Genomic DNA, 57671 nt, shown 5'->3' with positions numbered 1-57671 from the left:
CGGGTGCTGCATCGTCCAGACGTCGGGGACGGGAGCCGTGCCGACGTTGCCGAACAGCTCCCGTGCGGCCTGCACGAGCGACGACACGGGGTTCCACTCGGCGAACACCCGCAGCACGAGCGGCATCGTCTCGCTCGGCACGAAGGCGTTCGAGATGAACGTCAGGGGGAACAGCACCATGAAGGACGCGTTGTTGATGACCTCCGGCGTCCGGACGCTCATCCCGAGCAGCGCCATCACCCAGCTGAACGCGTAGCTGAAGAGCAGGAGCAGCCCGACCCCGGCGAGGAACTCGTGCGGTGCGGACCCGACCCGCCACCCGACCGCCAGCCCGGTCAGCATCATGATCACCATCGAGATCGCGTTGAGCACCAGGTCCGAGTTCGTGCGCCCGACGAGCACCGCCGACGCCGACATCGGCAGGGTCCGGAAGCGGTCGATCAGGCCCTCCTTGAGGTCCTGCGCCATCGCCGACCCCGAGAAGGTCGCCCCGAACACGACGGTCTGCGCGAAGATCCCCGCCATCAGGAACTGCGTGTAGTCGGTCCCCCGCACCTGGATCGCCCCGCCGTAGACCTGGCTGAAGAGCAGCACGAACATGATCGGCTGCAGCACCGCGAAGACGAGCATGTCCGGGGACCGCTTGATCTTCGTCAGGTTCCGTCGCGTGACGGTCCAGCCGTCCTCGAACCAGATCGCGACGGGCGAGGTCACGACCACCGGCAGCTGCTGCCGCGACGCGCCGACGGCGGTCACCGGACACGCTCCGGGGTGCTGTCGTTCGTCTCCCCCGTGGCTCCCACCGTGTCGCGTCGCCCCGGCCGGGAGGAACGTCCCGCGCCCGCCCCGCCGCCACCGTCCGGCGCGTCCTCCTCGTCCGCCGTGGCGGCGTGTCCCGTGAGGCGCAGGAAGACGTCGTCCAGCGTCGGGCGTCGCATGCCGGCGTCGTGCAGCCGGATGCCCGCCTCGCCCAGGTCGGCGAGGACCCGCTGGAGCGCCTGCGGTCCGGCCTCGACCGCGATGCCGGAGGTGCGCCCGTCGGCCGACGTCTCCACGTCCCCGACGCCGTGGCGGCGCAGGGCGGTGACCACGGCCTCCCGGTCGTCCTCGTCCACCAGGGTGACCACCACACGGTGTCCACCGACCTGTGCCTTGAGCTGGTCGGCGGTGCCCTCGGCGATCACCCGTCCGTCGTCGATCACGGCGATGTCGTCGGCGAGCTGGTCGGCCTCCTCGAGGTACTGCGTCGTGAGCAGCACGGTGGCGCCGTCGCCGACCAGGCCCTCGATGATCGCCCAGAGGGCCAGGCGACTCCGGGGGTCCAGTCCGGTGGTCGGCTCGTCGAGGAACAGCACGCGCGGGTTCGTGACGAGCGCACCGGCGAGGTCGATGCGCCGACGCATGCCGCCAGAGAAGCCCTTCACGGGTCGGTCTCCGGCCTCGGACAGGTCGAACACCTCGATGAGTTCGCGCGCCCGCTGCCGCGCTGCCCGTCGACCGAGGTGGTACAGCCGGCCGATCATCTCGAGGTTCTCGGCCCCGGTGAGGTTCTCGTCGACCGCGGCGTACTGCCCCGAGACACCGATGGACCGCCGGGTGGCCTGCGGATCGGCGACCACGTCGACGCCGTCGATCGTCGCCCGGCCGGAATCCGGGGTGACGAGCGTCGTGAGGACCTTCACGGTGGTGGTCTTGCCCGCGCCGTTCGGACCGAGCAGCGCCGTGACGGTGCCCTCGGGGACGGACAGGTCGAGCCCGGCCAGCGCGTGCACCGGACCCGAGCGCGATCGGTAGGTCTTGGTCAGCCCGGAGGCTTCGATGATGGCCATGTCGCTCCCTCGTCGGCCACGTCGGTGTGGTGTGGGGTCGGAGGGAGCGACGACGTCACTCAGACGTCGAAGTCACCACCGAAGTCGCCGAAGCCGCCGCCGCCGCCGCCGAAGTCTCCGCCGCCGTCGTCCCAGCCCGCGTTCTCGTACCCGCCGCCGTCGGACGCGCCCGCATCGGACGCCCCGCCGTCACCGGAGTCGGCACCAGTGTCCTCCGAACCGCCGTCGCCCGCAGCATCGGTACCGCCGTCGAACGATCCGGCGTCGGGCAGGAAGGCGCTCATGATCGCCGAACCGATGACGTACCCGGCGACCGTGCCGAGGATCGAGGCGCCGATCATCCGGCCGAACGACGGACCACCGCGCTGGCCCATCGCTCCCGCGCCGCCGTTCATGCCGCCGAGCGAGCGCTCCATGAAGCCGGGCTGCCGGATCTCCGAGCGGGTCGCCGCCTGGGCGAGGGACCGCGGGTCGTCCCCGCGGGGGGCCTCGCCGTCCGGGGCGCTGCGGGTGAACTCGTCGTAGACCATCCGACGCTGCTCGGGCGTCAGGGTCGCGAAGGCCTCGGCGTGGACCTCCTCGATGCGCTCCGGCGGCGCCGTGCGGAGCAGGTAGCGGTAGCGCTCGACGGCGCGCTCGTCGTCGGTGGACGCTGCACCCTGCGGTCCGCCCGGCTGCTGTCCGCCGTACTGCTGGCCGCCGTAGTGCTGGCCGCTGGGCTGAGCGGGACCGCCCCACTGCGGGGTCCCGTACTGCTGGCCGCCGTACTGCTGGCCCTGCGGGGTCCCGTACTGCTGTCCCTGCTGGACGGGCGGCACCTGGTACGACTGCTGTCCGTACCGGTAGCCCTGCTGCTGCTGCGGCTGCTGCTGCGGCTGGCCCCACCCGCCCTGCTGGTCGCGGTCGCGCTCGGGACGGCCGAGCAGTCGGTCGAGGAATCCCATGTCGTTGCTCCTTCGGTGCGGTCCGCCCCGGTCGGGAGGGTCCGTCGGTGCCACCCTAGGGAGCGCCGGCGACCGCTGACTGTGCGACCGCACAGAACTGGCCGAGAGCGGTGTCGGCGCGCGCCGAGTGCCGTCGACCCGGCACTGGAGCGTTCGTCGGCGGGACTCGGGCGGGCGACGAGGACGGGGCTCCCTCCACGGCGACGAGCGCCGGCGACTGCTCAGGCGCGCCCGCGACCCCGCCGCCCGGTGCGGAGGACGAGCCCGGCGAGCAGCCGCCACCCCAGCAGGAAGACCGCGAGCGAGATCGTCGCGACGATGACGAACGACAGGGGCAGCGGATCCCCCGCGACGTCGCCCTGCCCGGTCAGCACGCGGAGCAGCATCCCGATCGCGACCGTCGCCACCCACACCACCACACCGGTCGGCCACACCCTGAGCGGACGCCGCCAACCGCGCACGACCAGGTACCCGACGAGCCAGCCGGCCAGGAACGGGTACGCCGTCGTCCACAGTCCGGTGAGCGACGAGGCCTCGGCGTGGGAGGACCGCCCGATGAGCGCGAAGGCGACGATGAGGACGATGTCGACGACGGCTGCGAGCCAGCCCCAGGTGCGAGTCACCCGACCATTCTCGCGCGGTCGGAGCGCTGCTCGTGACCCCCGCCCGGTCGTCGCACCCACCCCGTCGTGACCCTGCGCCGTCGTTGCCCTGCCCGTCGTGACCCAGTCCGTCGTGACGCTGCCCGTCGTGACCCAGTCCTGCCGGGGCCCGCGCTCAGAACAGCCCGGGGCGACCGTTCTCCTCCGGCAGGTCGAACCCGCGGAACATGTCGGACACGAGCGCCGCGATCTGCGGTTCGACCAGGCGTTCGACGGCCTCGGCGATCCGCGGACGGTGCTCGACGAGGGCCAGGCACACGGCCGTCCCCGTGGCGCGCGCACACTCGTCGGACAGGGCGATCTCGTGCCGCAGTGCGGCCTTCGCCTCGTCGGACAGCGGTTCGCGCGGCGTCTGTTCCCCCGCCCCCGTGCCGGTCATCTCGTCGAGGGTGAACAGGAACGGCTCCCCGGGCGACGGCTCCGGGTCCACGTCGAGTCCCTGGAACTCCGGCGACAGGCCCTCGGTCGGCTGGTAGCCCGCGTGCCGCTTCCGCGCGGCGGCCCGTTCGAGCTCACGGTGCAGCAGCGGGAGGTTCTTCGCGGTGTACTCGTCGACGGCGTCCTCGACGATGGTCGAGATCCGACCGATCAACGCGTGCTGGACGGCGTGCGGCACGTCCGGGCCGAAGCCCGCTGCCGAGGCGATCGGAGAACCGGTGCACTTCCGGCAGATCCGCGTCCGCGGGCGGGCGGTCCCGATCTGCCAGCGCGGCAGCCAGCGCAACCACACGTCGACCGCGCTCCGCACGCGACCGTCGATGCCGTCCATCCCTCAACAGTAGGCCGCGCGGCGCGGTTGCCCCCGGAGCGCGCCCGAGCGGGCGGAAACGCGCCGCGCTCGCCGAGCGGCCCGCACGTTCCGCCCCCTCGTCGGCCCGGCGCGGTGCGGCGAGCGGCCAGGTGTGCCGCGAGCGGGCGGAAACGCCTGCCGGACCGGTCGCGCAGGTGCGAGTTCCGCCCGCTCGGGTGAGCGTCCGGCACCACCCGGCGAGCGGGCGGAACGGCCGAGCAGCCCTGCGCGGACCTGCGCGTTCCGCCCTCTCGCGCTCGGTACCGGACGCGCGAGCGGACACGTCGCGCGAGCGGGCGGGACCGGCGACCGGACCGGGCGCGGGAGTACGCGATCCGCCCGCTCGCGATGGTCGCCGGACGCGGGGGCCGGCGAACGGGCGGAACCGGCGACCGGACCGGGCGCGGGAGTACGCGATCCGCCCGCTCGCGATGGTCGCCGGACGCGGGGGCCGGCGAGCGGGAAGGAACCGGCGACCGGACCGGGCGCGGGAGTACGCGATCCGCCCGCTCGCGATGGCCGCCGGACGCGGGCGCCGGCGAGCGGGAAGGAACGGCAGCAGGGGTGGTCCGCCCCCGCCGGTTCCGCCCGCTCGGCGAACGGGACGGACGGGAGGCGCGGGTCGGCCCCGCCTCGGTCGATCCGGCCCCGGGTGGTGCCGTGCTCAGGCCCGCGGCTCGGTCACGAAGTCGATGAGCTCCTCGACGCGCCCGAGCAGCTGTGGCTCCAGGTCGTTGAAGGTCCGGACCTGCCCGAGGATCCGCTGCCATGCACGGGCGACGTCGGCCTGCTCCGCCGCGGGCCACCCGAGGTGCTGCAGGATGCCCTTCTTCCACTCGATCGAGCGCGGGATCGTCGGCCACGCCTCGAGCCCGAGGCGCGCCGGCTTCACCGACTGCCAGACGTCGACGAACGGGTGCCCGACGACGAGGACGTGCGCGCCCCACTTCCCGCGCATCACGGCGTCGGCGAACCGGGACTCCTTCGACCCCGGGACGAGGTGGTCGACGAGCACCCCGACGCGACGCTCTCGGGTGGGCCGGAACTCGTCGAGCACGTCGGCCAGGTTGTCGACGCCCTCCAGGTACTCGACGACGACGCCCTCGACACGGAGGTCGGCGCCCCAGACCTTCTCCACGAGCTCGGCGTCGTGCCTGCCCTCGACCATGATCCGCGAGGGCAGCGCCACTCGTGCCCGCTGCTGCTCGACGGCGAACGAACCCGACGCGGTCCGGAGGCGACCACCGTCGGTCGTGTGCCGCACGGCGGCCGCGGTCCCGGGCCTCCCGTCCGCACCGGCGGCGCGAGCCGGGGGTGCAGCCGCGGCGGAGCGACCGACCGGCGCCTGCGGACGACCGAGGGTGACGAGTTCGCCCTCGAGCAGGAACTGCCCGGTGAAGGGGAAGGCGCGGGTGCGACCCTTCCAGTCCTCCAGGGCGACGTTGCCCGCCTCGAGCCCGACGACGGCGCCCGCCCACCCGGAGTCGGGGTCCTCGAGCACCATGTCGCGTTCGAGCGGCACCTGCCGCACCTTCTTGACGCCCTTCGAGCGCCAGTCGCCCGAGAGCACGTCACTGCCGTACCGGTCGTCGTCCACCCGGGAAGCGTAGTGTCGACGGGTCCCGCAACGGCGCCGGCACCCTGGCGCGTCACGGTACGCGCCGCGTCCACCCCCGATCGGAAGGCCACACCGTGCGCGCAACCGTCATCCACGCCCCTCGCGACATCCGCGTCGAGGAGCGCGACACCCCCGTCCTCATCGAGCCCACCGACGCCGTCGTCAAGGTGACCGCGTCCTGCGTCTGCGGATCGGACCTCTGGCCGTACCGCGGCGTCCGCGGGACCGAGCAGGCCCACACCATCGGGCACGAGTTCGTGGGCGTCGTCGAGTCCGTCGGCGCCGACGTCACGGGCCTGTCCGCCGGCGACTTCGTCATCGCGCCGTTCACGACGAACGACGGCACCTGCCAGGCGTGCACGCACGGCATGACGAGCGGCTGCGAGCACAGCTCGATCTTCGGCGGCACGACCGACGCGTACGGCCACCCCATCGGCGGCGCCCAGTCGGAGTACGTCCGGGTGCCCGACGCCGCGGCGACGCTCGTGAAGGTCCCGGGCCCGGTGGACGACGACCTCGTGCCGTCGCTCCTCACGCTCTCCGACGTCTTCTCGACGGGACACCACGCCGCCGTGTCGGCCGAGGTCGGCCCGGGGAAGACGGTCGTGGTCGTCGGCGACGGCGCGGTCGGCCTGTCCGCGGTGCTCGCCGCCGCGCGCCTGGGTGCCGAGCGGATCATCGCGATGAGCCGGCACGCAGACCGCCAGGCACTGGCGCGGGAGTTCGGGGCGACCGACGTCGTCGAGACCCGCGGCGAGGAGGGCATCGCCGCCGTGCGCGAACTGCTCGGCGGGGAGCTCGCCGACTGCGCCCTCGAGGCCGTCGGTACCGCGGAGAGCATGGACCAGGCGCTGCGGGTCGTCCGCCCCGGCGGCAACGTCGGCTACGTCGGGGTCCCCGCGGGTGCACCCGAGCTGCCGATGCCCTTCCTGTTCGCGAAGAACATCACCGTGGGTGGCGGGATGGCCCCCGCCCGCGCGTACATCGAGGAGCTGCTGCCCGACGTGCTCTCGCGGACGATCGAGCCGGGCCGGGTGTTCGACCTCGAGCTGCCCCTCGACCAGGCCGCCGAGGCGTACGCGGCGATGGACGAGCGGCGCGCGATCAAGGTGCTGCTGCGTCCGTAGCACCGGCCGCGTCGCAGGTCCGGTCCCGCCGCTCGGTGCTCAGTCGCCGGGCGGCGGGACCGTGATCTGCTGGACGTCCGGCGCGAACTCCCGGAGGCACGCCGATGCCACCTCCGTGAACTCCGGCTCGTCCTCACGGTCGAACCGGCCGCTGCCGTGCTGTCCGGGGAAGTCCGGGTAGCCGCGCTCGCGGATGCAGGCGTCCGCGGCCTCGTACTGGCGATCCCACTCCCGCAGCTGCGCCTCGTCCGCACGCGGGATCCCCACTGCCGTCGAGCAGGCTCCCGCTGCCTCCGAGAACGCCGCTTCGTCGGCTCCCGAGGGTACCTTCGACAGACCGGACTCGGCCTGACGGTCGGTGACGTCCTCGACGTCGTAGCCCTTCCCGCGCATGCAGGCGGACCACCGTTCACCGGCCCCGGCGGTCGCGCGATCGTCCGGCGGAGGGGCAGTGCCCGCACACGCGGTCAGTGCGGCCGACGCCGCGATGATCGAGGTCAGCAGGACGGCGTCGCGCGCAGCGCGGCGGAACAGCGAGGGAGTCACGGGTCGAGCGTCCCGCAGCGGCTGTTTCGCGAGCGTTACGCGTCGCGGACCGCGAGCACACGGTGCGGCGCCGCCCGCTCGGCCCTCCACCCCGCGGGGAGCGCCTCCTGCAGCTCCGGCACGGTGAACGACCGGCGGATGGAGCGGAGCCCGTCCACCCGGACGAACGTCCCGGCGGACACGAGCGGGGATGCCAGCGCGTACGCGCGGTAGGCCTGCCGCGACCGACGGATGTCCGAGTGGAGGCTCCGACCGGTGGCCAGCTGCTCGGAGTCCGACAGGAAGGCCGCTCGGGCGTCGTCGTCCAGGTGGTGCAGCACGTGGTTCGACACGACGACGTCGAACCGCTCCCCCGCGGCGACGAGGTCCGTGCTCGACGCCTGCCGGAAGGTCACCCCGCGCGCTGTCGATCGTCGGGCTGCAGCGATGGCGCGGTCGTCCGGGTCGACCCCGACGACCTCGAGCGAGAGCCCGTCACTGCCCGCCCACCGCACGAGCGAGCGTGCCAGGTCGCCGCCACCGCAGCCGAGGTCGAGCACCCGCGCACGACCGCTCGGTGGCAGCGCGGGGACGACGTGCGTCCGCCAGACCGCCCGCCACCCGCTGACCAGCGCGTTCACCACGGCGAACCGCCGGAACGTCCGGTCGAGCACCCGCGGGTCGCACCCGGGGTCGTCCATCAGCTCCTGCAGGACCGTGTCCCGCTGTCGGAGGTCGACCGCTCGGGCGCCGGGCTCACGTCCGCCGTCCGTGCCGCGCACGGTCCGTGGCCGGTCCGTCACGCCTCGACCGCCGTGAGCCTCGCGCTCTCCACCGTCAGCCCGGGACCGAACGCGACGGCCGCGACCGGCGATCCGGGCGCGAGGCCCTGCTCGACGGCGTCGCGGAGCACGAAGAGCACCGTCGCGCTCGACATGTTGCCGTGGTCGCGGAGCACGGCGCGGCTCGACGCGACCGCGCCGTCGGGCAGCTCGAGGGCGTCCTGCGCCCGGTCCAGGATCGCCCGTCCACCGGGGTGCACCGCCCACACCGGCACGTCGGCAAAGGTCTCGCCCTCGCCGAGCAGCGCGGTGACGGCAGCCGGCACGTGCACACCGACGAGCTTCGGGACGGCGGTGGAGAGCACCATCTCGAAGCCCTCGTCACCGATGTTCCACGCCATCTCGGACGCACCCTCGGGCACCGTCGCCGTCGCGAACCGCTCGATGCGCAGGCCCGGCCCGCCCGCCGCGACGACCGCTGCCGCCGCGCCGTCGCCGAAGACGCTGTTCGCGACGATCTGGTCCGGGTCGTCCGACGCGCGGACGTGCAGGGTGCAGAGTTCCGCGCAGACGACGAGCACGACCGCGTCGGGGTCCGCCTCGGCGAAGGCCGCCGCGATCCGCAGCGCCGGGAAGGCGGCGCAGCACCCCATGAAGCCGATGTGGTGTCGGAACACCCCGGCGGGCAGTCCGAGCTGGTCGACGACGTCGATGTCCGGTCCGGGCTGCGTGAACCCCGTGCACGAGACGGTCACCAGGTGGGTGACGTGGTCCGGTGCCACCCCGGCGCGCTCGACGGCGTCACGGGCGGCCGCGACGAAGAGCGCCGGAGCGAGGTCCCGGTAGCGGTCGTTGCGTGTGCCGGTGGACGGTGAGACGAGCGTTCCGGAGTCCTGTCGGAAGAGGCCGCCGGGCCGCGAGGCGTCGAGCTCCTCGATCACCGTGTGCCGGTGCTCCACGGCGGATGCGTCGAACGCCGCGGGCACGATCCGTGCGCCGAGGCGGCCGAGGCCGGGCTGCCCGGCGAACAGGTCACGCACCGAACCCTGGTCGAGGGTGGTGTCGGGGACGGCGGTCCCGATGGCGCGGATCGTTGCGGTCACGACCCATCCTGTCACCGGGTCGCTGACACGTCCCCAGGTTGGTCCGGTCCGGTCGGTGCCGCGACGGACGCTACGACTGCTGCGCGCGCTCCAGGACCAGCTCGCGGACGCGGGCCGCGTCGGCCTGTCCCTGCATCGCCTTCATGACCGCGCCGATGATCGCGCCGGCTGCCTGGACCTTGCCGTCCTGGATCTTGGCGAGGACGTCCGGCTGGGCGGCGAGCGCCTGGTCGACCGCTGCGGTGAGGGCCGAGTCGTCGGAGACGACCTTGAGCCCACGGGCCTCGACGACCTGCGCCGGCGACCCCTCGCCCGCGATGACCCCCTCGAGCACCTGGCGCGCCAGACGGTCGGTCAGGTCACCGGACTCGACGAGCGCGATCGTCTCGGCGACGTGCTGCGGCGACACGAGGTCACCCGCTGCGGCGTCCTGCGCGTTCGCGACGCGGCTGATCTCGCCCGTCCACCACTTGCGCGCGGCCTGCGGGGAGGCACCGGCGGCGACCGTCGCCTCGACCTCGTCGAGCAGCCCGCCGTTGACGACGTCCTGGAACTCGAGGTCGCTGAAGCCCCAGTCCCCCTTGAGACGGCGGCGACGTGCGACGGGCGCCTCGGGCAGGGATGCCCGGAGTTCCTCGATGACCGCGGGGTCCGGCACGACCGGCAGCAGGTCGGGCTCCGGGAAGTAGCGGTAGTCGTCGGCGTCCGACTTCGGGCGGCCGGCCGAGGTGCGCCCGGTGTCCTCGTGCCAGTGCCGCGTCTCCTGCGTGATCGTGCCACCCGCGGCGAGGATCGCGGCCTGGCGCTGGATCTCGTAGCGGATGGCGCGCTCGACGGCGCGGAACGAGTTGACGTTCTTCGTCTCGGTGCGGGTACCCAGCTTCTCCTGACCCCAGGGGCGCAGCGAGATGTTCGCGTCGCAGCGCAGGTTGCCGCGCTCCATGCGGGCCTCGGAGACGCCGAGCGCGCGGACCAGGTCACGGATGACCTGGACGTACGCGGCGCCGAGCTCGGGAGCACGGTCCTTCGCGCCGAAGATCGGCTTGGTGACGATCTCGACGAGCGGGACGCCGGCGCGGTTGTAGTCGACGAGCGAGTACTCGGCGCCCTGGATGCGACCGGTGGCACCACCGACGTGCGTCAGCTTGCCCGCGTCCTCCTCCATGTGGGCGCGCTCGATCGGCACCTGGAAGATGGTGCCGTCGGCGAGCTCGACCTCGACCTCACCCTCGAACGCGATCGGCTCGTCGTACTGCGAGATCTGGTAGTTCTTCGGGTTGTCCGGGTAGTAGTAGTTCTTCCGGGCGAACCGCGAGGACTCCGCGATCGAGCAGCCGAGCGCGAGCCCGAGCTGGATCGAGTAGCGCACGGCCTGCTCGTTGACGACCGGCAGCGACCCGGGCAGCCCGAGGTCGACCGGGGTCACGTTCGTGTTGGGCTCGCCACCGAAGAAGTTCGGGGCGTCCGAGAACATCTTGGTCTTCGTCGCGAGTTCGACGTGGACCTCGAAGCCGAGCACCGGCTCGAAGCGCTCGAGCGCCTCGTCGAAGTCCATCAGCGCGTCCTTCTGCGCCATCAGATCACACCTTCCTGCGCAGCGGACTGCTGAGACTGGTCGAGGTCCGGGATGCTGTCGATGAGCGGGCGGCCCCACTGCTGCTCGAGCAGGCGCTCGAGCGCGGCGCCGTACCGGTAGAGGCGGGCGTCCTCGCGCTGCGGCGCCATGAGCTGCACACCGGTCGGCAGCGAGTCCTCGGGCGCGAGGCCGTTCGGGATGCTCATGCCGGGCACGCCGGCGAGGTTCGCCGGGATCGTCGTGAGGTCGTTGAGGTACATCGACAGCGGGTCGTCGAGGCGCTCCCCCAGCGGGAAGGCGGTCGTCGGCGCCGACGGGCTGATGAGCAGGTCGACCTGGTCGAACGCCGCCGCGAAGTCGCGCTGCACCAGGGTGCGGACCTTCTGCGCGGACCCGTAGTAGGCGTCGTAGTAGCCGGCGCTCAGCGCGTAGGTGCCGAGGATGATGCGGCGCTTGACCTCGGGGCCGAAGCCCGCTTCACGCGTCGCGGCCATGACGTCCTCGACGGTCGCACCGTTCTCGGGCGTGACGCGCAGGCCGAAGCGCACCGAGTCGAACTTCGCGAGGTTCGACGACGCCTCGGCCGGCAGGATCAGGTAGTACGCGCTGATCGCGTACGCGAACGACGGCGCGTCGATCTCGACGACCTCGGCGCCCGCCTGCTCGAGGATCGCGACCGTCTCCTGGAAGCGCTGCGTGACGCCGGCCTGGAAGCCCTCGCCCCCCGCGAGCTCCTTGACGACGCCGACCTTGAGCCCGCGGAGCGTGTCGGCCTGCAGGCCCTCGCGCGCAGCGGCGGCCATCGACGGCCAGGCGTCAGGGATCGACGTCGAGTCCTTCGGGTCGTGCCCGCCGATGACGTCGTGCAGCAGCGCGGCGTCGAGGACCGTGCGGGACACCGGACCGATCTGGTCGAGCGACGACGCGAGTGCGATCGCGCCGTACCGGCTGACCCCGCCGTAGGTCGGCTTCACACCGACCGTGCCCGTGACGGCACCCGGCTGGCGGATCGAGCCACCGGTGTCGGAGCCGAGGGCGAAGGGTGCCTCGTGCGCGGCGACCGCTGCCGCCGATCCCCCGCCGGAGCCGCCCGGGATCCGGTCGAGGTCCCACGGGTTGCGCGTCGGACCGTACGCCGAGAACTCGGTCGTCGAGCCCATCGCGAACTCGTCCATGTTGGTCTTGCCGAGCGGCACGAGGCCGGCGGCGCGGAGCTTCGCGACCGGGGTGGCGTCGTAGGGCGGCCGCCAGCCCTCGAGGATCTTCGACCCCGAGGTGGTCGGCATGTCCTGCGTGCACAGGACGTCCTTGATCGCGATCGGCACACCGGCGAGCGCGCCGAGGTCGTCGCCCGCGGCGCGACGCGAGTCGATCGACCGCGCTGCCGCCAGGGCGTTCTCGTTGACGTGCAGGAACGCGTGCACGTCGCCGTCGACCGCTGCGATCCGGTCGAGGTGGGCCTGCGTGGCCTCGACGCTCGAGACGTCGCGCGCCACCAGGGCGTCGGCGAGGGCGGCCGCGCTGAGGCGGGTCAGGTCGTCGGTCACTGCTCTTCTCCCAGGATTGCCGTCACGCGGAACCGTTCGCCGTCGGAGTCGGGCGCGCCGGAGAGCGCCTGCTCCTGGGTCAGCGTCTGCCCCACCACGTCGGGTCGGGTGACGTTGCCGAGCGGCACCGGGTGGCTCGTCGCCGGGACGTCGTCGGTCGCGACCTCGGCGACCTTGGCGACGCTCTCGACGATGTGCGACAGCTCCCCGGTCAGCTTCTCGATCTCGTCGGGCGTGAGTGCGATACGTGCGAGGTTCGCCAGGTGGGCGACCTGCTCGCTCGTGATGTCAGGCATGGTGCTCCGTCGATCGGTTCGTGGAATGCGCACCAGTCTATTGGCCGCGTCCAGCGGCGGCACCACGGTCACCGGGGCTGTGGAGAACCGGTACGCCAGGCCCGGTGCCGGTCCGGCGGACCGGCACCGGGCCTCCAGCCCGTCGCGTGCTCGCCGTCGCCGCCTACCCGTGCGACGGTGGCTGCTGGGTCGCCTCGCCCGTTCCGGTGCCCTGCGCGCCGCCGCCGGTGCCCGTCCCGGTCGACGTCGCGTCGGCACCCGCGCCCGGCTGCGAGCCGGCCCCGGCTGCCCCGCCCGGTGCGGGCGCGCCCGTCGTCGTGCCGCCGGTCGTGTCCGCGGTGGACGATCCCGGCGCGGCGGGCGCCTGGGCGCTCGTCCCCGGCGTCGCCTGGTCCCCGCTCGTCGCCGCGTCCGAGGCCGAACCGTCGACGGACCGCGGCGTCGAGCCGATCATCGCCGGGTCGGGCTCGGGCAGCGCTCCCCCGCCGTAGCGCTGGTCGAGCCACGACATCATCGAGCGGCCGACGCCGAACTTCGCGCTGTACCCGGTCGTGCCCTGCGGGAAGGACGTGTTCGCGAGACCGACGAGCCCCCTGACGTTGCCGATCCACGTCGCGTTGGTGTACTTCGTGCTCGACGTGACGAGCCAGTTCTGCGTGTCGGCGTCGGTCGTGCCGGTCTTGGCGAACTTCGGGGTGCTGTCACCGGGGTTCGCCGAGGCCGCGGTGCCGCTGCCGGTCAGGACGCCCTGCAGTGCGTGGTCGACCGTCCCGGCGACCTCGGCGGAGACGCCCCGGGTGCAGCTGGACGGCGTGGGCGTGACCGTCGCGCCGTCGGCCTCGCGCACCGAGTCGATGACGGTCGGCGTGCACACGACGCCGCCGTTCGCGAAGCCGGCGTACGCCTCGGCCAGGTCGATCGGCGAGAGCGGGTTCGTGCCGAGCACGGACGCCGGGTTCGACGCCGGGGCCGAGCCGTCCGCCTGGTGGATGCCCATGGCCTGCGCGAGGTCCTTGATCTTGCAGAGGTCGAGCTGCTTCGCCATCGCGCCGAACGCGGTGTTGATCGACTCCGAGGTCGCCGCCTGGACGCTCATGCTCGCCGGGACGGTCTCGGCGTTCGAGACGGGCCAGGGGGACCCGCCGAGTGCCTCGCACGAGTTCGTGAACTCGGACTGCTGGAACAGGTGCTCGCCAGTCGGCACCGACTCCGACAGCGTGTGCCCGGACGCCAGCCACTCGGCCAGGGTGAAGACCTTGTAGGTCGAGCCGGTCTGGAACCCCCCGGAGTTGCCGTAGGCCGTGTCCGCGTTGTAGTCGATGGCCGTCGCACCGGGGCCGGCGTTGTCGCGCTGCGTGTACGTCGTGTTCTGCACCATCGACAGCACGCGTCCGGTGCCGGGCTGGACGGTGACGTTCGTGCCGCCGAGGTCGACACCGGTCATCGTCGCGGGCACGTAGGACGAGAGTGCGGACTGGGCCTGGGCCTGCAGGTCGAGGTCGAGCGACGTGTGGATCTCGAGGCCCTTCGTGTCGAGGGTCTCGATGCGCTCCGCGGCGGTCTTGCCGAACGCCGGGTCCTGCAGCACCTGGTCGCGGACGTAGTCGCAGAAGTACCCCGCGTCGTACGCACTCGCCGCGGCCGAGCAGCCGTTCGCGGTGTCGGTGATCCGCGGCGTGACCGGGGTGGCCTCCGCCTGGTCGAGCTGCGCCTTCGAGATGTCGTGGTGCACGTACATCCGCTGCAGGACGTAGTCGCGCCGCGTCTTCGTCGCCGCGTAGCCGTTCGCCGCGCCGTTGTCCTCGTCGTCCGGCTCGTCGATGCGCAGGTTCGCCGGGTTGTTGAGGATGGCGACGAGCGTCGCGGACTGCGGGAGCGACAGGTCCTTCGCGTGCACGCCGAAGTAGTACTCGGCACCCGCCTCGGCGCCGTAGACGCGGCCGCCGAGCCCGACGAGGTTCAGGTAGCCGGTGAGGATCTGGTCCTTCGTGTACTTCTTGTCGACCGCGATGGCGTAGCGCATCTCCTGCAGCTTGCGTTGCGGTGTCACCCCGGCGGCGTCCTGGTAGCACGCCGCGACCTTGGCCTGGGTGGCGGCCGCGGTCGCGCCGGTGAGCTGCTCGCACTGCTGCACGAGGACGTTCTTCACGTACTGCTGCGTGATGCTCGAACCGCCCTGCACGTCGCCCCCGACGACGGTCGCCGCGACGCCGCGGACGGTCCCGAGCACGTCGATGCCGCCCTCGTCCTCGAAGCGGGGGTCCTCGGTGTCGATCGCCGCGCGCTTGAGCGACTCCGCCATGGCGTCCGAGGCGACGTCGGTCCGGTTCTCGGCGTAGAACGACGCGATCTTGACCTGCTGGCCGTCCTTCGTGGCGTAGACCGAGGACACCTGCTGCGGGGTCTGGATGTCGAGGTAGCTCGGCAGGTCCTCGAAGAACGACACCGCTCCGGACGTCGCCTCGCCCGCCACCGCCACGGCCGGGGTCACCGCGACCGCCACCAGCAGTCCTGCGAGGCCGGACATGGCGAGGAAGGTCGTGAGGGCACCGGACCACCGCATCGCACGCATGGCGGCACGGTACGGGCCCGGACTGGGGTGCTTCTGCCGTGCGGAGGTCGGGGGCTGCGGCGGCGCACAGGATCACCCACAGGGAGGGTCGTGCATCGCCCACGGGGCGGGTCCGCTCAGTCGCGGGGCTGCAGGTCCTGGGGTCGCAGGAGGTACATGTCGGGCACCGGTTGCGCGGTCCCGCCGCCACCCTGACCGCGCCGGGCCTGGTGCCGGACGAGGTCACCGCGACCGACCCCGATGAGGGCGACGTCGTGCAGCGACGCCGTCCCCGGCTTGAGGTAGTCGTTGTGACCCACCGGTCGGCGGAACACGCCCGCGTCCGGTTCGACGGTGTCCGTGGAGAGGTCGAGGAGCGTCGACCCGAACCCCGCCGAACCCGGGTCGGTCCCGAAGTACCCGGAGCCCGCGATCGGGTCGCTGTGCGCGTCGCCGACGTACACCTGGCCAGGACCCACCGCGAGCTCGGAGGCGGTCTGCACCGCACTGCCCGGCGAGCCGAGCACGGTGAGCGAGTCCGCCTGCATGCGGCCGGACGACAGTGCCATCAGCGCCGTCGTCGACCCGTAGGAGTGCGCGACGACGTTCAACCGGGGCCGGTCGTCGCCGCGGACGGCGTCGAGACCGTCGACCACCCGTTCGAGCCGCTCGGCACCGGTGCGGGCGAGTCCGAGCGACAGGATGTTGGACATGTCGGGCGTCCGGTAGCCCATCCACGCGAGCACGGCGGTGCCGCTCGACGCGTGGTCCGCGACGCCTCGGGCGGTCTGCGTCGTGGCGAGCGCCGACACGGTGGTCTGCTCGTCGTACAGGTCGCTCGCGGTGTCGGTGAAGTCGTGCATCTGCCCGGTCACGGTGAAGAACATCCCCGGGACGACCACCGTCACGTCCCGGGCGGTCGCGAGGTCCCCCACCGCGATCGCCGCGCGGCCCGAGCCCCGGGTGTCGAGGACGATCAGGCGCCGGGGGGCCTGGCCCGACTCGCGGTGCAGGGAGTCCCGGACCTGCGCGAGCAGCGCGGTGCGGGCGGCGGCACGGTCGGACCCGGCGCCGGAGTCCTGGGCATCGGAGTCCTGGTCGTCGGAGTCCTGGTCGTCGGTGCCGACCCCGTCGGCGAGGGTGGTCCGGTTGGCGCGGTCACGGACGTCGTACGGCACCCCGTCCAGGTTGCCGACGACCGCGGGGGCGAGGGCGACCAGGCGCTCCTGTGCGCCGGTGCCGAGCGCGTCCCACCACCGTGCGACGGCGGCCGCGGTGGGTGGCCGGTCCTGGGCGGTCGCGAGCACCCGATCGTCCTCGTCGGCGCGTGCCAGGTCGCCGGGACCGACCGCGACGAGTGCGTCGAGGAACGCCGTGCCGCGCGCCCGCGCCAACCGCTCGAGGCCGACGTGACCGCCGGCAGCGGTCGTCGAGGCGCCGGGCGGAGCATCGCGTGCCACGGGGTCCCGGACCCCGGACACCTCCGCGACGGGCGCCTCGGCCACGGCCGGGACGCCCACGCCGGACGCTCCCGGGACGGGCACGGCAGGAGCCTCGACCACTCCCAGCGAGTGCATCGAGGCGGTGAGTAGCAGGGCCGCGGCGATGAGCAGCAATCAGGTCTCCCCGGGAAGGCCGTGTCGTCGACCCCCTCAGCCGACGATTGATGCCCTCTCGAGTGTAAGGAGAATGCGCTCACGAGGGGGTGCGCGGTGCAACTTGCCCCTCGAACTGGGTGCGGATCGTCGACGGTCCCCCGCGGACGACGGCGCGTCGCTCACGGCGAGCCGCGCTCCGCCGTGCTGCTCAGCTCCCTGCGTCCGCGTCGTCGGTCGCCTGGCCGTCGGCGCCGTCGGACGGCTCCGGTCCGTCCGCCCGGTCCGGCTCCAGGGCGCCGGGCCCCTCGGTCACGAGCAGGCGGAACTGCTCCGCGTCGATGATGCGGAGCCCGAGCTGCTCGGCCTTCGTGAGCTTCGACCCGGCACCGGGACCGGCGGCGACGAAGTCCGTCTTCTTGCTGACGCTCGACGCAGCCTTGCCGCCGGCGGCGATGATGGCCTCCTGCGCGCCCTCACGGGTGTACCCCTCGAGCGAGCCCGTCGCGACGACGGTGACCCCGCTGAGGACGCCCCCCTCGACGGCGGCGCCGGGACCGGGGTGGTCCGGCGTGGTGAACTGCACCCCCGCGGCCGTCCAGCGGTCGATGATCTCGCGGTGCCAGTCCACGGCGAACCAGTCGAGCAGGGCGTCCGCGATGATCCCGCCGACCCCGTCGACCGCCGCGAGCTCCTCGCGCGACGCCTCCCGGATGCGGTCGAGCGACCCGAAGTGGTTCGCGAGTGCCCGTGCGGCGACCGGGCCGACGTGCCGGATGCTGAGCCCGACCATGATGCGCCAGAGCGGCTTGGTCTTCGCGGCCTCGATGTTCGCCAGCATCTCGAAGGCGTTCTTCGACGGGTAGCGGCTCGGCTCGCCCGTGTGGTCGGCTCCGCGCGCGTCGGGGTCGAACGGCGGATCGGTCTTCTTGCGGGCACGGCTGAACGGCGTGACGCGCTTCGGCGTGCCGTCGTCGTCGGACTTCTCCATGCCGGTCTCGGCGTCGCGGACGATCACCTCGATGGGGACGATGTCCTCCATCGTCAGGTCGAACAGGCCGGCCTCGGTGACGAGCGGCGGCTGCTCGGGGTGCAGCGGCTGCGTGAGCGCCGCGGCGGCGACCTCGCCCAGGCCCTCGATGTCGAGCGAGCCGCGCGAGGCGATGTGCTCGACCCGGCCACGGACCTGGGCGGGGCAGCTCCGGGCGTTCGGGCAGCGGAGGTCCTTGTCGCCCTCCTTCGCCGGTGCGAGGGGCGTCCCGCACTCCGGGCAGGCGGCGGGCATGACGAACTCGCGCTCGGTGCCGTCGCGCAGCTCGACGACCGGGCCGAGCACCTCGGGGATGACGTCGCCGGCCTTGCGGAGCACGACGGTGTCGCCGATCAGGACGCCCTTCGCCTTCACGACGTCCTGGTTGTGCAGGGTCGCCTGCCGCACCACGGACCCCGCGACCTCGGCCGGCTGCATCACCGCGAAGGGCGTCGCACGTCCGGTCCGCCCGACGCTGACCACGACGTCGAGGAGCTTCGTGTGGACCTCCTCCGGCGGGTACTTGTACGCGATGGCCCAGCGCGGTGCACGGGAGGTCGAGCCGAGTTCCTCGTGCAGGGCCAGGTCGTCGACCTTCACCACGACGCCGTCGATCTGGTGCTCGACCGACGCACGACGCTCGCCGGTCGTCCGCACGAAGCCGATGACCTCGTCCACGGTGTCGAACACCCGGTAGTGCGAACTCGTCGGCAGGCCCCAGGTCTGCAGCAGCTCGTAGACCTCGGACTGGGAGTGCACCTCGGTGTCGCGCTCGAGCTCGCGCACCGGCCACGCGCCGATGCCGTGCACGAGCATGCGGAGGCGTCGCAGGCGGTCGACCATGAGCGCGCGCTTCGCCTCGGACTTGCCCTCCTCCTTCTGGCGGAGCGATCCGGCAGCCGCGTTGCGCGGGTTCGCGAACACCCGCTCCCCCGCCTCGCGCTGCCGGGCGTTCAGCTCGTCGAACTGCGCGACGGGGAAGAAGATCTCGCCGCGGACCTCGACGATGGCCGGGTGTCCCTCGCCGGACAACCGGTCGGGGATCGTGCCCATGGTGCGCACGTTGCCGGTGACGTCCTCGCCCACCACGCCGTCACCACGGGTCGCCGCCGACACGAGGCGACCGTGCTCGTACCGCAGGTTGATCGCGAGCCCGTCGATCTTCAGCTCGGTGAGGAACCGGACCCGTTCGGAGCCGGCGTCGCGCTGCACCTTGTCGGCCCACTCGGTCAGCTCCTCGGGGCTGAACACGTTGTCGAGGCTCAGCATGCGCTCGGCGTGCTCGACCGGCGCGAACTGCACCGTCTGCGCCTGGCCGCCGACGGTCTGGGTCGGGCTGTCCGGGGTGCGCAGGTCCGGGAAGCGCTGCTCGATCGCATCGAGGCGACGGACCATCGCATCGTAGTCGCCGTCCGACACCGTCGAGCCGTTGCCCTCGTAGTACTGGTCGCGCAGCTCGCCGATGCGCACCCGGAGACGGTCGACCTCCCGCTGGGCCTGCGCGGCGTCGAGGTCGGCCGGGGCCAGCGTCTCGAACGTCGAGTCGGCCGAGTCGGGGGTCGTGTCGCTCATGCCTCAGTTCTACCGTGCACCGCCGACCCCGGCCGCAGCCGGCTCCCCGGCCCCAGCCGCCCGACCCCCGGCAGCACCCGGCCGCCCGAGGCCGCAGCCGGCTGCCCGACCCCCGGTGGCAAGCTCAGACGGTCGCGGGCACCGCCGAGACGGTGCGGTCGATCGTGCACTGCCCGAGCACCCGGGTGCCGACGTAGACCACGGCCGTCTGACCGGGAGCCACACCGGACAGCGGCTCGTCGACGTCGATCACGAGCTCGCCGTCCGTCACCCGCGCCGTCGCCGGGACCGGATCGGCGTGCGCCCGGATCTGCACGTCGCACGCGAACGGCGTCGCCGGGTCGGCCGGAGCGGTCCCGGCCCAGGTGAACCGCGAGCCGGCCATCGACCGGACGTCGAGCGCCTCCTTCGGACCGACGACGACGGTGTTGTCCTTCGGCCGGATCTCGAGCACGAAGCGCGGCTTGCCGTCCAGTGCCGGTCGTCCGAGGTGCAGTCCGCGGCGCTGCCCGACGGTGTAGCCCGTGGCACCCTCGTGCTCGCCGACCACGGTGCCGTCGCGCTCCACGACCGAGCCCGGCGCGGTCCCCACGCGGTCGGCCAGCCACCCGCGGGTGTCCCCGTCCGGGATGAAGCAGATGTCGTAGGAGTCGGGCTTCTGCGCGACGGTCAGCCCGCGCGCCGCCGCCTCGGCACGGACCTCGTCCTTCGACGGTGTCGCACCGAGCGGGAACATCGCGTGCTCCAGCTGCTCGGCCGTCAGCACGCCGAGCACGTACGACTGGTCCTTCGCCCACGCCGCCGAACGGTGCAGCTCACGGGCGCCGTCCGACCCGGTCACTACCGAGGCGTAGTGGCCGGTGCACACGGCGTCGAAGCCCAGGGCGAGCGCCTTCTCGAGCAGGGCGGCGAACTTGATCCGCTCGTTGCACCGCATGCAGGGGTTCGGGGTGCGGCCGGCCTGGTACTCCGCGACGAAGTCGTCGACGACGTCCTCCTTGAAGCGCGCCGAGAAGTCCCACACGTAGTACGGGATCCCGAGTGCCGAGGCTGCCCGCTGCGCGTCCATCGAGTCCTCGATCGTGCAGCAGCCACGGCTCCCCGTGCGGAGCGTGCCCGGCATCCGGCTCAGCGCCAGGTGCACACCGACCACGTCGTGCCCGGCGTCGACGGCCCGCGCCGCGGCCACCGCCGAGTCGACCCCACCGCTCATCGCCGCAAGTACACGCATGCATCCAGGGTAAGCGCATCCCCCGACGAGTCCAGGCGTACCGTTGCTCGACGATGACCAGCACCACGAACGACGCCTTCGACCGCCGCGGCGTCCTGCTGTCCGGCTTCCTGCCCGCGGCGCTCTTCGCGATCGGCGAGGGAGCGATCATCCCGATCATCCCGATCGCCGCCGACTCCCTCGGCGCGAGCCTCGCGTTCGCCGGGTTCGTCGCCGCGCTCATCCTGGTCGGCGAGCTCATCGGTGACGTGCCCTCCGGCGTCGTGGTCGGGCGGATCGGTGAACGGAACGCGATGATCGGCGCCGCGGTGGTGTCCGTCGTCGGGCTGCTCGTCTGCGTCGTCTCACCGAGCCCCTGGGTGCTCGCCGTCGGGGTGTTCCTGGTCGGTGTCTCGACCGCCGTCTTCGCCCTCGCCCGGCACGCCTACATGACGACCGCGATCCCCCTGCGGATCCGGGCCCGCGCCCTGTCGAGCCTCGGCGGCGTGTTCCGCTTCGGCTACTTCGTCGGGCCCTTCCTCTCGGCCGGCGTCGTCCACCTGACCGGCACGACGCAGAGCGCCTTCTGGATCCACGTGGTGTGCTGCCTCGCGGCGGCGGTCGTGCTCCTCGTCCTGCGCGACCCCGCGACGGGCGCACGCGGTCTGCGGTTGCCGAGCAGGGCCTCCAGGCCGGACACGACGAGCGCGACCGACGGGACGGACGCGACCCGCGGACCGGACGCGGCCGACGCGGCACGGCGCACGGCACCCGCGCGGCACCCCGACGAGCCGCCCACCGACACGGGCGCGCAGTTCGTCGAACGCGAGGCACACGGCCTCTTCCGCACCATCCGCGAGAACCGCGCCGTCCTGGCACGGCTCGGCAGCGGAGCGGCGCTCATCGGCGCGCTCCGCGCCGGACGGCAGGTGATCCTGCCGCTCTGGGCGGTCAGCGTCGGTCTCGACGACGCCTCGGCCGCGCTCGTCATCGGCATCGCGGGTGCCGTCGACTTCGCGCTCTTCTACACGAGCGGGCAGATCATGGACCGCTGGGGTCGACTCGCGAGCGCCCTGCCGTGCATGCTCGGGCTCGCCGTGAGCTACTTCCTGCTCGCCTGGAGCGGGCACCTCGACGCGAGGGTCGGGTGGTTCGTCGGCATCGCGATCGGTATGTCCCTCGCCAACGGTGTCGGCAGCGGCATCCTCATGACGCTCGGTGCGGACCTCGCGCCGCGGGGGAACCCGGCACCGTTCCTCGGTGCGTGGCGCTTCACGGGGGACTTCGGGTCGGCTGCGGCGCCACTGCTGATCTCGGGCGTCACCGCGGTCGCCTCGCTCGCGTTGGCGAGCGGGGTGATGGGGGTGCTCGGCCTGGTCGGTGCGGGGGTGCTGCTGCGGTACGTGCCGCGGTACCTGCCTCGTCGCCTGCGCTGAGCGGACGGCCTGGAGGCGCGGCTCCCGCCCGCCCCGCGTCCACGCCTCGGTAGACTGCCGCTGCTCGCGGGAGTGGTGGAATCGGTAGACACGCAGGATTTAGGTTCCTGTGCCCCAGGCGTGAGGGTTCGAGTCCCTCCTTCCGCACGATGGTCGGCTCGCCGGGTGGAGTCACACCACAGGAGGATGGGGCGGTCACCGCCGGGCGGTACCCTCGTCAGGCGGGAGCTTCCCCGTGCCCCGCCCCGACACGACCGGAACAACCATGCACTCCGTCGCACTCGCCCTGATCCCGTGGCTCGACCCGCAGTACATCCTCGACCACTTCGGGGCCATCGCCGTGCTCATCGTCTGCGCCATCGTCTTCGCCGAGACGGGCCTGCTGATCGGCTTCGTCTTCCCCGGCGACAGCCTGCTCGTCATCACGGGGCTCTTCGCCTTCGACCGCGGCGGCCAGATCGGCGGCATCCCCATCTGGGCGGCGGCGCTGATGATCGGCGCGGCGGCGTTCCTGGGCGGTGAGCTCGGGTACTACATCGGCAAGAAGGCCGGGCCCCCGATCTTCGAGCGCAAGGAGAGCGGACTCTTCTCGAAGGAGAACGTCGACCGCACGAACGCGTTCTTCCACCGCTTCGGCCCGCTCGCGGTCATCCTCGCCCGCTTCGTCCCCGTGGTCCGGACCTTCCTGCCGATCGCGGCCGGGGTCGGGCGCATGAACTACAAGAAGTACTCGTTGTACAACGCCATCGGTGCGGTCGTCTGGGGTGTCGGCGTGACCTTCCTCGGGTACTTCCTCGGGTACATCCCGCCGATCGCGTACGTCGTGCGGAACTACATCGACGTGATCCTCATCCTCGCGGTGCTCGTCACGGTCGTCCCCGCGGGGCTGCACTACTGGCGGACCGCGCGCAAGGCGAAGCACGCCGCCGAGGCCGAGGAGGCAGCGCAGCGCGGTGGCGCCGAGCGGGGTACCGCCGACGGCGCGGGTCGCCCGGCCGAGCAGTAGTCGGCGGGCCGTCGGCGCTCCGGCGGCCTGGCGGCGCTGACCGTCCGCACACGGCGCTGCAGCGGCGGCGTCGCACAACCGAAGACACCTCGCGCCACGGGAACCCGTGGCGCGAGGTGTCGCTCGTTGTGCCTGGGCACGGAACGCCGCGCTGACGCCGGCGTCCCGCGGAGCCCTCCGACCGGTCTGGTCAGACCCCGAAGTACTCCCGGACGATCGGTGCGATCCCCCGGAACGCCTTCGACCGGTGCGACAGTGCGTTCTTCTCGTCGCGCGTCAGCTGTGCTGCCGAACGGTCGGCGTCGTCGGGCTGGAACACCGGGTCGTACCCGTGTCCGCCGTCCCCGACCGGCTCGGTCAGGACCTCGCCGTTCCACACCGCCTCGAACAGGTGCTCCGTGCCGTCCGGGGTGACGAAGGCGGCGGCACACACGAACGCAGCGGTCCGCTCCACGACCCCCTCGAGGTTCCGCAGCAACAGCGCGATGTTGTCCGCGTCCACGCGCGTCCCGGCGTACCGGGCGGAGTGGATGCCGGGTGCCCCGCCGAGCGCGTCGACGGCGATCCCGGAGTCGTCGGCGAGCGCCGGCAGCCCGGTGTGCGCCACCGCCGCACGCGCCTTGATGAGCGCGTTCGCCGCGTAGGTGTCGCCGTCCTCGACGGGCTCCGGACCGTCGTACCCGACGAGCTCGACGCCCGCGCCGAGGGCCTCGCCGAGGATCCCGCGCAGCTCGACGACCTTGCCCTGGTTGTGCGTCGCCAGGACGACGGTGTGGCCGGTCACGCGAGGCCCAGCACGTCGCGCTGGATCGCCGCGAGCGACCGGTTGCCCGCGAGGCCGAGGTCGAGCAGCGTGTCCAGCTCGTCGCGGTCGAACGGCGCGTGCTCCGCCGTGCCCTGCACCTCGATGAACTTGCCGGAGCCGGTCGTCACGATGTTCATGTCGGTGTCGGCCGCGGAGTCCTCGGTGTACGCGAGGTCGAGCATCGGCTCCCCCCCGACGATGCCGACCGAGATCGCCTGCACGCTGTCGGTGAGCGGCGTCGCCTTCTTGGCGATGAAGCCCTTGTCGCGGCCCCACTCGATCGCGTCCACCATCGCCACGTAGGCGCCGGTGATCGACGCGGTGCGGGTCCCGCCGTCGGCCTGCAGCACGTCGCAGTCGAGGACGAGGGTGTTCTCGCCGAGGCCCTTCATGTCCACGACCGCTCGGAGCGACCGCCCGATGAGCCGCGAGATCTCGTGCGTCCGTCCACCGACCTTGCCCTTGATCGACTCGCGCTGCATGCGCTCGTTCGTCGACCGCGGCAGCATCGAGTACTCGGCGGTGACCCAGCCGGTGCCCTTGCCGGCCATCCAGCGCGGCACACCGTTCGTGAAGGACGCCGTGCACAGCACCTTCGTGTTGCCGAACGAGATGAGTGCGCTGCCCTCGGCCTGCGAACTCCACCCCCGCTCGATGCTGACCGGACGGTGGTCGGTGGCACTGCGGCCGTCGATGCGGGTGCTCATGGGGTCCTTTCGGTTCGGGGCAGCGTGATGGCCCCGGTCTGGAGGTGTCCGACGCTCGAGACCTCGGGACCGAGGAAGCGCCGGGCGAGCCGGATGAAGCCGTTCTTGTCGTCGCCGGTGGCCTCGAACGCGTAGGTCGGCGGCTCCGGGGTGGTGCGTTCGAGCCCGTGCTCGACGAGCCGACGGTAGACGTCGTTCGCGGTCTCCTCGGCGCTCGACACGAGCGTGACGTCCGGGCCCATCACGTACTGGATCGCCGCGGACATCAGCGGGTAGTGGGTGCACCCGAGCACGAGCGTGTCGACGTCGGCGGCGCGGATCGGCGCGAGGTACTGCGCCGCCACCTCACGGAGCGCCGGCGACGAGGTGTCACCGGCCTCGACGAACTCGACGAAGCGCGGGCACGCCGCGAGGGACAGGGTGACGTCGGCAGCCACGGCGAACGCGTCCTCGTACGCCCGCGAGGCGATGGTCCCCACCGTCCCGATCACCCCGACGCGACCGGTCCGGGTCTGCTTCACGGCGGCACGGGCGGCCGGCTGGATCACCTCGACGACGGGGATGCCGTACGCCTGCTCGTAGCGTTCCCGAGCATCGCGGAGCACGGCGGAGGACGCGGTGTTGCAGGCGATCACCAGCGCCTTCACGCCCTGGTCGACGAGGTCGTCCATCACCTCGAGCGCGTACCGCCGGACGTCGGCGATCGGCTTCGGGCCGTAGGGCGAGTGCACGGTGTCCCCGACGTAGCGGATGCTCTCGCGCGGCAGCTGGTCGATGATCGCCCGCGCGACCGTCAGTCCACCGACCCCGCTGTCGAAGACTCCGATCGGTGCATCCGTCACCCGCCCAGCGTACCGAGCCGCACCCGCCGGGCGCCCGACCACGCGCGCCCCGCGCCTCGGCACCGCGACGTCGCCCCGGCTCCGCGACGTCGCCCCGGCTCCGCGACGTCGCCCCGGCTCCGCGACGTCACCGTGGCACACCGACGTCACCTCGGCACCGGGAGGTCACTAGTGTCGGACGCGTGACCAGCGCGCTCCTCACGGACCAGTACGAACTCACCATGGTGGACGCCGCCCTCAAGGACGGCACCGCCGATCGACGCTGCGTGTTCGAGGTGTTCGCCCGCCGCCTCCCCGACGGCCGCCGCTACGGTGTCGCCGCCGGTCTCGGGCGCTTCCTCACGGCGCTCACGGAGTTCCGCTTCGGCGACGAGGAGATCGGCTTCCTCCGCGACCGCGGCGTGATCGACGAGGGGACGGCTCGGTGGCTCGCGGACTACCGGTTCACCGGGGACGTCCGCGCCTACCGCGAGGGCGAGGTCTTCTTCCCCGACTCCCCCGTGCTGCAGGTCGAGGGGACGTTCGCCGAGTCGGTGGTCCTCGAGACCCTCGCGCTCAGCATCTTCAACGCCGACTCCGCCATCGCCGGCGCAGCGGCCCGCATGGTGTCCGCCGCCGACGGCCGTCCGCTCGCCGAGATGGGCTCGCGACGCACCGGCGAGTGGAACGCCGTCGCCGCCGCCCGCGCCGCGTACATCGCGGGCTTCGGCGCGACGAGCAACCTCGAGGCCGGCCGCACCTGGGGCATCCCGACGATGGGCACCGCCGCGCACGCGTTCACGCTCCTGCACGACTCCGAGGAGGCCGCGTTCCGCTCGCAGCTCGACGCCCTCGGCGACGGCACCACGCTGCTCGTCGACACGTACGACATCGAGGCAGCGGTGGAGACCGCCGTCCGGCTCACCGACGGCCGGCTCGGCGCGGTCCGCATCGACAGCGGTGACCTGCCGAGCGTCGTCGCCGCGGTGCGCGCGCAGCTCGACCGGCTCGGTGCCCCGGCGACGAAGATCACCGTGACGAACGACCTGGACGAGTACACGATCGCCGCGCTCCGGGCCGCGCCGGTCGACTCCTACGGTGTCGGCACGAGCGTCGTGTCCGGTTCGGGCCACCCGGCGGCCGGCATGGTGTTCAAGCTCGTCGCGCACCAGACCCCGGCGGGCGACGAGTGGGTCCCCGTCGCGAAGAAGTCCGCGGACAAGGCCTCGACCGGTGGGCGCAAGGAGGCCGGCCGGCGCCTCCGCAACGGCATCGCCACCGCCGAGGTCGTCCTGACCTCCGGTCGCCTCGGCCCCGACGAGCGACCCCTGCTCGTCCCCGTGGTGGACCACGGCGAGGTCAACCCGGCGTTCCTCGGGGTCGCCGGCGTCGAGGCGGCTCGGGCGCACCACGAGCGCGCCAAGGCGGAGCTCCCGGTGGACGCGTCCCGCATCGGACGCGGCGACCCGGCGATCCCCACCCTGGTGGTCTAGCGGACTACTCGGACTTCATCTTCTCGTAGATGGCCTTGCAGTCCGGGCACACCGGGAACTTCTCCGGGTCGCGGCCCGGCACCCACTTCTTGCCGCAGAGCGCCTTGACCGGCTTGCCGGAGAGTGCGGACTGCAGGATCTTGTCCTTCTTCACGTAGTGCGAGAACCGCTCGTGGTCGCCGGGCTCGATCGCCTCTTCCTCGAGGAGCTTCTCGAGCTCGCGGTCCATCACGTCGAGGCCGCCGCCGGGTTCCGTCATGCTCATGGGTCCAGGGTACGACGATGCGGCCGACGCCGCGACGGACGGGAGGCGCGGGTCCGCCCCGCCACGCGGCTCACCTGCACCGAGGACGGACGGGAGACGCGGGACGGTCCCGCCACGCGCCTCCCGTCCGACGGTGCGTGCCGACGGGAGGCACGGCGTCGGGCCACAGCGTGCCTCCCGGCCGGCAGGCGCTCAGTTCCGCTGCGCCGCAGCGAGCAGGTCGGGACCACGCCGGTCGAAGAGCCGACCGCCGACGGCCACGCCGGTCACGAGCACGACGACACCGACGGCGATGCCGACGAGGAGCGTCGCGAGTGCCCAGGGTTCCGGGCCCTCGACCGCGGTGAGCACCGCCAGCCAGCCCGCGGGGACGAGCGACGCCAGGATGCCGACGATCATCGTCGTCTGCGCGACCGCGGCCGTCGTCCCGGCGGCCTGCGGCTGCTGGAACGGGTGGTCGCCGGGGCGGACGGTCGGGTACGGCAGCAGGACGGAGACGACGCTCGACAGCCCGAGCCCGGCGAGCAGTGCACCCACTGCGATGCCGGTGAGCACCGGGAAGGCCGTGGGGTCCCCGAAGAGCGCGGCGGACACGGCGGCGCCCGCCACGACGAGCGGCAGTCCGACGACGAGCAGGGGCACGAGTCGCCCGAGCCGGTCGGTCCAACCGGGAGCGCCCGACGCGACGTGCAGCCAGACCGCGGTGTTGTCGTAGGAGACGTCGTTGTGGGGCAGGAACCCGGCGATGAGTGCCATGAGCGGCAGCGGGACCAGCGCGGTCCAGTGCCACGGCACGCCGGCGACCCCGAGCGGGAGCACCACGAGCGGCACGAACAGGATGACCAGGTAGGACATCCGGTAGCGCGGGTCACGGCCCCAGTACGTCAGCGCCCGGGCGGCGACCGCGCCGACCGGCGTCGAGCCCAGGCCGGCGAACCAGCCGAGCCCGCGGTAGCGGCGGGTACCGGCGCGTCCGTCCGCGGCCTCGAGTGCGGCGCCGACCAGCGCCCACCAGGCCCACGCGAGCAGTGCGACGGTGACCAGGGCGACCAGCAGCTTCAGGAGCCCCTCGCCGACGCGACCGCTCGCCACGTCCGCCGGGACCGCCCAGGCGGCACCCCACGGCGTCCAACCGGCGACGTCGGCGATCCGCTGGAGCTCGGTGCTGGCGGGGTCGAGCCAGTCGCTGCGGAACAGCAGCGACGCCACCGGCAGTCCCAGCACGACGATCACGAGGGCGGCGAGCCAGCCGGCGTCGCGCGACCGGTGCGGTCCGACGAAGGTCGCACCGACGGCGCTGCCGACCCGCAGCAGCAGGGCGCAGGTCAGGGTGCCGAGCAGTGCGGCGACGACGGCCAGCACCGCGGTGCCGCCGCTGCGCGACCACGCGCCGACCTGCCCGACCGCGACGACCGCGACGGCGAGCACCGGGACGCCCACGAGTCCGGCGACGCCGAGACCGACGGCGAGGTGACGGCGATCGATCCCGTACACGGCGAAGCGGCGCGGGTCGAACTGGTCGCTGCGGCCGACGACGAGCGGCACCAGCGTGAGTGCGAGGGCGACGAACGTGCCGACGGGGACCGCGACCGACCGCGCGACCTCGACGGGTGCCTGCCGCAGCGCGAGGAGCTCGCCGGCCACCACCACGGCGGCGACCAGGCCGAGCAGGGACCCGAGCACCACGAGGACCGACCGTCGGGCTCCCCCACGGACCTCGCCCGCGAGCAGGTCGACCCTCAGTCGGAGAAGCTGTGCAACCATTCCATGCTCTCTGCCACGACGCGGCCGCCCGCGAGTTCGACGAACTTGTCCTCGAGGCTCTTGCGCCCGCGGACCTGCGCCATCGTGCCGGAGGCGAGGACCTTGCCGCCGACGATGATCGCGACGGAGTCGCACGTGCGCTGCACGAGCTCCATGGAGTGGCTGGAGAGCACCACGGTGCCGCCGCCGCGGGTGTACCGCCGCAGGATGTCCGTGATCGTCGCCGCGCTCACCGGGTCGACCGACTCGAACGGCTCGTCGAGCACGAGGACGCGCGGCGAGTGGATCAGGGTCGCGGCGAGCGCGATCTTCTTCGCCATGCCGACCGAGTAGTCGGCGACCTGGCGCCCGAGCGCCTCGCCGAGACCGAACGCCTCGGCCAGGTCGGTGCTGCGCTTCCGTGCGGTCGCACCGTCGAGCCCACGGAGCGTGGCCGAGTAGTGCAGCAGCTGCGCGCCGGTGAGCCGGTCGAACAGCCGGAGCCGGTCGGGCAGCACACCGAGGGCGCGCTTGGCCGCCGTCGGGTCGGACCAGACGTCGTGGTCGAGGACGGTCACGGTGCCCGCGTCGGGCCGGAGGAGACCGGTGACCATCGAGAGCGTGGTGGTCTTGCCGGCGCCGTTCGGTCCGACGACGCCGAAGATCGAACCCTGGCGGATCTCGAGGTCGACCTCGTCCGCGGCGAGGGTCTGGCCGTACCGCTTCACGAGGCCGCTCGCGCGGAGCACGACGGGCTGCTGCGCCTGTGCGGTCTGCGTCGCGGCGGCGGTGGCGGTCGGCTGGCGTCCGGGAGCGCGCTTCTCCTTCGCCGTGGAGCCGGCCGCAGCGGTCTTCGGCGTGCCCGCACGCTGGGTCGTCCCCGTGCTCGACGCGTCGTCCCCGGCCGCGCCGGAGCCGGTGGCGGTCGTGTCGGTGGGCTGTGCGGGCGTCGCGGGGCCCGAGGGTCGTGCGGCACGCCCCTTGCCCTTGCCCTTGCCCTTGCCCTTGCGGGGGGTGCGGTCCGACGCGGCGGCCGTGGCCGTCGGTGTGCCGGTCGCCGCAGCAGCGGTGGCGGGTGCGCTCGTCGCAGCAGCTGCCGGTCGCGAGGCGACGGCGGTCTCCGGGTCGGCGCCCTGGTCGGGTGCCCCTTCGTCGTGACCGACCGCGACGGCCGCACCCGTCGTGTCGTCGGTCATCTCGTCATCATCGGAGGCGTCGTCGCGCGCATCCTCGTCCCCCGTGTCGTCGTCGGCCGCGTCACCGGACGGTCCGTCCGCGTCCGCCAGCCAGGCGGCGTCGGACGTCGCGTACACGTCGTCGTCATCAGCTGCAGCCACCGCCCCACCGTACCAACGCGCCGGACGCGGCCGACCCCGACCGGCGGCGCGTCCGCGAGGGCCTCGGTACCGAACCGGTCACAGGATCACGAAATGAGCACGAAGCACGCGGGGGTGTACCCCGGAGCGCACTCGTTCCGTATCATTCACCAGGGCACGACGGAGTGTTCACCACATGGAAACCTGCCCGGACGGGCGCCCGTGGCCGCTCGTCCCCCGCACGAAGGTGCAGGAAGCGCACGCTCACGGCGAACTCGGACCCGGAGCGGGCACACTCGACGAGGCCCGCCCGTGCCCCACGCGGCGCGCGGGCGGACACCAGAAGGGACCAGCATGACCACGCAGATCGTCATCCTCGCAGCGGGGATGGGCAGCCGACTCGGTCGGAGCCTGCCGAAGCCGCTGACCGAACTCAGCGACGGCCGCACCATCATGCAGCAGCAGTTCGACAACATCCGAGCCGCCTTCGGCTCGAGCGCCCGCGTCACGATCGTCGTCGGCTACAAGTCCGAGTACATCGTCGAGGCGTTCCCCGAGGCGAACTTCGTCTACAACGAGTCCTACGACTCGACGAACACGTCGAAGAGCCTGCTGCGCGCGCTCAAGGCGACCGGCAAGAGCGGCGTCCTGTGGATGAACGGCGACGTCGTCTTCGACCCGCGCGCCCTCGTCCGTGCCGCGGACATGATGGACCAGGACCGCTCGTTCGTCAGCGTCAACACCGAGAAGGTCTCCGACGAGGAGGTCAAGTACACGGTCGACGCCGACGGCTGCATCAAGGAGCTCTCGAAGCGGGTCGTGGGCGGACTGGGCGAGGCCGTGGGCATCAACTACGTCTCCTCGCGCGACAAGCAGGCGCTCATCCGCCAGCTCGGCCGCGTCGACGACCAGGAGTACTTCGAGGGCGGCATCGAGGCTGCCATCGCCGAGGACGGGCTACGCTGGTCGCCGATCGACATCTCCGACCTGTACGCGGTCGAGATCGACTTCGCCGAGGACCTCCAGCGCGCGAACGACCTGTTCGCCTGAACCACCGTCAGGACCCCCTCGGCGGTTCCGCCCGGAGGGAAGCCGCGTGACCACAGCGAGTGCGCCGACCGCGCCCGCGACGACTGCATCGACGTCGTCCCGGAGCGCCGGTCGGCGGTACCGCCAGGCACTCTGGCTGCTGACCGTGCGGGACCTGCGCGTCCGGTACTCGACGTCCGCGCTCGGGTACCTGTGGTCGATCCTCGACCCGCTGGTGATGTCGGCGATCTACTGGTTCGTCTTCACCCAGGTCTTCCACCGGGGAGCGGTGGGTGAGGAACCGTACATCGTCTTCCTGCTGTCGGCGTTGCTGCCGTGGATGTGGTTCACCGGAGCGGTGTCCGACTCGACGCGAGCCTTCACGAAGGAGGCGAAGCTGATCCGGTCGACGACGATCCCCCGGAGCATCTGGGTCGCCCGGGTGAACGCGTCGAAGGGCATCGAGTTCCTGCTGAGCCTGCCGGTGCTCGCGGTCTTCGCGATCGCCGCCGGTGCGCACCTGCACTGGGAACTGGCGCTGTACCCGCTGGCCATCGTGCTGCAGTGCGCCCTGGTCTACGGGATCGGGCTGATCGTCGCACCCCTGGTCGTATTCTTCCGTGACCTGGAACGCGCCGTGAAGCTCGTCCTGCGGTTCCTGTTCTACGCGTCGCCGATCATCTACGGCACGCAGGCTCTGCCCGACCGGCTGCACGACATCGCCGCACTGAACCCGCTCAGCGGCATCTTCGGCCTGTACCGCTCCGCGTTCTTCCCCGGCCAGCTCGACTGGCTCGAGGTCGGGGTGTCGGTGGTGGTCACCGCCGTGGTCCTCGTCGTCGGCCTCCTCGTGTTCCGCCGGAGCGAGCACCGCGTCCTGAAGGAGCTGTGATGACCGCGACCGACCGGACCGCGCCGTCCACGAGCGTGGCGCCCGTGATCTCCGTGCGCGACGCCGGCATCCGGTTCAAGCGCAACCGCCGCGCGAGCCGGAGCTTCAAGGACCTGTTCGCCGGGAGCAACCGCCGCAAGCGCGCGGACGAGTTCTGGGCGCTCCGCAACGTGTCGTTCGACGTCCGGCCGGGCGAGGCCATCGGCGTCGTCGGACGCAACGGTCAGGGGAAGTCCACCCTGCTCAAGCTCGTCGCGCAGGTCATGCTGCCGGACGAGGGACGGATCCGTGTCGATGCGGGTGTCGCTCCGCTCATCGAGATCACCGGCGGCTTCGTCGGCGACCTCACCGTCCGGGACAACGTGTACTTGACAGCGGGTCTGCACGGGATGTCCCGGGCCGAGATCCGCGACGCCTTCGACGAGATCATCGACTTCGCCGAGATCGGCGACTTCGTCGACACCCCCTACAAGCACCTGTCGAGCGGCATGAAGGTGCGCATCGCGTTCGCGGTGATCTCGCGGCTGGACGAACCGGTGATCCTGGTGGACGAGGTCCTGGCGGTGGGTGACAAGAGCTTCCGCGAGAAGTGCTACAAGCGCATCGAGGAGCTGCTGGCCGGGGGCCGGACGCTGTTCTTCGTCTCGCACAACGACAAGGACCTGCGTCGCTTCTGCGACCGGGGGCTCTACCTCGACAAGGGGCGTCTGCAGCTCGACGACACGATCGAGGCAGCCCTGGCGCGGTACGCGGCCGACCACGGGGCCTGAGCTCCGCTCCTCCACACCCGGGCCCCACCGTCCCCTCGTCCACAGGCCGAGGCACCAGCGCGCTCCCCCGGGCTCCCGACGTCGGCCCCTCCCCCTACCGTGGCCCGCATGCACCACCCACCCACGGCCTACGCAGTCCCGTTCACCGTCGACCGATCCTGGGCACCACGTCGCTACGACCTGGTGAACACCGGGCCGGAGCCGCTCCACGCGATCTCCCTCACGCACCTCGGCAGCGGGTACTGCCCGCCGCTGGCGGTCAACCGTCTCGACCCGGGTCGATCCCTGTCGATCGCGGTGTTCGGCGCCGACCCCGAGCAGACCGGCATCGTGGTCGTCCGGTGGCGGCGCCCGGACCGTTCCGAGTACCTGTGGCGGATGTCACTCGTGGGCGACCATCTGGTCGGCCTCGCGTCGTGACGACCGCAGGGTCAGCCCTCGCCGCGCTCCCGGGCGACCTCGTGCCAGCGCGCCACGAGACGGTCGACGGCAGCATGCAGCCGGCGCGTCGCGACGCCGGGTGTGGTGTCGCCGAAGTACCGCTCGACCCAGTGCTGCAGCGTCGCGAGCTCCTCGGCGTCGTTCGCGGCGGCGTCCACCCGCGCGACCACGTCGGCGGCGTCCTCGGCGAGCAGCCAGTTCGCGGCGCCGAGGTACCCGCGCTCGTCCACGTCGGCCTCGGGTGCCGCCGGACGCGTCACGAGCAGCGGCTTGCCGACGGCCAGTCGGTCGTAGATCATCGCGCTGATGTCGGTCACGGCGACGTCCGCGTCCGCCAGTTGCCACCCGAGCTGCGGGCCGTCGTCGTACACGTGGTGCGCAGACGGGTCGGCGGCGTTCGCGGCGGTGATCGCGGCGACGATGCGCTCGTGGGCAGCACGGTAGTCCTGGTCGAGCACGCCGCTGCGCGGGTGCGGCCGGTACACCAGACGGTGTCGACCGGTCGCGAGCAGGCGCTCGGCGAGCTCGACCCCGTGCGACGCGATCGAGCCGTACGCGGCGGCGGCGCGGTCGCCCTCCCACGTGGGCGCGTAGAGCACCACGGTCCGGTCGTCGTGGGGGTACGGCACCGCGCCGGCGAAGTGGTCGGCCTGCGGGCGTCCGATGGCGATGGTGCGGTGGTCCACGTCGTAGTCCCACAGGGCGGCACGCAGGCGGTCCCGGGCGGCGTCTCCCGCGATCAGGGCGTAGTCGTACGCCTTGAACTGGTTGGTGGTCATGTACATCTTGTCGCTCTCGCCGTGGTTGACGAAGACGTGCCACATGCGCCCGTACCGCATCATCTGGAAGTTGCGGGCGTTCTGGTTGACGTACAGGACGATCTTCGGTGCCTGCTCCTCGACGAACCGCTCGAGGTCGACGACCTGGCGGGCGTACACCGCCGGGACGGGCGACTCGTCGAGCAGGGTCGTCATCGTGCCGGGGCTGCGGGAGATGATCGCGACGGGGTGCTCGCGGGCGAGTTCCGCCAACGGCGCGTACCACTGCCGGAGCTGGTACATGTTCACCTTGCCGTCGGCGAAGTAGACCGCGACCTCGATCGAGCGCGGTGCGAGCTCCGGGACCTCCGGGAGCCGGCGGGCGAGCTCCCGCCGGTTCTGACGGGAACGCAGCAGGCGGCGGGCGAGACGGATCGCGGTCCGGACGTCCTTGGTGATCGGCATGGTGGTCCTCAGGCTACGGGCGGTTGCTGGGCGGTGTGCTCGGCGACGACGGCAGTGACGAAGGGTGTGGAGCGGGCAGCGACGGGGTGCTCGACCGCGGACACCCGGTCGGGGTGCCGGGACGTTCGGGCGGCGGTGTCAGACGACGGGTGGCCGACCGGCCAGCGTCATCCGGGCGATGGTCAGCCACCCCATGGGCCGCGACGGTCCGCAGTCCGCCGTCCAGCCCTCCCGGATCCCCGCGAACCACGTCCGCAGGCGCACGGGGTGTCGCCACCAGCGCGCCACCTGGATCGCGGCCCACGACCCGACGTAGACGGGTCGCAGTGCCGCCGGCAGGTTGCGGCGTGCCAGGAACACGCGGTTGCGGGCGTTCAGCCGGATGTACTCGGTGTGCCGGGCGGGGTCGATCGCCGGGTGGTGCGCGACCAGGTCACCGGCGTACCAGGCGCGTCGACCGGCGTCCCACACACGCCACGCCAGCTCGATGCCCTCGTGCGCGTAGAAGTACGGTGCACCCCACCCGCCGACGGCGCGGTGGACGTCCATCGGCAGGAGCACGGCCCCCTCCCACACCGAGAAGACCGGCGACGAGTCGGTCGCAGCGCCCTTGCGGATGCGCGGCACCCAGCGACGGGGGTTCGCCGATCCGGTCGGGTCGACCACCCGCGGTTGCACCAGGCCGAGCGACGGGTCGCGTTCGAGCAGTGCCACGGCGTCACGCAGGAAGGTCGGCGACGGGATCGACGCGTCGTCGTCGAGGAAGAACACGTAGTCGCCGTCGACGACTGCTGCTCCGGCGTTGCGACCGGCGGGGATCCCGACGTTCTCGGGCAGTGCGAGCGCACGGACGCCCTCGGGCAACCCCGTCGGCTCCCAGCCGTTGCCGACGCACACGACGTCGAGCTCGACGTCCTGCTGCGCGAGCACGCTCGTCAGCCCACGGCGGAGGTCGTCCGGACGGGTGCCCTGGGACAGGCTCACGACGGCGATGCGCGGGCGCTGCCGGTGCGGGACGGCGGTCCGACGGTGGGTCCCGGGCAACGCCTCCGGTGTGGCGCCCGTCGTCGCTCCCGAGGTCATGCCCGCACCCGCTTCGACGAGATGATGGCGACGAAGTGACCGGCCGTGGCGAGGACGGCGAGCGGCAACAGCGCCCCGACCAGGACCCGGTCGACCAGCGGGCTGCCGACGACGAGCCCGAGCAGTGCGAACACGAACGCCAGGATGGTCAGCTCGACCGAGTGGTACAGGCGGTGGAAGGGCAGGAAGCGTGCGAAGCGACGGAGCGTCGCCAAGCGCCGCCCGGACGGGGCCGTGCCGGCGTCCCGGCGGTCGACGAGCTTCTCGAGGCCGGCGTTCGCGCGGGCGACGTGGACCATGTCGTTGAGCGCCTTGTTGAGCACGATCACCAGGCCGAGCGCGCACCCGATCGTCGTCCACATCCAGTCCGCGCCGTGGACCGGCCAGGTCGCGGCGCGGACGCCGAGCGCGATCGGGATGAGTCCCTCGGTCGTGTAGTGCCCGACCTTGTCGAGGAACACCCCGGCGGGCGACCGGGTGCCGCGCCACCGGGCGACCTCACCGTCACAGCAGTCCACGAGCATCTGCAGCTGACCGAGCACGAGTGCGGGCAGTGCACCCCAGATGCCCGGGCTCAGCAGCGCGGCGGCGACGCTCCACCCCACCAGGATCATCAGGCCGGTCACCTGGTTCGCCGAGACCCGCGTCCTGAGCAGCACCCAGGTCAGGTACGGCGACACGTCGCGCAGGTAGAGCGACGCCGTCCAGTGCTCGGCGTTCGCCCGCGAGCGGACCTCGTCGGGTTGGGCGACCGCACGGAGTTCGGCGATCGAGGTCGGGCGGGCGCTGCCGCGGCCGGTGGTGTCGTCGGTCAAGGGGTCAGGTCACCGTCCCGTGTGCGTGGTCAGCTCGGAGGTCCGGGTCAGGAACCCGATGATGAAACCGATGCCCCAACCGACGTGGATGCAGGGCAGCACGACGATCAGCCAGAGCATCGTGGGCAGCCCGGAACGCCGCGCCACGAGGACGGCGCCGAGCACGACGAAGAGCAGGTAGACGGCGGGGACGACGAAGCCCAGCGCCGCCCAGACGACGGGCGACCCGAGCACGGCACCGACGATGCCGACGAGTCCGGCGACGATCCCGAGCGCCATCGCCACGACCATCGCCGGGGGCGCGAAGTACCGCAGGCCGTTGTTCGCCGGGAAGCGTCGGGCGAGCTCGCCGCGCCACAGGCCCGTCGCGACGAACTGGCGCACCAGTCGTCGGAGGCTCGGCCGCGGCCGGTAGGTCACCACGAGTTCCGGGGTGAACCACACCGTGCCACCGGTCTGGCGCAACCGCCGGTTGAGTTCCCAGTCCTGGCCGCGCTTGATGCCCTCGTCGAAGAGTCCGACCTCGAACAGCCGGTCGCGTCGGAACACCCCGAGGTAGGCGGTCTCGGCCGGACCGGCCTTGCCACCGACGTGGTGCGGTGTCCCACCGAGGCCGACCCGGCTGCCGTAGGCGAGGGCGACGGCACGCTCGAACGGCGTGCGGCCCTCGGCGTGCATGATGCCACCGACGTTGTCCGCACCCGACTCGAGCAGCACGCGGACGGCGATCCGGGTGTAGTCCGACGGCAGCACCGAGTGGGCGTCGACCCTGATCACGATCGGGTGCACCGATGCTCGGATGGCGACGTTGAGCCCGGCGGGTGTGGAGCCGACGGGGTTCTCGATGGCCCGGACACGAGGATCGGCGGCGCTCATCTCGGCGACGAGTTCGTTCGTCCCGTCGATCGACGGTCCGAGCGCGAGGATCACCTCGAACGGACCCTCGTAGTCCTGCTCCAGCAGGCTCCCGACCGCCGCACGGACCTCGGTGACCTCGTTGAGCACCGGCATCACGTACGAGACCCCCGGCAGGGGCTGTCCGTCTGTCTGCATGCGGTCCTCGGGGTCGTGGCTGACGCGCGGAGCGCACCGTGGACCGGTACCGCCCCGGAGAGCAGCCATGAGCCTATCAAGCGGCCGGAGCACCCACCTGCGTCGGACCCGCCAGGGCGCCGACCGGCGGACCGCACCACGAGCCGCGGCGTGGCCGGACGACGGACGGGAGGCGCGGTGCCAGCCGGCACCGCGCCTCCCGTCCGTCGCTGGTCGCGTCAGCTCTTGTAGGTCCCGAGCGTGACGTCGGCCTCGCGCGTCTGACCGTCGCGGACGTAGGTGATCGTCGTCTTCGCACCGCCGGCGAAGAAGCGGACCTGCGCGGTCAGGTCGGTGGCGTCCGCCACCGATGCCGAGCCGATCTTCGTCACGACGTCGCCCTTCTGCAGACCGGCGTCCGCCGCCGCTCCGCCGGACGACACCGACTTGATGAGCGCACCCATCTGGGTGGCGTTCGCGTCCTCAGAGGCGTCGCCGACCGTCGCGCCGAGCAGACCGTGCGTCGCCGACCCGTTCTCACGGATCTCGTTCGCGACGCGCTGGACCAGGTTCGCCGGGATGGCGAAGCCGACACCGATGCTGCCCGACTGCGCGTCGGAGGACTGGGAGCTGCCCGCGCTCGCGATCGCGACGTTGATGCCGATCAGCTTGCCCTTCGAGTCGAGCAGGGCGCCGCCCGAGTTGCCGGGGTTGATCGACGCGTCGGTCTGGATGACCGGCAGCGAGACGGTCGTCTTGGTGGAGGATCCGCCGTTGCCCGGGAACTCGAACGGGCTGTCGCCGTTGCCGCCCTCGTTCGAGTCGCCGCCCTGGCTGGGGGCGCTCGAGGCGACCTGGATGCTGCGGTTCAGGGTCGAGACGATGCCGTCGGTGACGGTGTTCGACAGGCCGAGCGGCGCGCCGATCGCGACGGCGGTGTCACCGACGTTGAGCTCGGAGGAGTTCGCGAAGGAGATCGGCTTGGTGCCTGTCGCGTCGATCTTGATGACCGCGAGGTCGACCGTCGGGTCGGTGCCGACGAGCTTCGCCGGGTAGATCCTGCCGTCGGACGTCGTGACCGTGATCGTGCCGTTCGAGCTGTCACCGTCGAGGGTCACCACGTGGGTGTTCGTGACGATGTACCCGTCCTTCGTGAAGAAGACACCGGAGCCGGTGCCGCCCGCGGAGCCCGAGGAGACGTTGATCGTGACGACGGACGGCGTCGCCTGCGCGGCGACCGCGGTCACGACGGTGGCGTTGTTGTAGTCGTTGACCGTGAGGTTGCCGCCGTTCTGCGACGAGCCGGAGCCGATCACGGTGGTGCCGCCGCCCTGGGCTGCACCGGCCGCCCAACCGGCGCCGCCGCCGACCAGGCCGGCGAGCACCAGACCCGCGACGATCGGCAGGACGAGCTTGTTGCGGCCGCCCTTCCCGTTCGCGGTCGTGCCCACTGCGGCACCCGCGGCGGTCCCGGTCGCCGCACCCGCGGCAGCGCCGCCGAAGTAGTGGCCGTTGCGCTGGTTCGAGCCGTCCACGTCGCCGAAGGCGCTGGCGGACGAGGGGGCCTGGGCGGAGCCGGGGTACGAGGCGCTCTGCGGTGCGCCGTACGGCGAGCCGACCTGCGGCGTGCCCTGGGCGTACTCGCCGTAGCGGGGCTGGCCCTGGGACCGGCCGTACTGGTCCTGACCGTACGGGGTCGGGTTCTGGGTCTGGCCGTACTGGCTCTGGCCGTCCTGGCCGTACTGGCTCTGGCCGTACTGGTTCTGGCTCTGGCCGTACTGGTTCTGGCTCTGGCCGTACTGGTTCTGGTCCTGGCCGTACTGGCTCTGGCCGTACTGGCTCTGCTCCTGGCCGTACTGGCCCTGGCCGTACTGGCTCTGTCCGTACTGGCCCTGGCCGTACTGGCCCTGGTCCTGGCCGTACTGGCCCTGGCCGTACTGGCTCTGACCCTGGCCGTACTGGCTGTGCCCGTACCGGTCGTCGTCCTGGCCGTGGGCGCTCTGGCCGGACGCTCTCTGTCCGTCGCCCCGCCCGTGGTGTGCGTTGTCGGAGCCGTAGGGGCTGGCCTGCTGCCCGGCATCGCTGCCGTCGCGGTCGCGGTCGATGGTCGGGTAGGGCGCGGTGTAGCGGTCCGTCGTGGTGTCGGTCCCCGCAGCGATGACGTCGGTCTCGGCCCCGTGGGCGTCGTCGATGACGTCGGTGTGGTCGTGGTCCGTACGGCGGTCGGCGGGCTGTCCGGAGACGTCCTGCGTCGACGTGCCCTCGCCGGAGGTGGCGCGCGAGGCGTCCTCGGCTGCGGCCCGGTGGTCGGTTTCCTCGGGGCGGTTGTCGTCGCCCTGGCCGTTTGGCGTGGTGTCGGTCATGCTGGACGTGCTCCTTTCAAGCTCGTGCAGTCTTCCGGACCCACCTGAGCGGTGCTCCTGCTGGCGCTGCAAGCGACCTATGGCGATCTTATGCGTGGGCTGTGGACGCGTTCCCGGTCTCGCGGCGCCGGGTGACCCGCAGAGCGCGCGCTGCCGACCCGTCCGACTAGGTTGGGGCCTCCAGGCCGTCGACCCGCGCCGCGCGCACCGGAGGGACCACCATGCACCGCACCGGACCCTGGCTCCGAGCTGCCGAGGGAGCGATGCTGCTCGGTCCCGACGGTGTCCCTGCGCCGACCGTCTTCGCCGAGATGAGCGCGCTCGCTGCCGCCACCGGCGCCGTCAACCTCGGCCAGGGCTTCCCCGACCAGGACGGCCCGGTCGAGGTGCTCGACGCCGCGGTCGACGCGATCCGCCGCGGTGTGAACCAGTACCCGCCCGGCCGCGGGGCGCCGGAGCTCCGGGAGGCGATCGCCGAGCACCAGGCGCACTGGTACGGGCTGACGGTCGACCCGGACCGCGAGGTCCTCGTCACCGCCGGCGCGACCGAGGCCCTCGCCGCGACGCTGCTCGCGTTCGTCGAGCCGGGCGACGAGGTCGTCACCTTCGAGCCCTTCTACGACGCGTACGGGGCGCTGATCCGTCTCGCCGGCGGCACCCACGTCACGGTTCCCCTGACGGCACCGGACTTCCTGCCGGACGAGGACACCCTGCGTGCCGCGTTCACCGACCGCACGCGGGTCGTGCTGGTGAACACACCGCACAACCCGACCGGGCGGGTCCTCCCCCGCGAGGTCCTGGCCACCGTCCTCGAGCTCGCCGAGCGGCACGACGCCCTGGTCGTCACCGACGAGGTGTACGAGCACCTCACCTTCGGCGCACCGCACGTCCCCGTCGCGACCCTGCCCGGTGCAGCGGACCGGACGATCACGATCTCCAGCGCTGGCAAGACCTTCAGCACCACCGGCTGGAAGATCGGCTGGCTCACGGCAGCACCCGCACTCGTCGAGGCCGTCGTCTCGGTCAAGCAGTACCTGACGTTCGTGAACGGGGCTCCCTTCCAGCCCGCGGTCGCAGCCGGGCTCCGTCTGCCCGACGAGGTGTTCCACGGCATCGCGCGGGAGCTGTCCGAGAAGCACGAACTGCTCGCGGGCGGGCTCCGCGCGTCCGGCTTCGAGGTGATGCACCCGGACGGTGGGTACTTCGTCCTCGCGGACACCGCACCGCTCGGGTACGACGACGCCCGGGAGTTCTGCCTGCGGCTCCCCGGACTCGCCGGGGTCGTCGGCGTCCCCGTGTCGGCGTTCGTCCGACCGGAGCGCGCGGCGGGCTACCGGTCGCTCGTGCGCTTCGCGTTCTGCAAGCGCCGCGACGTCCTGTCCGAGGCGGTCAGCCGCCTCGCAGCCCTCGCCCCGACCCACTGACCGGGAGTCGGGCCCGCAACCGCCCCCACGGCGCACTCCGTGCTCCGGCGCGCCGCACCCGACGTGCACGTCCGCCACCGGCCCGCGCGGACCAGCCGAGCGGGCCTCTTCTGCACTTCTCGCCGCACCGAGCCGCCGTTTCCGCCCGATCGGCGAGCGCTGATCGCCCGGTCACCGCGAGCGGGCCTTCTCTGCACGTCTCGCCGCACAGAGCCGCCGTTTCCGCCCGTCCGGCGAGCGCCGGCCACCCGGTCCCCCAGCCACCGCGAGCGGGCCTCTTCTGCACGTCTCGGCGCACCGAGCCACCGTTTCCGCCCGTTCGACGAGCGCCGGTCCCCTGTCACCGCGAGCGGGCCTTCTCTGCACGTCTCGCCGCCCCCAGCCGCCGTTTCCGCCCGTTCGACGAGCGCCGGCCACCCGGCCACCCGGCCACCCAGCCACCCAGCCACCCGGTCCCCCAGCCACCGCGAGCGGGCATTCTCTGCACGTCTCGCCGCTCTGAGCTACTGTTTCCGCCCGTCCGGGGAGCGCAGCTCGTCGTGCCGACACCGGCCGACGCCGGCTGTCCCCGCGAGCGGGTCGTTCCTGCACCCTCCGCACGCGGCTCTCCCGGTTCCGCCCGTTCGCCGTCGTGCGCTGGTCCGCGCGGCTCGTCTGGTTGCAGCAGAGGACGAACACGACTGCACCAGGGGGCGCGAGCGGGCGGAATCGAGGGCGGAGCTCGCGCCGCGGTGCCGGTTCCGCCCGCTCGGGGAGACAGACGTGCGGCAGAGGCGCGGGCGGGCGCAGCCTGTGCGGCGCGGGCGCGGGCGAGTGCACAGTCCGTGCCCGTGCGGAGCGTGCGCTCAGCGCGGGTGCACGTCGAACCGACGGAGCGCGAGCGAGGGGTTGACCGCACGGACCGCCTCGGTGGTCGCGGTGTCGATCGTCGCGACGACGGTGCCGGGCTGGGCTCCGCCGGCGGCGACCGCGACACCGGCGGGGTCGATCACCACGGAGTCGCCGATACCGATCGGCCCGGTCTGACCGACCCCGACGACCCAGACCGTGTTCTCGATCGCACGGGCGGTCAGCAGTGTGCGCCAGTGGTGTTCCTTCCCGGGGCCGCGCACCCACTCGGCCGGCAGGACCACCGCGTCGGCTGCGCCGACCTCGGGTGCGGCCAGGCGCCGGGTGACCTCGGGGAAACGCAGGTCGTAGCAGGTCTCGAGGCCGATGCGGACCCCGCCGAGCTCGAACACCGGCAGCTGGTCGGCATCACCCGACTCGATGCGGTCGGACTCCTTCGACCCGAACGCGTCGTACAGGTGCACCTTCCGGTACGTCGCCGCGATCGATCCGTCGGGCAGCACCGCGACCAGGGTGTTCCGGAACCGTCCCGGCGTCCCCGCGGTCTCGGCCACACCCACGACGAGCGCGATGGCGTGCTGTCGCGCAATCGCCCGGAGCCCGGTCACGAAGGGCCCGTCGAGCGGCTCGGCGGCGGCGACGAACCGGTCGTCGATCTCGGCGCTGAAGTACGACGTGTACTCGGGCGTCACGAGCAGGTCGACCCCGCGCGCGGCGGCGTCCTCGGCAGCGGCCTGCACGGTGCGGAGGTTGGCCGCCGTGTCGTCGACGGGAGCGAACTGCGCGGCGGCGACGGTGAGGGTTGCCATGGCCCGAGCGTAGCCGCGGCACGTCCTCGCTGAACGCAGCAGCGAGGACGACGAGCACGACCAGCACGACCAGCACGCCGTGCACGACCAGCAGGCCTCGCACGTGCGAGGTGCGAACGACGAAGGCCCCGGTCCGAGTGGACCGGGGCCTTCTTGTGACGCTTGGTTGCGGGGGCAGGATTTGAACCTACGACCTCTGGGTTATGAGCCCAGCGAGCTACCGAACTGCTCCACCCCGCGGCACATCCAATAGCCTACACACCCCGGTGGCGGGGCACAAATCGAGTGCCCCGCCACGGCGTGTCAGTTGCCGTTCTCGGCTTCGGTCGCGGCCTCGATGGCGTCCTGCAGGCGCTTGTCCGCCTCGGCCGCAGCGACCAGGTCGTTGTCGGCGTAGGCCTTCTGGCGGTCCTGCAGCGCGCTGCGCGCGTCGGCCAGGGCCCGGTCGAGCGCCTGGTTGCCGGTGTCGCTCGACGAGCCGCCGGAGGAGGAACCCCCGGACGACGAACCGGAGCCACCCGAGGAGTCGGACGATCCCGAACCCGAGTCGGCCGAGCCTGCGCCCGACGAACCCGAGCCCGACGAACCCGAGCCCGACGAACCGGTCGAACCCGACCCGTTCGCCGCGCCCTGGTCACCGGCGGCAGCACCGGAGTCACCGTCGAACAGCTCGTTGAGCGCCTGGTCGAGGGTGTCCTCGAACGCGATCTTGTCGCCGAAGGCCACGAGCACCTTCTGCAGCAGCGGGTACGAGCCACTCGAGGTCGACTGGACGTAGACGGGTTGGACGTAGAGGAACCCACCGCCGACGGGCAGCGTCAGCAGGTTGCCCTGCTTCACGGTCGAGTTGCCCCGCTTCAGGATGTTCAGCTCCTGCGACACGGTGGTGTCACCGTTGAAGAGGCTCTGCACCTGCGCCGGACCCGGGATGTTGTCCGTCTTCGGCATCGTCAGCAGCGTGAGCTTGCCGTAGTTCGACGCCTTCTCGCCCTTGCCGGCACCACCCGCGTCGGAGTCCACCGCCAGGTACCCGGTCAGCACGTTGCGGTTGTTCGCTCCGGCCGACTGCTGCGGGATGTAGGTCGTGTACAGCGAGTAGGCGGTGTCCTGCCCCGGCACCTTCATCGTCAGGTAGTACGGGTCCTGCAGGTTGCCCTGCGACGCCGTGGTCCTGGTACCGAGGGCATTCGTCGTCGTCTGCGACACCGTGTCCGAGTTGGCCTCGGAGTCGGTCGTGCCCGTGGTGGTCTCCTGCGGGGTGTTCCACGCGTCGTCACCCGAGTAGAACGAGTTCGCGTTCGTCACGTGGTACGTGCCGAGGATCGAGCGCTGCACCTTGAACAGGTCGGTCGGGTAGCGCACGTGGTCGAGGAGTTCCGCGCTCATCTGCGAGACCGGCTGCGTCGACGTGGGGAAGATCTTCTGCCACGTCTTGAGCACCGGGTCCTCGGTGTCCCACGCGTAGAGCGTCACCTTGCCGGTGTACGCGTCGACGGTGGCCTTCACCGAGTTGCGGATGTAGTTCACCTGGTCCGTGCGGAACGCCGACGAGTCGGTCCCGGCGACCGTGTCCGACAGGCTCTGGCTCTGGGAGTACGGGTAGGCGTCGCTCGTCGTGTAGCCGTCCACGATCCACTGGATGCGGTGGTCGACGATCGCCGGGTACGCGTCACTGTCGAGCTTCAGGTACGGAGCGACCTTCTGCACGCGCTGGATCGGGTCGCGGTCGTACAGGATCTGCGAGTCGCGGTTCACCGCGTCCGACAGCAGGATCTGCTCCGACTGGAACTTCGCCGCGTAGACGAGGCGGTTGAAGAACCCGCCGAGGCTCGGCCCGCCGTTGCCCTGGTACGTCGTCGTGGCGTTGCCGCCGTCGCTGTCGTCGGAACCGGCCGGGTAGTCGAGCTCGATGTTCTTCGAGCCCTCGGGTCCGCCCACGATGGAGTACGGCGGCGAGGTCTCACCGAAGTAGACGCGCTCCTGGTAGTTGCCGAGCTGCCCGTTCGACGGGATGCCGGACTCGAGGAACACCGGCTTGCCGTCGCTCGCGCGCTGGTTGCCGTAGGCCGCGGTGACACCGAAGCCGTGGGTGTAGACGAACGTCCGGTTGTACTGGGTGTTCGCCTGCGAGCTGAGCCCGTCGAGGTCGATGTCGCGGACCGCGATGACGGTGTCCTCGGTCTGGCCGTCGATGTCGTAGCGGTCGACGTCCAGCTGGTCGGGGAACTGGTAGTACTGCCGGTACTGCTGCAGCTGGCTGAACGTGTCCGAGACGATCTTCGGGTCGATCAGACGGATGTTCGCCGTGGTCTGGGCGTCCTGCGCCAGCGCGCCGGAGCTCGCCTCGGTCGTGGCGTCGTAGTTCTGCTCCTGCACCCCGCTCACGCCGTACGCGTCGCGGGTGGCCTTGATGTTGCGCTCGATGAAGGCCGACTCGTAGGTCCGCTCCGACGGCTTCACCTGGATGCGCTGGACGATCCAGGGGTAGATGCCGCCGATGACGATCGCCGCGACGAGCAGCAGCCCGGTGCCGACGATCGAGATGCGCCAGCGGCCGATGACGGCGGTGACGATGAAGAGGATCGCGACGATCGCCGCGATGCCCGCCATGATCTCACGCCCCGGGATGACGGCGTTGACGTCGGTGTACTGCGCACCCGTGATGAGCGGGTTGTCCTTCGTCAGCGCGGCGTACTGGTCGAGCCACAGGCTGACGGCCTGCAGCGCCACGTAGACCGCTGCGGTGACGGCGAGCTGGACGCGTGCGGCCTTCGAGATGCGGACCTCGCGCCCGCCGAAGCGCAGCGCGCCGTAGAGGTAGGTCGCGGCGAGCGCGGCGATGCCGGCGATGAGGACGACGGCCGACGAGTACGCCACGATCGAGCGCCAGAACGGCAGCTCGAACACGTAGAACCCGATGTCCAGCCCGAACTGCGGGTCCTTCTGGCCGAACGGGGTCCGGTTGAAGTACTCGAGCACCATGCTCCAGCGACCGGCGGTCGCGAGCCCGGCGAACAGGCCGAGGACGACCGGGATGCCGATCATGACCGCGCGGCGCAGGGGCTCGATGACCTGCTGGTAGCGGTCGAGCTGCGAGTTGAGCTTGGCGTAGACCGGGCGGAAGCGGAAGGCGAGCGCGATGCTCACGTAGACCGGGACCGCCATGCCGAGGAACCCGGCCACGAACATGAGCGTGCCCGCGATCCAGCGCGTGGTGAGGACCTGCTGGAACCCGAGCTGCGCGAACCACGCGTAGTCGGTGTACAGGCTGGCGAAGATGAAGAAGCCGATCACCAGTGCGGCCAGCACGATGATCGTGACCACGATCGGGACCCGCGGCGAACGCCGCCCAGCAGTGCCCGAGGTGGACGAGGTTGTCGTCACTTGATGTGCTCCAGACGTGTCGGACCGGCGGGCCCGGCGCGCCGGGCCGTCAGTGCTCCGATCCTATTGGTCCGGACCGACAGTGAAACTGTACGGGGACTCAGGAAGGCGAGCCGAGCCTCCAGGCCGGTCGGCCGGGAGGCGCGGATCGCGTCGAGCGCACACGTCGCGCCGTGCGGGTGGCCGGGTCAGGAGCCGCAGCGTGCGAGCCCGGCGGTGCTCTTCCCCGCGGCGATCGTCTCGAGGTCGGTGACCGCCTGGTCGAGCGTGGCGACCTTGTAGACGTCGAGTCCGTCCGGCACGTGGCCGACGACCTCGTCGCAGTTGTCGGCCGGCGCCAGGAACACGGTCGCACCGGCGTCCTTCGCGCCGTAGAGCTTCTGCCGGATGCCACCGATCGGGCCGACCTCGCCGTCCGCGGTGATCGTGCCGGTGCCCGCGACGTGCTTCCCGCCGTTGAGCTCGCCCGGCGTCAGCTCGTCGATGATCCCGAGCGCGAACATCATGCCGGCGGACGGGCCGCCGACGTCCTGCAGCGCGATCTTCACGTCGAAGGGGAAGTCGTACCGTTCGGTGACGCCGACCCCGAGGAGCGGGGTCCCCTGCTCCTCGCGGGGGGTGACCTCGACCTGCTCGCGCTTCCCGTCGCGCAGCAGCGTCACGGTCGCCGGCGACGAGGTCCCGTGCTCCGCGACCGCCGCGCGGAGCGACCCGGCGTCGACGTTCTCGGTCAGCTGCTCCCCGTCGAAGGCCGTGATGACGTCGCCCTCGCGGATGGTGCCGTCCGCAGCGGAGCCCTCCTGCACCGTCCCGACCCGGAGCTCGGTCGGCAGGTCGTGGCCCTGGTGGATGAGCGCGGCGGCGACGGCGGACTGCTGCGACGACCGCATGTCCGCCTCGTCCTGCTGGTTCACCTGCTCGGTGGTGGTGCCCTCCGGGTAGACGGCGCTCGCGGGGATGACCGCCTCGGAGCGCGAGAACAGCGCGCGGATCACGTTCGTCCACGACGGGCGGTTCGTGGCGTCACCCTGGATGCCCACGGTGAGCATGTCGAGCGCGCCACCCGTCGGGTACGTCTCCGCCCCGTCGATCTGGATGAGCTCGACGTCCTTCGCGTCCTTGCCCTGCCCCTGCCGCTGCGTGCCGATCGTGTTGTAGACCGGCCCGGGCACCTCGATCAGGTAGGGGCTCGGCAGGAAGCTCGCCAGGAGTCCGAGCACGACCGCGCCGATGACGAACGCCCAGCCGACGGTGCGTGCGCGGGAACGGCGACGGGGCGCGGGGGCGAAGAGGGTCACGGACGTCCTTCCACGGGCGGGGCGCCCGCGGGTGCGGGCGGTGCACCCGCGCGCTGGCGGGTCGGTCGCCCGCGTGCTCGCAGGCTGTTCGCCCTCGGCGCAGCGGTCCGGGCGTCCCCTCGGGAGCATCCCGGGCGCGGCCCCGTGAGCAGCGGTTAGCGTAGTCGTCATGCCTGATCAACCGCAGCCGGGGCCGGACGACGACTTCCAGGAGATGCTGCGCAAGCTGCTCTCCGGAGAGGGGCAGATCGACCCGTCGCAGCTCGCGGGCGCGGCCGGACTGCCGAACGACCCGGCGTTCGTGGCGAACCTGATGAGCCAGCTCCAGCGCGCGGCGCAGTCGGGCGGGGACGGCATCGACTTCTCGGTCGCGTCCGAGCGTGCGACCGCGATCGCGCGTGACGGCGGACACCCGGTCGACCCGGCGACCGCCCAGGCCTCGGACCAGGCGTTCCAGGTCGCCGCGCTCTGGCTGGACGAGGCCACGAGCGTCCCCGAGCTCACCGCGACGCCGAGCCTGTACACGCGGGAGCAGTGGGCGAAGGCCACGACCCCGGTCTGGGCGCAGATCGCCGAGCCGGTGGCGCTGAGCATCGCGAACGCGCTCACCGAGGCGATCGACCAGCGCGCGCCCGAGCAGCTCAAGGCCATGCTCGGCGACGTCTCGAAGGCGATGCGCGGCGTCGGCGGCGCCCTGTTCGCGATCCAGCTCGGCCAGGTCGTCGGGCAGCTGTCGAAGGAGGTCGTCTCCGGCGGCGACGTCGGCGTGCCGCTCCTGGACGAGCAGGTCGCCGCACTGCTGCCGCAGAACGTCGCCGAGTTCGCCGAGGGCCTCGACGTGCCCGAGGACGAGGTCCGGATCTACCTGGCCGTCCGTGAGCTCGCGCACGCCCGGCTCTTCCGCTCCGCCCGCTGGCTCCGGCTGCACATCATCTCGTCGATCACCGACTACGCACGGGGCATCCACATCCCGTTCGACCGGGTCGAGGAACTGGCCTCGGAGATCGACCCGACCAACCAGGAGCAGCTGCGCGACGCACTCGCGTCCGGGGCGCTCATCCCGCCGCGCACGCCCGAGCAGGAAGCCGCGCTCGGCCGGCTCGAGACGATGCTCGCGCTCGTCGAGGGCTGGGTCGACACGGTCACCGCCGCCGCGACCGTCCGGCTGCCGAAGTCCGACGCGATCGCGGAGATGGTCCGCCGTCGCCGTGCCGCCGGTGGTCCCGCCGAGTCGGCCTTCGCCACGCTCGTCGGCCTCGAGCTGCGTCCCCGCCGACTGCGCGAGGCCGCTGCGCTCTGGCAGCGCGTCACCGAGGAGTTCGGGGCCGAGGAGCGCGACGCCCTGTGGTCGCACTTCGACGCCGTGCCGACGTCCGAGGACGTGGACGACCCGGACGCCTTCGTGCTGCGGCTGCGGAACCCGGGTCGCTCCGCCGAGGACGACGCGTTCGACAAGGCGCTCGAGGACCTGCTCAACGACGCCTCCGGCGACCGCCCGCGCGAGGACGAGAGCGGCGGCATCGAGGACGAGGGCGGCCCCGCGGACGACCGCGCTGCGGGCGACGACACCCCCGGCGCCGGACCCCGCTAGTTCTCCACAGATCGTGACGGCCGGTCCCCACGGGGCCGGCCGTTCCGCCAGCGTGGGTGCATGGGCATCCGCATCGACCCCACGCTCGAGTTCGTCTGGCGCGACCCGGGGACCGTGCAGCTCGGCGTCGACCCGCCGCGCGCCGTCGTCCCCGTCCCGACCGTGGCCGAGGAGCGCTTCCTCTGCGCGCTCCGGCGGGAGACGAGCCGCGACGCTCTGACCGCCCTCGCCGGGACGACGGGGTGCAGGCCCGAGGTGGCGGCCCGCGTGCTCGGTGACGCCTCCCCCGCCGTCGTCGACGTCCTGCCCGAGCCGCTCGCCCGGGTCGAGGTCCACGGGGACGTCGTCCTCGCCGACACCGTCGCCGAGATGCTCTCCGGCGAGGGCGTGACGGTGGCCCGGACGGCCGCGCCCCGCGGTGGGCCGGTCGTGCTGCCGGACCCGACCCCCGCACTCGCGGTGGTCGTCGCCGACCACGTCGTCGACCCGGCGCTCCGGTCGGCGTGGGCGCGGCGCGGGACCCCGCACCTGTCGCTCGTGGTCGGCGACGGACGGATCCGGCTCGGGCCGGTGGTCGTCCCGGGCGACGGCCCGTGCCTGCAGTGTGTCGAGTACGCCCGCGTGGACGAGGACCCGGCGTGGCCCGCGCTGGCCGCCCAGGTGTGGGGTCGGCCGGCAGCACCGCTGTCGCCCTGGCGACGCGCAGCGGTCGCGTCGGCCGCGGTGCGGATGCTCGTGCAGCGCCTGCCCCTGCGGACCCAGGTCCCCACGACGGAGCAGGTCGTCTTCGACCGCGACGACCTGACGGTCAGCCTGCTGCCGGTGGCACAGCACCCTCGGTGCGCCTGTCGAGCGCTGCCAGGAACCGACTCGGCGCCCGGGCACCCCCGCGCGTGGAACCCTGCCGTGACCACGTGACGGTGACCGAGCGACGCGCGCGGGTCAGCCCGACGTAGAACAGCCGGCGCTCCTCGTCGACCTCGGCGTCGGTCGTGGCGTGGGAGATGGGCAGCAGCCCCTCGGCGGCGCCCACGACCACGACGTGGGGCCACTCCAGACCCTTCGAGGAGTGCATGGTGGCGAGGGTCACGGCGTCGAGCTCCGGCTCGTGGTGGGTCGCCGCACGGTCGACCAGGTCCTGCGTGAACTGCTGCATCGTCGTGCCGGCGGGCGCTGCCTCGGCCAGGCCCATGACCGCCTGCAACGCCTCCCACTGGTCGCGGACCGCGCCGGTGCCGTCCGGCGGCGTCGGGGTCCAGCCGCTCAGCTGCAGCACGAGCCCGACCCGGCGGGTGAGCTCGTCGTCGGTCTGCCGGACGGCCTCGCCGCGCATGTGGTGCACCGCGAGCTTCACCTCGGGCCGGTCGAAGAACCGCGTGCCGCCCTGCACCCGGTACGGGATGCCGGCGCGACCGAGGGCGGACTCGAGCGCGGCGGACTGCGCGCCGACGCGGAAGAGCACCGCGCAGTCGCCGAACGCCGCTCCCGACGCCACGAGCTCGCCGATGCGACGGGCGACGGTCTGCGCCTCGTCGCCGTCGTGCACGCAGGGCAGCACCTCCGGCTCCGGGCCCCGCTCGACGGACTGCGCGACGAGGTCGAGCGCACCGGGCTGCCCGCGCATCAGGGTGTTCGCGGCGTGCACCACCTCGGGCGTCGACCGGTAGTTCCGTTCGAGGCGCACGACCGACCCGCGGGGGAACTCCGACCCGAAGCCCAGCAGGTACCGGCTCGACGCGCCCGCGAACGAGTAGATCGTCTGGCTGGCGTCACCGACCACGCACACGTCGTCGCGGCCGCCGAGCCACGCGCGCAGCAGGTCGTGCTGCACGGGCGAGACGTCCTGGTACTCGTCCACGACGAAGAACCGGTACTGCTGTCGGACGTACGAGGCCACCCGCGGCTCCGACTCGACCATGCCGAGCGTCGCGAGCAGGACGTCCTCGAAGTCGAGTTGCCGACGGTCGTCCTTGAGCTGCTCGTACGCCTTCATGAGGTCGATCACCCGCCGGGGCGGGGTGTCCCGCGGCATCACCCGGTCGGCCGCAGCGGCCTCGTACTCGTCGTAGGTGAGCATCTGCACCTTGCGCCACTCGACCTCGGCCGCGAGGTCGCGGAGCACCGGGGTGTCCACGTGGATCCCGACCGTGTCGGCGGCGTGCGCGATGACCCGACCCTTGGACTCCACGATGCGCGGGGCGTGCCCGCCGACGGTGTCCGGCCAGAAGTAGCTGAGCTGTGCCATCGCCGCGGCGTGGAAGGTCCGCGCCTGGACCGTCCCGGCGCCGAGCGCGCGCAGCCGCGACCGGAGTTCCCCGGCCGCCCGTGTCGTGAAGGTGAGCGCGAGGACGTGGTTCGGCGAGTACGTGCCGGTCGCGACCCCGTACGCGATCCGGTGGGTGATCGCCCGGGTCTTGCCGGTCCCTGCGCCGGCGAGCACGGCGACGGGGCCGAGCAACGTCCGGGCCACGGTCTGCTGCTCGGCGTCGAGCGCCGCGAGCAGATCGTCCGGCGACGGCGGGCGCACCGGTGCGGCACCGGTCGCCGCGCGGGGATCGGTCACGGCACGTCCAGCGGCCCGCCGTACCACTCCTCGATGATCGCGCGGGCGATCGACGTGCGGCCGGGCAGCAGCAGGGTGTCGCCGGCACGCTCGCGGACCTCGTCGCGCGAGAACCACCGGACGTCGAGGATCTCGACGCCGTCCGGTCGAGCGGTCGAGGGATCGCCGTCCACGGCGCGTGCGCGGAAGCCGACCATGAGCGACGCGGGGAACGGCCAGGGCTGCGACCCGAGGTACTCGGGCTCCTCGACGCGCACGCCGGACTCCTCCCAGACCTCGCGGCGGACGGCGTCCTCGAGGGACTCCCCCGGTTCGACGAAGCCGGCGAGCAGCGAGTAGCGGTCGGCGTCCCACGCGGCGTTCGACCCGAGCAGGATGCGGTCGTCGGCGTCGGTGACCCCGACGATGATCGCCGCGTCGGTCCGCGGGAAGAGCTCGTGCCCCTCGGGGTCGCGGCGGACCCACCCGCCGCTGACGACGTCGGACGGCGAGCCGGTGCGCGGGGAGAACCCGTGCACGGCGTGCCAGTTCGCCATCGCGACGGCCTCGACCGCGAGGCCCTGGTCGCGGGCGGACAGCTCGGTGCCGAACATGCGCAGGCTCGACCACGCCTCGTCGTCGGGCTCGATCGCGGCGGCGGCCGTCGCGTCGAGCAGCGCGGCGGCGAAGCGCGTGCCGGCAGGAGCGTCGGCGGCGTCGGTGACCGCTCGGCCGAGGTAGAGCGTCACCGCGTGCTCGGGCACCGCGTCGGCGCCCACGAACCGGAGCGCGCCGTCGGCGTCACGGAGCAGCTCGGCACCGCGGACGGGCAGCCACCGGGTGTCCGGGTCGGCCCGCAGGACGCGGTCGAGGTCGGGGGTGGTCCGGAACTCCGCGTCGCGGTCGAGTTCGTTGCGGGACAGCGGGAGTCTGGCGGCGAACTCGACGGTCACGGCGGGGTGCTCCTCGATCGGGACGGGCTTCTCAACGGGACCCTGTGGACGGTGCCCGGGCTTGCACAGGCCAGCGTGGCGTGCGCTCCGGCACCGGACGCGGACCTACCCTGAGGGGCATGGCGGGATCCCAGTTCACTCTAGCCGCGTTGGCGACCACAGCCGTTCCCGGTCTGGTCGTCACGGGCACGCGCACACTCGGCTCGGCCGCCTCCGGTGACTACGAGTCGGCCGTCCTCCGCGACGCGGACGGCGCGCTCAGTGCGATCCGTCGCCCGCGCAACCAGCGGGCCGAGGCCCGGCAGTCCGCGGACCTCGTCGCGATCCGTGCCCTGAGCGCCGGCATCCGTTCGCGTCTGCCGTTCGCCGTGGCCGAGTACCGCGGTCAGGCGCCGATCGGCTCGACCCGGGCGATCGTCACGACCTACGTGCCGGGCACCCACCCGACGCTGCGCGACCTGACCGAGCGTCCCGACCTCGCGACAGCCGTCGGCCGTGCCGTCGCGGCCGTCCACCAGCTGCCGACGAGCTTCGTGACGGACGCGGGACTGCCGTCGCTCACCCCGTTCGAGGTCCTGCGCTCCGCCGTCTCCGTGATGGACCGCGCGGTCGCCACGAAGCTCGTGCCCGCCGCACTCGTCGAACGGTGGGAGGGCGCTGCGCGCGACCAGCAGCTCTGGCAGTTCACCCCGACGGTCGTGCACGGCGCGCTGGGCACCGGGGTCGTCCTGGTCGACGGCGACTCGGTCACCGGCGTCCTCGACTGGGGCGAGCTCCGACTCGGCGACCCCGCGAAGGACCTGGCATGGGTGCTCGCCGGTCACCGCGACGCCTTCGACACCGTGATCAGTGCGTACGAGGCGAACGGCGGGGGTCGGGACCGCCAGCTCGCCCAGCGCGCCCGCGTCCACCACGAGCTCGAGACCGCCCAGTGGCTGCTGCACGGCGTGCAGGCGAAGAGCACCGAGGTGGTCGACGACGCGGTCGCGATGATGCACCGGCTGGTCGACGCCGTGCAGACCCCGAGCGCGGCGCCGCTGCAGTCGGTCTCCCCCGAGACGATGGAGATCGGCGAGGTCGAGCAGTTGCTGTCGTCGACCGAGCGTCGACACGGCTGACCCGGCCGCCGCCCCGTCCGTCGCGACCACCCACCGGACGGGAGGCTCCCCGCGGCCCCGCCCCGCGCCTCCCGTCCGACACGGCGTCGGTCCACGTGCCGCAGCGGCCCAGCCCTGATCCGGCCGGCCGACGCACCGGGCCCGGCCGGTCGACGCACCAGGCCGGTCGACGCACCGGATCAGCCGAGCGCCTCCTGCCAGGCGCGCTCGAGACCGGCACGGTCGAGCAGTGCCGTGGGCCGCACCTCGAGGTCGTCCGCGACGAAGTAGAAGACGGCGTCCACCTCGTCGACCGGTCGCCCGGTGAACTCGGCGTACGCCACCCGGTACAGCGCGAGCTGCAGCTGCCGCGCGGCCAGGTCTGCCGTGCCGGTCGGTGCCTTGCCGGTCTTCCAGTCCACCACCTCGGCGCGACCGTCGATCTCGTACACCGCGTCGAGCTTGCACACCACGCTGTGCCCGAGGAACGGGATGTGGATCTCGCGCTCGACCTCCACCGGGGTCAGGTCGGCCCAGCGTGACCGGGCGAAGGTCGCCTGGAACGCCGCCAGTCGTCGTGCGTCGTCGTCGGTGACCGCGGCGTCGGTCGAGGCGTCCACGGCCTCGTCCGCGTCGAGCTCGCGTTCGTCGTCCCACAGGTCGAGGGTCTCGAGCGAGCCACCGCTGCGCGCGCGCTGCTCGACCCACTGGTGGAAGAGCGTGCCGAGCCTGGTCGCACGGTACGGCCGCTCCGGCATGGGCCGGCGCAGGCGCTCGGCGACCGCGTCCGGCTGGCCGATGTAGTCCTTGAACCCCGAGGCCGGGACGCGGTGCGGGATCGCGACGCGGCGCCGGTCCGACCGTGCAGCCTGCCGCTCGGCGAGCAACAGGTCGATGTCCGCCGCGAAGCGCCCGGCCGCACCGGGGTTCGCGTTCCGGACGCGGTCGGCTGCCGCGAGGACCCGGGCACCCCGCTGCCCGAACGGCACGTGCGGCCAGGTCTGGGTCGCCCCGTCCCCGCCGAGGGGGTTCTCCTCGTGCACGGTGCCGTCGGGGACGGCGTCGGCAGCGACGACCCCTGCCGCGACGAGGTCCCGGAGGTACCGACTCGGCGGCGTCGGCTTGACCCCGCCGGCCCACGACGACCCGGACACGAGCAGGTCGTGCCGTGCCCGCGTCAGCGCCACGTAGGTCAGCCGACGCTCCTCGTCCTCGTTCCGGGCCTTCACCTGCTCCTTGTAGGCCTCGATGGCGTCGACGACGCCCTTCTGGTCCGCGTGCCCCCGCCACTCGAGCCGCGGGAGCTCGTCGGCGTCCCCGCGGAACTCGTACGGCAGGCGGCCGAAGCCGAGCCACCCCGAGGATCCTTCCTGCGGTCGGGCGGGGAGCGCGCCCTCGACGAGCCGCGGCACCGCGACCGCGTCCCACTCCAGGCCCTTCGACCCGTGGATCGTCAGGATCTGCACCGTGCCGGCCTCCGGCTCCTCGGACCGCGGGCCCATGTCGTCGCGGCGGGCGGCGGCGTCGATCCAGCCGAGGAAGGCACCGAGGTCGGCGCGGTCGTCGGTCGTCACGAACCCGGCGAGCTCGTCGACGAACGCGTCGAGGAAGGCGGCGCTCCCCTGCTCGTGGGCGGCGACCTCGACGTCGAGCCGCATCTCCTGCACGACCAGGGTCACGAAGTCGACCAGGTCCCCGGCCGCCCGGGCCCGGAGCGCGGCGAGCTGCTGCCCGAGCTCGCGCATCCGCTGGCGGCCGGCGGGACTGATGCCCTCGAGGGCGCCGTGCTCGTCGGGGGCGCTCGCGACGAAGTCGAGCGCGTCGACGATCGATCCGTGCTCCCCGGCGGCGACGGACGCGCGGAACGCCGCGGTCAGCTCGTCGTCGAGGCGCTGCTGCGTGTGGTCGCGGCGGAACAGCCAGCGGGCGAGTTCGTGCAGCGCGGCGACGTCGGCGGCACCGACCCGCCACCGTGCGCCGGCGAGCAGGCGGATGAGGTCGTTGCCGGCCGCCGGGTCGTGGAGCACCCGGAGACACGCCACCAGGTCGACGATCTCGGGTCGCTGCAGGAGGCCGCCGGTGCCGAGCACGTGGAACGGCACCCGGTGTGCACCGAGCGCGGCGGTGAACGCCGACAGGTCCTTCCGCGAGCGCAGCAGCAGCGCCATCGAGCCCTCCGGCGAGGCACTCCGGCGGTCCGCGAACCAGCGGGCGACCGCGTCCGCCTCCTCGGGCAGGGTCTCGGGGAAGACGGCCGTCACCGTGCCGGCGTCCGCACCGGGTCGCGGCGCGAGTCGCTCCACGGCGACCTCCGACGCAGCCGACAGCGGGTCGACGACGGCGTTCGCGCCGGCGAGCACGTCGACCGGGTTGCGCCAGCTCGTGGACAGGGCGAAGGTCACCGGCGCCGGCGTTCCGGCACCGTCCGTCCCCGCGACCGGTGCGTCCGGTGCGACCGGTGCGTCCGGTGCGTCCGGTGCGACCGGTGCGACCGGTGCGACCGCGAAGTCGCGCGGGAAGCGGGCCAGGTTCGCCGCGCTCGCCCCGCGGAAGCCGTAGATCGACTGGTGCGGATCGCCGACCGCCATCACCGGGTGTCCGCGGAAGAGCCGGGCGAGGAAGCGTGTCTGCACCACGGAGGTGTCCTGGTACTCGTCGAGGAGCACCACACGGAACCGGCTCCGCAGGTCGTCGACCACCCGCGGGGCGGACTCGGCCGCGGCGAGCGCGAGGGCGATCTGGTCCGAGAACTCCACGAAGCCGCGGTCGACCTTCTGCCGTCGGAACTCCTCGACGAGGTCGACGAGCGGCTCCAGCGCTCCGATCGCTGCGACGGTGTCGGTCACGGCCTTGTAGGGGTTGCCCCTGGCGTTCCCGGGCAGCTCGAGCAGCGCACCGAAGTCGATCGCGAAGCGACGCAGGTCGGCCGGGTCGACGAGGTGCTCGGACACCGCCCCGGCGAGGGCCACGACGGCAGCGGTCACGGTGTCGACGTCGCGGTCGAGCCCGGCGAGCCGGTCGTCCCGCGCACCGACGACCACCCGACGGGCGAGCTGCCAGGCGGAGGGCTCGGTGAGCACCTGGGACTCGCCGTCGCGTCCGACCAGCAGGGCGTTCTCGCGGAACACGGCGTTGGCGAACGCGTTGTAGGTGGAGACCGTCGGGGCCTCGAAGGCGTCGCCGGCGGTCAGGAGCCCGACGTCCTCGAGCGCACGGATCCGGTCGTTGATGCGCACGGACAGCTCACCGGCCGCCTTGCGGGTGAACGTCAGCCCGAGCACCTCGGCGGGACGGACGAACCCGTTCGCGAGCAGCCACACCACCCGCGACGCCATCGTCTCCGTCTTGCCGCTGCCGGCTCCCGCGACGACGAGCGCGGGAGCGAGCGGCGACTCGATGACCGCACGCTGCTGGTCGGTCGGGCGCGGTCGGCCGAGGGCGTCGGCGATCGCGTCGGCGTCGTGGGCCGCCGGGGGTGCGGCGGTGTCGACAGCTGCGTCGGCCCCGGGCTGTGTGTCGGTATGGGTCGTCACCAGGTCACCTCCCCCACCACGTGGATGCGGCACTCGACGCCGGTCCGCGCCCGGTCGCAGTGGTCGTCGACGTTCGCCAGGAAGGTCCGGCCGGCCATCCCCCGCGCGACGGCGTGCAACCGTTCCCGGTAGGCCTCGCGCGCCTCGTCGTCGAAGGCGTGCTGCGTGCGCTCCGAGTACGCCTGTCCCGAGCG

At 72.5% G+C, this 57671-nt stretch carries 45 protein-coding genes, 2 tRNA genes and 1 pseudogene (2 of these 48 cut by a window edge); 13 read left to right on the top strand and 35 right to left on the bottom strand.

What is annotated here, in order from left to right; all coding sequences use genetic code 11:
* The 6 genes from NI26_RS04505 to NI26_RS04480 all read right to left on the bottom strand — a co-directional run.
* A protein-coding gene (locus tag NI26_RS04505) for an ABC transporter permease (RefSeq protein ID WP_066652975.1) crosses the window boundary here: on the bottom strand, positions 1-756 show its 5' portion. The gene continues 90 nt to the left of window position 1, outside the view; the window shows 756 of its 846 coding nt (coding positions 1-756); it begins with the start codon at positions 754-756; the stop codon falls past the left edge of the window.
* A complete protein-coding gene (locus tag NI26_RS04500; protein WP_081984714.1) occupies positions 753-1829 on the bottom strand; it encodes an ATP-binding cassette domain-containing protein in 1077 nt (358 codons plus the stop codon). Before NI26_RS04500 ends, NI26_RS04505 begins: the two co-directional genes overlap by 4 nt.
* A gap of 59 nt (positions 1830-1888) precedes the next feature.
* Positions 1889-2773 carry a hypothetical protein gene (locus NI26_RS17140; RefSeq protein WP_235426511.1) on the bottom strand — a complete coding sequence of 295 codons (885 nt, stop codon included), beginning with the start codon at positions 2771-2773 and terminating at the stop codon, positions 1889-1891.
* Between the two features lie 221 nt (positions 2774-2994).
* Positions 2995-3396 carry a DUF3054 domain-containing protein gene (locus tag NI26_RS04490; protein ID WP_066652973.1) on the bottom strand — a complete coding sequence of 134 codons (402 nt, stop codon included), beginning with the start codon at positions 3394-3396 and terminating at the stop codon, positions 2995-2997.
* Between the two features lie 154 nt (positions 3397-3550).
* Positions 3551-4204, bottom strand: coding sequence for a spermidine/putrescine ABC transporter substrate-binding protein (locus NI26_RS04485; RefSeq protein WP_066652971.1), 654 nt, complete (start codon positions 4202-4204; stop codon positions 3551-3553).
* Positions 4205-4889: 685 nt separating this feature from the next.
* Positions 4890-5822, bottom strand: a complete 933-nt coding sequence (locus tag NI26_RS04480; protein ID WP_066652969.1) for a DUF3097 domain-containing protein — start codon at positions 5820-5822, stop codon at positions 4890-4892.
* Positions 5823-5917: 95 nt separating this feature from the next.
* Between NI26_RS04480 and NI26_RS04475 the strand changes: the two genes are divergently transcribed.
* Positions 5918-6970, top strand: coding sequence for a zinc-dependent alcohol dehydrogenase family protein (locus NI26_RS04475; protein WP_066652958.1), 1053 nt, complete (start codon positions 5918-5920; stop codon positions 6968-6970).
* A gap of 39 nt (positions 6971-7009) precedes the next feature.
* Here the strand turns inward: NI26_RS04475 and NI26_RS04470 are convergent, their stop codons facing one another.
* The 10 genes from NI26_RS04470 to mnmA all read right to left on the bottom strand — a co-directional run bounded on the left by NI26_RS04470 (position 7010) and on the right by mnmA (position 20778).
* Positions 7010-7516 (bottom strand): hypothetical protein, encoded by a 507-nt coding sequence (locus NI26_RS04470; protein ID WP_066652955.1) that lies wholly within the window; start codon positions 7514-7516, stop codon positions 7010-7012.
* 35 nt (positions 7517-7551) lie between these two features.
* Positions 7552-8298, bottom strand: coding sequence for a methyltransferase domain-containing protein (locus NI26_RS04465; protein WP_268746770.1), 747 nt, complete (start codon positions 8296-8298; stop codon positions 7552-7554).
* On the bottom strand, positions 8295-9380 hold the full coding sequence (locus NI26_RS04460) for a type III polyketide synthase (protein WP_066652945.1): 1086 nt from the start codon (positions 9378-9380) through the stop codon (positions 8295-8297). The genes NI26_RS04465 and NI26_RS04460 overlap by 4 nt, the downstream gene beginning before the upstream one ends.
* 70 nt (positions 9381-9450) lie before the next feature.
* Positions 9451-10956: an Asp-tRNA(Asn)/Glu-tRNA(Gln) amidotransferase subunit GatB gene (gene gatB, locus NI26_RS04455; protein WP_066652943.1), complete on the bottom strand. Its 1506-nt coding sequence runs from the start codon at positions 10954-10956 to the stop codon at positions 9451-9453.
* Complete coding sequence (gene gatA / locus NI26_RS04450; RefSeq protein WP_066652941.1) at positions 10956-12503, bottom strand: Asp-tRNA(Asn)/Glu-tRNA(Gln) amidotransferase subunit GatA; 1548 nt, start codon at positions 12501-12503, stop codon at positions 10956-10958. The genes gatB and gatA overlap by 1 nt, the downstream gene beginning before the upstream one ends.
* Positions 12500-12799, bottom strand: coding sequence for an Asp-tRNA(Asn)/Glu-tRNA(Gln) amidotransferase subunit GatC (gene gatC / locus NI26_RS04445; RefSeq protein WP_058728900.1), 300 nt, complete (start codon positions 12797-12799; stop codon positions 12500-12502). The genes gatA and gatC overlap by 4 nt, the downstream gene beginning before the upstream one ends.
* A 163-nt stretch (positions 12800-12962) precedes the next feature.
* On the bottom strand, positions 12963-15371 hold the full coding sequence (locus tag NI26_RS04440; protein WP_066652939.1) for a transglycosylase domain-containing protein: 2409 nt from the start codon (positions 15369-15371) through the stop codon (positions 12963-12965).
* A gap of 116 nt (positions 15372-15487) precedes the next feature.
* Entirely contained in the window at positions 15488-16894 is a 1407-nt protein-coding gene (locus tag NI26_RS04435) for an alpha/beta hydrolase (protein WP_158407735.1), read from the bottom strand.
* A 262-nt stretch (positions 16895-17156) separates the two neighbouring features.
* Positions 17157-19547 (bottom strand): NAD-dependent DNA ligase LigA, encoded by a 2391-nt coding sequence (gene ligA, locus NI26_RS04430; RefSeq protein WP_144411250.1) that lies wholly within the window; start codon positions 19545-19547, stop codon positions 17157-17159.
* 124 nt (positions 19548-19671) lie between these two features.
* Positions 19672-20778, bottom strand: a complete 1107-nt coding sequence (gene mnmA / locus NI26_RS04425) for a tRNA 2-thiouridine(34) synthase MnmA (protein WP_081984712.1) — start codon at positions 20776-20778, stop codon at positions 19672-19674.
* Between the two features lie 53 nt (positions 20779-20831).
* Between mnmA and NI26_RS04420 the strand changes: the two genes are divergently transcribed.
* From NI26_RS04420 to NI26_RS04410, 3 genes are all read left to right on the top strand, one after another.
* Positions 20832-22193: an MFS transporter gene (locus NI26_RS04420; protein ID WP_066652930.1), complete on the top strand. Its 1362-nt coding sequence runs from the start codon at positions 20832-20834 to the stop codon at positions 22191-22193.
* A 66-nt stretch (positions 22194-22259) separates the two neighbouring features.
* Positions 22260-22340 (top strand) — tRNA-Leu (locus NI26_RS04415).
* Between the two features lie 118 nt (positions 22341-22458).
* A complete protein-coding gene (locus NI26_RS04410) occupies positions 22459-23199 on the top strand; it encodes a DedA family protein (RefSeq protein WP_066652928.1) in 741 nt (246 codons plus the stop codon).
* A 190-nt stretch (positions 23200-23389) separates the two neighbouring features.
* On the opposite strand, the gene rdgB is transcribed toward NI26_RS04410, so the two are convergent.
* From rdgB to murI, 3 genes are read right to left on the bottom strand one after another with little or no spacing between them, the layout of a single operon-like run.
* Positions 23390-23983, bottom strand: a complete 594-nt coding sequence (gene rdgB, locus NI26_RS04405) for an RdgB/HAM1 family non-canonical purine NTP pyrophosphatase (RefSeq protein WP_066652922.1) — start codon at positions 23981-23983, stop codon at positions 23390-23392.
* Positions 23980-24711, bottom strand: a complete 732-nt coding sequence (gene rph, locus NI26_RS04400) for a ribonuclease PH (protein ID WP_066652919.1) — start codon at positions 24709-24711, stop codon at positions 23980-23982. Before rph ends, rdgB begins: the two co-directional genes overlap by 4 nt.
* Positions 24708-25553 carry a glutamate racemase gene (gene murI, locus NI26_RS04395; protein WP_066652917.1) on the bottom strand — a complete coding sequence of 282 codons (846 nt, stop codon included), beginning with the start codon at positions 25551-25553 and terminating at the stop codon, positions 24708-24710. Before murI ends, rph begins: the two co-directional genes overlap by 4 nt.
* Positions 25554-25669: 116 nt before the next feature.
* On the opposite strand from murI, the pseudogene NI26_RS04390 reads away from it, so the two are divergent.
* Positions 25670-27025 (top strand): annotated as a pseudogene (locus tag NI26_RS04390) (nicotinate phosphoribosyltransferase); the annotation flags it as partial.
* Between the two features lie 4 nt (positions 27026-27029).
* Here the strand turns inward: NI26_RS04390 and NI26_RS04385 are convergent.
* From NI26_RS04385 to NI26_RS16135, 3 genes are all read right to left on the bottom strand, one after another.
* On the bottom strand, positions 27030-27290 hold the full coding sequence (locus tag NI26_RS04385; RefSeq protein ID WP_144411249.1) for a DUF3039 domain-containing protein: 261 nt from the start codon (positions 27288-27290) through the stop codon (positions 27030-27032).
* 192 nt (positions 27291-27482) lie between these two features.
* Entirely contained in the window at positions 27483-29054 is a 1572-nt protein-coding gene (locus NI26_RS04380; RefSeq protein WP_144411248.1) for an ABC transporter permease, read from the bottom strand.
* Positions 29030-30370 (bottom strand): ABC transporter ATP-binding protein, encoded by a 1341-nt coding sequence (locus tag NI26_RS16135; protein ID WP_235426508.1) that lies wholly within the window; start codon positions 30368-30370, stop codon positions 29030-29032. Before NI26_RS16135 ends, NI26_RS04380 begins: the two co-directional genes overlap by 25 nt.
* A gap of 333 nt (positions 30371-30703) precedes the next feature.
* Here NI26_RS16135 and NI26_RS04370 point away from each other — a divergent pair, with 333 nt between their 5' ends.
* The 4 genes from NI26_RS04370 (at position 30704) to NI26_RS04355 (ending at position 33460) form a co-directional block, all read left to right on the top strand.
* A complete protein-coding gene (locus tag NI26_RS04370) occupies positions 30704-31399 on the top strand; it encodes a phosphocholine cytidylyltransferase family protein (RefSeq protein ID WP_066652912.1) in 696 nt (231 codons plus the stop codon).
* Positions 31400-31445: 46 nt separating this feature from the next.
* Positions 31446-32270 carry an ABC transporter permease gene (locus NI26_RS04365; protein WP_066652910.1) on the top strand — a complete coding sequence of 275 codons (825 nt, stop codon included), beginning with the start codon at positions 31446-31448 and terminating at the stop codon, positions 32268-32270.
* Complete coding sequence (locus NI26_RS04360; RefSeq protein WP_200884133.1) at positions 32270-33040, top strand: ABC transporter ATP-binding protein; 771 nt, start codon at positions 32270-32272, stop codon at positions 33038-33040. The genes NI26_RS04365 and NI26_RS04360 overlap by 1 nt, the downstream gene beginning before the upstream one ends.
* A 108-nt stretch (positions 33041-33148) precedes the next feature.
* Positions 33149-33460: a hypothetical protein gene (locus NI26_RS04355; protein WP_066657868.1), complete on the top strand. Its 312-nt coding sequence runs from the start codon at positions 33149-33151 to the stop codon at positions 33458-33460.
* Between the two features lie 11 nt (positions 33461-33471).
* On the opposite strand, the gene NI26_RS04350 is transcribed toward NI26_RS04355, so the two are convergent.
* The 5 genes from NI26_RS04350 to NI26_RS04330 form a co-directional block, all read right to left on the bottom strand.
* Complete coding sequence (locus NI26_RS04350) at positions 33472-34704, bottom strand: CDP-glycerol glycerophosphotransferase family protein (protein ID WP_066652908.1); 1233 nt, start codon at positions 34702-34704, stop codon at positions 33472-33474.
* Between the two features lie 138 nt (positions 34705-34842).
* Positions 34843-35787, bottom strand: coding sequence for a glycosyltransferase family 2 protein (locus NI26_RS04345; protein WP_081984708.1), 945 nt, complete (start codon positions 35785-35787; stop codon positions 34843-34845).
* Entirely contained in the window at positions 35784-36602 is an 819-nt protein-coding gene (locus tag NI26_RS04340; RefSeq protein ID WP_066652906.1) for a CDP-alcohol phosphatidyltransferase family protein, read from the bottom strand. Before NI26_RS04340 ends, NI26_RS04345 begins: the two co-directional genes overlap by 4 nt.
* Positions 36603-36611: 9 nt before the next feature.
* The gene (locus NI26_RS04335; RefSeq protein ID WP_066652903.1) at positions 36612-37655 is read right to left on the bottom strand and encodes a glycosyltransferase family 2 protein; all 1044 of its coding nucleotides are present in this window, start codon (positions 37653-37655) and stop codon (positions 36612-36614) included.
* 218 nt (positions 37656-37873) lie between these two features.
* A complete protein-coding gene (locus NI26_RS04330) occupies positions 37874-39997 on the bottom strand; it encodes a S1C family serine protease (protein ID WP_066652901.1) in 2124 nt (707 codons plus the stop codon).
* Between the two features lie 221 nt (positions 39998-40218).
* Here NI26_RS04330 and NI26_RS04325 point away from each other — a divergent pair, with 221 nt between their 5' ends.
* Complete coding sequence (locus NI26_RS04325; protein ID WP_066652899.1) at positions 40219-41421, top strand: aminotransferase class I/II-fold pyridoxal phosphate-dependent enzyme; 1203 nt, start codon at positions 40219-40221, stop codon at positions 41419-41421.
* A gap of 845 nt (positions 41422-42266) precedes the next feature.
* Here the strand turns inward: NI26_RS04325 and NI26_RS04320 are convergent.
* The 4 genes from NI26_RS04320 to NI26_RS04305 all read right to left on the bottom strand — a co-directional run bounded on the left by NI26_RS04320 (position 42267) and on the right by NI26_RS04305 (position 47761).
* Positions 42267-43079 carry a carbon-nitrogen hydrolase family protein gene (locus NI26_RS04320; protein WP_066652896.1) on the bottom strand — a complete coding sequence of 271 codons (813 nt, stop codon included), beginning with the start codon at positions 43077-43079 and terminating at the stop codon, positions 42267-42269.
* A gap of 163 nt (positions 43080-43242) precedes the next feature.
* A tRNA-Met gene (locus NI26_RS04315) sits at positions 43243-43319 on the bottom strand.
* A gap of 63 nt (positions 43320-43382) precedes the next feature.
* Positions 43383-46403, bottom strand: coding sequence for a UPF0182 family membrane protein (locus tag NI26_RS04310; RefSeq protein ID WP_144411247.1), 3021 nt, complete (start codon positions 46401-46403; stop codon positions 43383-43385).
* Positions 46404-46651: 248 nt separating this feature from the next.
* Positions 46652-47761 carry a YlbL family protein gene (locus NI26_RS04305; protein WP_066652893.1) on the bottom strand — a complete coding sequence of 370 codons (1110 nt, stop codon included), beginning with the start codon at positions 47759-47761 and terminating at the stop codon, positions 46652-46654.
* Between the two features lie 169 nt (positions 47762-47930).
* Between NI26_RS04305 and NI26_RS04300 the strand changes: the two genes are divergently transcribed.
* Entirely contained in the window at positions 47931-49352 is a 1422-nt protein-coding gene (locus tag NI26_RS04300) for a zinc-dependent metalloprotease (protein ID WP_066652890.1), read from the top strand.
* A gap of 60 nt (positions 49353-49412) precedes the next feature.
* The gene (locus NI26_RS16435; protein ID WP_144411246.1) at positions 49413-50270 is read left to right on the top strand and encodes a hypothetical protein; all 858 of its coding nucleotides are present in this window, start codon (positions 49413-49415) and stop codon (positions 50268-50270) included.
* Here the strand turns inward: NI26_RS16435 and NI26_RS04290 are convergent.
* Together NI26_RS04290 and nudC are read right to left on the bottom strand one after the other, a co-directional pair.
* Positions 50161-51915 carry an ATP-dependent helicase gene (locus NI26_RS04290; protein ID WP_144411245.1) on the bottom strand — a complete coding sequence of 585 codons (1755 nt, stop codon included), beginning with the start codon at positions 51913-51915 and terminating at the stop codon, positions 50161-50163. The genes NI26_RS16435 and NI26_RS04290 overlap by 110 nt on opposite strands.
* Positions 51912-52847, bottom strand: a complete 936-nt coding sequence (gene nudC / locus NI26_RS04285; protein ID WP_066652885.1) for an NAD(+) diphosphatase — start codon at positions 52845-52847, stop codon at positions 51912-51914. Before nudC ends, NI26_RS04290 begins: the two co-directional genes overlap by 4 nt.
* A 119-nt stretch (positions 52848-52966) precedes the next feature.
* Between nudC and NI26_RS04280 the strand changes: the two genes are divergently transcribed.
* Positions 52967-53965 (top strand): phosphotransferase, encoded by a 999-nt coding sequence (locus NI26_RS04280; RefSeq protein ID WP_066652883.1) that lies wholly within the window; start codon positions 52967-52969, stop codon positions 53963-53965.
* Between the two features lie 179 nt (positions 53966-54144).
* Here the strand turns inward: NI26_RS04280 and NI26_RS17265 are convergent, their stop codons facing one another.
* Positions 54145-57477: an ATP-dependent DNA helicase gene (locus NI26_RS17265; protein WP_066652880.1), complete on the bottom strand. Its 3333-nt coding sequence runs from the start codon at positions 57475-57477 to the stop codon at positions 54145-54147.
* On the bottom strand, positions 57474-57671 hold the end of the coding sequence (locus tag NI26_RS04270; protein WP_158407734.1) for a UrvD/REP family ATP-dependent DNA helicase. Its footprint extends 2958 nt past the window's final position; 198 of the gene's 3156 nt are visible here — the last part of the coding sequence; its start codon lies beyond the right edge, outside the window; it ends in the stop codon at positions 57474-57476. The genes NI26_RS17265 and NI26_RS04270 overlap by 4 nt, the downstream gene beginning before the upstream one ends.

This window comes from Curtobacterium sp. MR_MD2014 (genome assembly GCF_000772085.1).
Lineage (GTDB): Bacteria > Actinomycetota > Actinomycetes > Actinomycetales > Microbacteriaceae > Curtobacterium.
Note: the sequence above shows the minus strand (reverse complement) of the source record. Positions and strands in the feature narration are given on the sequence as shown.

Coding starts and splice junctions, on each gene's coding strand:
- gatC (WP_058728900.1), bottom strand. CDS start 12,799: ATGCCTGACATCACGAGCGAGCAGGTCGCCCACCTGGCGAACCTCGCA.
- NI26_RS04370 (WP_066652912.1), top strand. CDS start 30,704: ATGACCACGCAGATCGTCATCCTCGCAGCGGGGATGGGCAGCCGACTC.
- NI26_RS04385 (WP_144411249.1), bottom strand. CDS start 27,290: ATGAGCATGACGGAACCCGGCGGCGGCCTCGACGTGATGGACCGCGAG.
- NI26_RS04350 (WP_066652908.1), bottom strand. CDS start 34,704: ATGCCGATCACCAAGGACGTCCGGACCGCGATCCGTCTCGCCCGCCGC.
- gatB (WP_066652943.1), bottom strand. CDS start 10,956: ATGGCGCAGAAGGACGCGCTGATGGACTTCGACGAGGCGCTCGAGCGC.
- NI26_RS04300 (WP_066652890.1), top strand. CDS start 47,931: ATGCCTGATCAACCGCAGCCGGGGCCGGACGACGACTTCCAGGAGATG.
- NI26_RS04330 (WP_066652901.1), bottom strand. CDS start 39,997: ATGACCGACACCACGCCAAACGGCCAGGGCGACGACAACCGCCCCGAG.
- mnmA (WP_081984712.1), bottom strand. CDS start 20,778: ATGCGTGTACTTGCGGCGATGAGCGGTGGGGTCGACTCGGCGGTGGCC.
- NI26_RS04325 (WP_066652899.1), top strand. CDS start 40,219: ATGCACCGCACCGGACCCTGGCTCCGAGCTGCCGAGGGAGCGATGCTG.
- NI26_RS04420 (WP_066652930.1), top strand. CDS start 20,832: ATGACCAGCACCACGAACGACGCCTTCGACCGCCGCGGCGTCCTGCTG.
- NI26_RS04410 (WP_066652928.1), top strand. CDS start 22,459: ATGCACTCCGTCGCACTCGCCCTGATCCCGTGGCTCGACCCGCAGTAC.
- NI26_RS04335 (WP_066652903.1), bottom strand. CDS start 37,655: ATGCAGACAGACGGACAGCCCCTGCCGGGGGTCTCGTACGTGATGCCG.
- NI26_RS17140 (WP_235426511.1), bottom strand. CDS start 2,773: ATGGGATTCCTCGACCGACTGCTCGGCCGTCCCGAGCGCGACCGCGAC.
- NI26_RS04380 (WP_144411248.1), bottom strand. CDS start 29,054: ATGGTTGCACAGCTTCTCCGACTGAGGGTCGACCTGCTCGCGGGCGAG.
- NI26_RS04440 (WP_066652939.1), bottom strand. CDS start 15,371: ATGCGTGCGATGCGGTGGTCCGGTGCCCTCACGACCTTCCTCGCCATG.
- NI26_RS04360 (WP_200884133.1), top strand. CDS start 32,270: ATGACCGCGACCGACCGGACCGCGCCGTCCACGAGCGTGGCGCCCGTG.
- NI26_RS04345 (WP_081984708.1), bottom strand. CDS start 35,787: ATGACCTCGGGAGCGACGACGGGCGCCACACCGGAGGCGTTGCCCGGG.
- ligA (WP_144411250.1), bottom strand. CDS start 19,547: ATGAGCGACACGACCCCCGACTCGGCCGACTCGACGTTCGAGACGCTG.
- NI26_RS04485 (WP_066652971.1), bottom strand. CDS start 4,204: ATGGACGGCATCGACGGTCGCGTGCGGAGCGCGGTCGACGTGTGGTTG.
- NI26_RS04320 (WP_066652896.1), bottom strand. CDS start 43,079: ATGGCAACCCTCACCGTCGCCGCCGCGCAGTTCGCTCCCGTCGACGAC.
- NI26_RS04280 (WP_066652883.1), top strand. CDS start 52,967: ATGGCGGGATCCCAGTTCACTCTAGCCGCGTTGGCGACCACAGCCGTT.
- NI26_RS04355 (WP_066657868.1), top strand. CDS start 33,149: ATGCACCACCCACCCACGGCCTACGCAGTCCCGTTCACCGTCGACCGA.
- NI26_RS16435 (WP_144411246.1), top strand. CDS start 49,413: ATGGGCATCCGCATCGACCCCACGCTCGAGTTCGTCTGGCGCGACCCG.
- NI26_RS04500 (WP_081984714.1), bottom strand. CDS start 1,829: ATGGCCATCATCGAAGCCTCCGGGCTGACCAAGACCTACCGATCGCGC.
- rph (WP_066652919.1), bottom strand. CDS start 24,711: ATGAGCACCCGCATCGACGGCCGCAGTGCCACCGACCACCGTCCGGTC.